General features: G+C 56.0%; 46 protein-coding genes and 1 pseudogene. 24 read left to right on the top strand and 23 right to left on the bottom strand.

What is annotated here, in order from left to right:
* Positions 1–839 (bottom strand): annotated as a pseudogene (locus tag ACJ5NV_RS18910) (hypothetical protein); the annotation flags it as partial.
* 426 nt (positions 840–1,265) lie between these two features.
* Between ACJ5NV_RS18910 and ACJ5NV_RS18905 the strand changes: the two are divergent.
* Positions 1,266–2,648, top strand: coding sequence for a hypothetical protein (locus ACJ5NV_RS18905; protein ID WP_411646257.1), 1,383 nt, complete (start codon positions 1,266–1,268; stop codon positions 2,646–2,648).
* Between the two features lie 370 nt (positions 2,649–3,018).
* On the top strand, positions 3,019–4,140 hold the full coding sequence (locus ACJ5NV_RS18900) for a plasmid recombination protein (RefSeq protein WP_411646256.1): 1,122 nt from the start codon (positions 3,019–3,021) through the stop codon (positions 4,138–4,140).
* Between the two features lie 433 nt (positions 4,141–4,573).
* On the opposite strand, the gene ACJ5NV_RS18895 is transcribed toward ACJ5NV_RS18900, so the two are convergent.
* The 3 genes from ACJ5NV_RS18895 to ACJ5NV_RS18885 form a co-directional block, all read right to left on the bottom strand.
* Positions 4,574–6,958, bottom strand: coding sequence for a methyl-accepting chemotaxis protein (locus ACJ5NV_RS18895; RefSeq protein WP_411646255.1), 2,385 nt, complete (start codon positions 6,956–6,958; stop codon positions 4,574–4,576).
* A 149-nt stretch (positions 6,959–7,107) separates the two neighbouring features.
* A complete protein-coding gene (locus ACJ5NV_RS18890) occupies positions 7,108–7,989 on the bottom strand; it encodes an MBL fold metallo-hydrolase (protein ID WP_411646254.1) in 882 nt (293 codons plus the stop codon).
* A 25-nt stretch (positions 7,990–8,014) separates the two neighbouring features.
* Positions 8,015–8,221 (bottom strand): YgaP family membrane protein, encoded by a 207-nt coding sequence (locus tag ACJ5NV_RS18885; RefSeq protein WP_411646252.1) that lies wholly within the window; start codon positions 8,219–8,221, stop codon positions 8,015–8,017.
* Positions 8,222–8,776: 555 nt separating this feature from the next.
* Here ACJ5NV_RS18885 and ACJ5NV_RS18880 point away from each other — a divergent pair.
* Positions 8,777–9,580 carry an enoyl-CoA hydratase-related protein gene (locus ACJ5NV_RS18880; RefSeq protein WP_411646251.1) on the top strand — a complete coding sequence of 268 codons (804 nt, stop codon included), beginning with the start codon at positions 8,777–8,779 and terminating at the stop codon, positions 9,578–9,580.
* Position 9,581: 1 nt separating this feature from the next.
* On the top strand, positions 9,582–10,523 hold the full coding sequence (locus ACJ5NV_RS18875; protein ID WP_411646249.1) for a 3-hydroxyacyl-CoA dehydrogenase NAD-binding domain-containing protein: 942 nt from the start codon (positions 9,582–9,584) through the stop codon (positions 10,521–10,523).
* An 11-nt stretch (positions 10,524–10,534) separates the two neighbouring features.
* Here the strand turns inward: ACJ5NV_RS18875 and ACJ5NV_RS18870 are convergent, their stop codons facing one another.
* Positions 10,535–11,593 carry a GlxA family transcriptional regulator gene (locus ACJ5NV_RS18870; protein WP_411646247.1) on the bottom strand — a complete coding sequence of 353 codons (1,059 nt, stop codon included), beginning with the start codon at positions 11,591–11,593 and terminating at the stop codon, positions 10,535–10,537.
* A 131-nt stretch (positions 11,594–11,724) separates the two neighbouring features.
* Here ACJ5NV_RS18870 and ACJ5NV_RS18865 point away from each other — a divergent pair, with 131 nt between their 5' ends.
* The 7 genes from ACJ5NV_RS18865 to ACJ5NV_RS18835 all read left to right on the top strand — a co-directional run bounded on the left by ACJ5NV_RS18865 (position 11,725) and on the right by ACJ5NV_RS18835 (position 19,803).
* Positions 11,725–12,621: a beta-keto acid cleavage family enzyme gene (locus ACJ5NV_RS18865; protein WP_411646246.1), complete on the top strand. Its 897-nt coding sequence runs from the start codon at positions 11,725–11,727 to the stop codon at positions 12,619–12,621.
* Positions 12,618–13,616 (top strand): ABC transporter ATP-binding protein, encoded by a 999-nt coding sequence (locus ACJ5NV_RS18860; protein ID WP_411646244.1) that lies wholly within the window; start codon positions 12,618–12,620, stop codon positions 13,614–13,616. Before ACJ5NV_RS18865 ends, ACJ5NV_RS18860 begins: the two co-directional genes overlap by 4 nt.
* 68 nt (positions 13,617–13,684) lie before the next feature.
* Positions 13,685–14,791, top strand: coding sequence for an extracellular solute-binding protein (locus ACJ5NV_RS18855; protein ID WP_411646242.1), 1,107 nt, complete (start codon positions 13,685–13,687; stop codon positions 14,789–14,791).
* Positions 14,792–14,949: 158 nt separating this feature from the next.
* Entirely contained in the window at positions 14,950–15,738 is a 789-nt protein-coding gene (locus ACJ5NV_RS18850) for an ABC transporter permease (RefSeq protein ID WP_411646260.1), read from the top strand.
* A gap of 11 nt (positions 15,739–15,749) precedes the next feature.
* Positions 15,750–16,526 (top strand): ABC transporter permease, encoded by a 777-nt coding sequence (locus ACJ5NV_RS18845; RefSeq protein WP_411646240.1) that lies wholly within the window; start codon positions 15,750–15,752, stop codon positions 16,524–16,526.
* Between the two features lie 17 nt (positions 16,527–16,543).
* The gene (locus tag ACJ5NV_RS18840) at positions 16,544–17,704 is read left to right on the top strand and encodes an acyl-CoA dehydrogenase family protein (protein ID WP_411646238.1); all 1,161 of its coding nucleotides are present in this window, start codon (positions 16,544–16,546) and stop codon (positions 17,702–17,704) included.
* A complete protein-coding gene (locus tag ACJ5NV_RS18835; protein ID WP_411646236.1) occupies positions 17,701–19,803 on the top strand; it encodes an acetate--CoA ligase family protein in 2,103 nt (700 codons plus the stop codon). Before ACJ5NV_RS18840 ends, ACJ5NV_RS18835 begins: the two co-directional genes overlap by 4 nt.
* A gap of 211 nt (positions 19,804–20,014) precedes the next feature.
* On the opposite strand, the gene ACJ5NV_RS18830 is transcribed toward ACJ5NV_RS18835, so the two are convergent.
* Positions 20,015–20,845: a transferrin-binding protein-like solute binding protein gene (locus tag ACJ5NV_RS18830; RefSeq protein ID WP_411646234.1), complete on the bottom strand. Its 831-nt coding sequence runs from the start codon at positions 20,843–20,845 to the stop codon at positions 20,015–20,017.
* A gap of 168 nt (positions 20,846–21,013) precedes the next feature.
* Here ACJ5NV_RS18830 and ACJ5NV_RS18825 point away from each other — a divergent pair, with 168 nt between their 5' ends.
* On the top strand, positions 21,014–21,349 hold the full coding sequence (locus ACJ5NV_RS18825; RefSeq protein WP_411646232.1) for a DMT family transporter: 336 nt from the start codon (positions 21,014–21,016) through the stop codon (positions 21,347–21,349).
* Positions 21,350–21,431: 82 nt separating this feature from the next.
* Positions 21,432–23,249, top strand: a complete 1,818-nt coding sequence (gene typA, locus ACJ5NV_RS18820; RefSeq protein WP_411646230.1) for a translational GTPase TypA — start codon at positions 21,432–21,434, stop codon at positions 23,247–23,249.
* Between the two features lie 141 nt (positions 23,250–23,390).
* On the opposite strand, the gene ACJ5NV_RS18815 is transcribed toward typA, so the two are convergent.
* The 3 genes from ACJ5NV_RS18815 to recA form a co-directional block, all read right to left on the bottom strand.
* Complete coding sequence (locus ACJ5NV_RS18815) at positions 23,391–23,678, bottom strand: DUF1330 domain-containing protein (protein WP_411646229.1); 288 nt, start codon at positions 23,676–23,678, stop codon at positions 23,391–23,393.
* Entirely contained in the window at positions 23,675–26,329 is a 2,655-nt protein-coding gene (gene alaS, locus ACJ5NV_RS18810) for an alanine--tRNA ligase (protein ID WP_411646227.1), read from the bottom strand. The genes ACJ5NV_RS18815 and alaS overlap by 4 nt, the downstream gene beginning before the upstream one ends.
* A gap of 165 nt (positions 26,330–26,494) precedes the next feature.
* Positions 26,495–27,571 (bottom strand): recombinase RecA, encoded by a 1,077-nt coding sequence (gene recA / locus ACJ5NV_RS18805; protein WP_411646226.1) that lies wholly within the window; start codon positions 27,569–27,571, stop codon positions 26,495–26,497.
* Between the two features lie 193 nt (positions 27,572–27,764).
* On the opposite strand from recA, the gene ACJ5NV_RS18800 reads away from it, so the two are divergent.
* Positions 27,765–28,361: a gamma-glutamyl kinase gene (locus tag ACJ5NV_RS18800; protein ID WP_411646224.1), complete on the top strand. Its 597-nt coding sequence runs from the start codon at positions 27,765–27,767 to the stop codon at positions 28,359–28,361.
* Positions 28,362–28,425: 64 nt separating this feature from the next.
* Here ACJ5NV_RS18800 and glpK read toward each other — a convergent pair whose 3' ends face one another.
* Together glpK and glpD are read right to left on the bottom strand one after the other, a co-directional pair.
* Positions 28,426–29,913, bottom strand: coding sequence for a glycerol kinase GlpK (glpK, locus tag ACJ5NV_RS18795; RefSeq protein ID WP_411646222.1), 1,488 nt, complete (start codon positions 29,911–29,913; stop codon positions 28,426–28,428).
* A 28-nt stretch (positions 29,914–29,941) separates the two neighbouring features.
* Positions 29,942–31,483: a glycerol-3-phosphate dehydrogenase gene (gene glpD / locus ACJ5NV_RS18790; protein WP_411646220.1), complete on the bottom strand. Its 1,542-nt coding sequence runs from the start codon at positions 31,481–31,483 to the stop codon at positions 29,942–29,944.
* 170 nt (positions 31,484–31,653) lie between these two features.
* Between glpD and ACJ5NV_RS18785 the strand changes: the two genes are divergently transcribed.
* On the top strand, positions 31,654–32,412 hold the full coding sequence (locus tag ACJ5NV_RS18785) for a DeoR/GlpR family DNA-binding transcription regulator (RefSeq protein ID WP_411646218.1): 759 nt from the start codon (positions 31,654–31,656) through the stop codon (positions 32,410–32,412).
* 40 nt (positions 32,413–32,452) lie between these two features.
* On the opposite strand, the gene ACJ5NV_RS18780 is transcribed toward ACJ5NV_RS18785, so the two are convergent.
* The 3 genes from ACJ5NV_RS18780 to ACJ5NV_RS18770 all read right to left on the bottom strand — a co-directional run bounded on the left by ACJ5NV_RS18780 (position 32,453) and on the right by ACJ5NV_RS18770 (position 35,501).
* Positions 32,453–33,442 carry a methyltransferase gene (locus tag ACJ5NV_RS18780; RefSeq protein ID WP_411646217.1) on the bottom strand — a complete coding sequence of 330 codons (990 nt, stop codon included), beginning with the start codon at positions 33,440–33,442 and terminating at the stop codon, positions 32,453–32,455.
* A gap of 215 nt (positions 33,443–33,657) precedes the next feature.
* Positions 33,658–34,374: an RlmE family RNA methyltransferase gene (locus ACJ5NV_RS18775; RefSeq protein WP_411646215.1), complete on the bottom strand. Its 717-nt coding sequence runs from the start codon at positions 34,372–34,374 to the stop codon at positions 33,658–33,660.
* Positions 34,375–34,388: 14 nt separating this feature from the next.
* Positions 34,389–35,501: a Ppx/GppA phosphatase family protein gene (locus ACJ5NV_RS18770; protein WP_411646213.1), complete on the bottom strand. Its 1,113-nt coding sequence runs from the start codon at positions 35,499–35,501 to the stop codon at positions 34,389–34,391.
* Positions 35,502–35,746: 245 nt separating this feature from the next.
* On the opposite strand from ACJ5NV_RS18770, the gene ACJ5NV_RS18765 reads away from it, so the two are divergent.
* Genes ACJ5NV_RS18765 through ACJ5NV_RS18750 form a run of 4 tightly spaced genes read left to right on the top strand, consistent with a single transcriptional unit; the run spans position 35,747 to position 38,736 of the window.
* Positions 35,747–36,043, top strand: a complete 297-nt coding sequence (locus ACJ5NV_RS18765; protein ID WP_411646211.1) for a virulence factor — start codon at positions 35,747–35,749, stop codon at positions 36,041–36,043.
* Between the two features lie 41 nt (positions 36,044–36,084).
* The gene (locus ACJ5NV_RS18760; protein ID WP_411646210.1) at positions 36,085–37,005 is read left to right on the top strand and encodes a methylenetetrahydrofolate reductase; all 921 of its coding nucleotides are present in this window, start codon (positions 36,085–36,087) and stop codon (positions 37,003–37,005) included.
* A 7-nt stretch (positions 37,006–37,012) separates the two neighbouring features.
* Positions 37,013–37,672: an HAD family hydrolase gene (locus tag ACJ5NV_RS18755; protein WP_411646208.1), complete on the top strand. Its 660-nt coding sequence runs from the start codon at positions 37,013–37,015 to the stop codon at positions 37,670–37,672.
* Positions 37,669–38,736: a dihydropteroate synthase gene (locus ACJ5NV_RS18750; protein ID WP_411646207.1), complete on the top strand. Its 1,068-nt coding sequence runs from the start codon at positions 37,669–37,671 to the stop codon at positions 38,734–38,736. Before ACJ5NV_RS18755 ends, ACJ5NV_RS18750 begins: the two co-directional genes overlap by 4 nt.
* 95 nt (positions 38,737–38,831) lie before the next feature.
* Here the strand turns inward: ACJ5NV_RS18750 and ACJ5NV_RS18745 are convergent, their stop codons facing one another.
* From ACJ5NV_RS18745 to ACJ5NV_RS18720, 6 genes are all read right to left on the bottom strand, one after another.
* Complete coding sequence (locus ACJ5NV_RS18745; protein ID WP_411646259.1) at positions 38,832–39,539, bottom strand: HpcH/HpaI aldolase family protein; 708 nt, start codon at positions 39,537–39,539, stop codon at positions 38,832–38,834.
* 71 nt (positions 39,540–39,610) lie between these two features.
* On the bottom strand, positions 39,611–40,741 hold the full coding sequence (locus ACJ5NV_RS18740) for an ABC transporter ATP-binding protein (protein ID WP_411646205.1): 1,131 nt from the start codon (positions 40,739–40,741) through the stop codon (positions 39,611–39,613).
* A gap of 18 nt (positions 40,742–40,759) precedes the next feature.
* The gene (locus ACJ5NV_RS18735) at positions 40,760–42,406 is read right to left on the bottom strand and encodes an alpha-glucosidase (RefSeq protein ID WP_411646204.1); all 1,647 of its coding nucleotides are present in this window, start codon (positions 42,404–42,406) and stop codon (positions 40,760–40,762) included.
* Between the two features lie 96 nt (positions 42,407–42,502).
* Positions 42,503–43,657 carry a carbohydrate ABC transporter permease gene (locus ACJ5NV_RS18730; RefSeq protein WP_411646202.1) on the bottom strand — a complete coding sequence of 385 codons (1,155 nt, stop codon included), beginning with the start codon at positions 43,655–43,657 and terminating at the stop codon, positions 42,503–42,505.
* Positions 43,658–43,684: 27 nt separating this feature from the next.
* A complete protein-coding gene (locus ACJ5NV_RS18725; RefSeq protein ID WP_411646200.1) occupies positions 43,685–44,920 on the bottom strand; it encodes a carbohydrate ABC transporter permease in 1,236 nt (411 codons plus the stop codon).
* A 70-nt stretch (positions 44,921–44,990) separates the two neighbouring features.
* Positions 44,991–46,259, bottom strand: a complete 1,269-nt coding sequence (locus tag ACJ5NV_RS18720; RefSeq protein ID WP_411646198.1) for an ABC transporter substrate-binding protein — start codon at positions 46,257–46,259, stop codon at positions 44,991–44,993.
* Between the two features lie 279 nt (positions 46,260–46,538).
* Between ACJ5NV_RS18720 and ACJ5NV_RS18715 the strand changes: the two genes are divergently transcribed.
* From ACJ5NV_RS18715 to ACJ5NV_RS18705, 3 genes are read left to right on the top strand one after another with little or no spacing between them, the layout of a single operon-like run.
* The gene (locus ACJ5NV_RS18715; protein WP_411646197.1) at positions 46,539–47,570 is read left to right on the top strand and encodes a LacI family DNA-binding transcriptional regulator; all 1,032 of its coding nucleotides are present in this window, start codon (positions 46,539–46,541) and stop codon (positions 47,568–47,570) included.
* A gap of 1 nt (position 47,571) precedes the next feature.
* Positions 47,572–48,894: a GH1 family beta-glucosidase gene (locus ACJ5NV_RS18710; RefSeq protein WP_411646195.1), complete on the top strand. Its 1,323-nt coding sequence runs from the start codon at positions 47,572–47,574 to the stop codon at positions 48,892–48,894.
* Between the two features lie 4 nt (positions 48,895–48,898).
* Positions 48,899–49,885, top strand: a complete 987-nt coding sequence (locus tag ACJ5NV_RS18705) for a glucokinase (RefSeq protein ID WP_411646193.1) — start codon at positions 48,899–48,901, stop codon at positions 49,883–49,885.
* 42 nt (positions 49,886–49,927) lie between these two features.
* Here ACJ5NV_RS18705 and ACJ5NV_RS18700 read toward each other — a convergent pair whose 3' ends face one another.
* Both ACJ5NV_RS18700 and ACJ5NV_RS18695 read right to left on the bottom strand, forming a co-directional pair.
* Complete coding sequence (locus tag ACJ5NV_RS18700; RefSeq protein ID WP_411646191.1) at positions 49,928–52,171, bottom strand: ATP-binding protein; 2,244 nt, start codon at positions 52,169–52,171, stop codon at positions 49,928–49,930.
* Between the two features lie 193 nt (positions 52,172–52,364).
* Positions 52,365–53,525, bottom strand: coding sequence for an RsmB/NOP family class I SAM-dependent RNA methyltransferase (locus tag ACJ5NV_RS18695; protein ID WP_411646190.1), 1,161 nt, complete (start codon positions 53,523–53,525; stop codon positions 52,365–52,367).
* Positions 53,526–53,720: 195 nt separating this feature from the next.
* Between ACJ5NV_RS18695 and ACJ5NV_RS18690 the strand changes: the two genes are divergently transcribed.
* Positions 53,721–54,395, top strand: coding sequence for a hypothetical protein (locus ACJ5NV_RS18690; protein WP_411646188.1), 675 nt, complete (start codon positions 53,721–53,723; stop codon positions 54,393–54,395).
* 50 nt (positions 54,396–54,445) lie between these two features.
* On the opposite strand, the gene guaB is transcribed toward ACJ5NV_RS18690, so the two are convergent.
* Complete coding sequence (gene guaB / locus ACJ5NV_RS18685; RefSeq protein WP_411646258.1) at positions 54,446–55,894, bottom strand: IMP dehydrogenase; 1,449 nt, start codon at positions 55,892–55,894, stop codon at positions 54,446–54,448.
* 332 nt (positions 55,895–56,226) lie between these two features.
* Between guaB and ACJ5NV_RS18680 the strand changes: the two genes are divergently transcribed.
* Entirely contained in the window at positions 56,227–56,823 is a 597-nt protein-coding gene (locus ACJ5NV_RS18680) for an ATP-grasp domain-containing protein (protein ID WP_411646187.1), read from the top strand.
* Positions 56,824–56,871 lie beyond the last annotated feature (48 nt).

Here is a 56,871-nt window from a genome sequence, read left to right as displayed (position 1 = left end):
CCGGTGCCAGCGCCAAACACCACAGTCGAGGCCTCTAGCGTCCCCGCGGCCACAGCCGCGTCACCCGCCGCCGCACCAATATTAAGCGTGCCGCTGGACGTGGCATTGCGTGCAAGGGTCACCGCCCCAGCCTCCACCACCCCCCCATCCGCAATCGTCAGCGTCCCCGTGCCGCCTTGGCCGACATAGAGCTTCCCCCCAATCGTCAGGCTGGAATCGGTTCCGGTGACCGACACCGTGCCGGTGGAATTTGCGACGAAGCCGATAACGCTTTGTAAACTGCTGACCGCGCCGCCCTCCGCAATGGTCAGCGTCCCCGTGCCGCTTTTGCCGACATAGAGATTCCTCCCAATCGTCAGGCTGGAATCGGTTCCGGTGACCATCACCGTGCCGGTCGAGCCTGAAGTATCCCCGATATAGCCTGCGCTACCGCTGACCGCGCCACCTGCAATGATTTGGAGCGCGCCGGTCGAGATACGGCCGACAATCAAATTGCTTGTAGCATCCCAAGGGCTCGGCTGTGTGCCTGTCCCCCCTGCACCTGCAAGCCCGTTTCCGTCCACAATCTCAACGGCACCACCATTAATGGTATCCGCCCACACCGGTGCCGCAACCGCTACAAACGCCGTCGCGGATAACAAGGCACTGCGTAAGACCATTCGCGCGCGGAATGGAAAGCCGCAACGCGCGGCAAGAACACGATGAAACCCGGTCACCTGTGCCCGCGGGCGTCTGACGGATACCGTGCCCTGATAGGCCTGTGGTGTGAGGGGGGCGATGCGCAGCAGTGACGGCCCGTAGGCCGATGAACTCGATCCGCGACAGATGATAGTCTTCATAAGTGAACTTTCTCGCGACAGCCGAGGCGCAGGATCCTATGGATTTCAGCGTGAAACCCTACGAAATACACGTCGGATAAATAAATTTAATGGCCAATGAATTGAAAATACTACACAAACTCGCACCCGGCGGCCGACCTGAATATCATCAGGCGCAGATACACTTTTGTGTTATTGGGGCCGCCCGCAGCCTGTCAAGTTTCCTTCCCTTAAGTCAATCTATTCACAGCACCTGTGGCCACCAAAGCGCAGCTGAGCGACAGACACCCCCCTGAAAGGCCCACCCCATCGCCAATGTTTGAAACATAGATGCTGCACCATGCGCAAATGTCCGAAATGACGGACAACATTGCAGCATGGCAATTCATGAGTGAATGGCGGGTTTGGGCCGATGTCATCTCCACCATTTTCGGCTAGATGAGACTGATGACATACTCTTTGAATTCATGGTGCGCCCGCCTCGCGCCACTACTGGGCCATCTTGCTAAAGTTCAAGAACCATTTCTTGAAGCATATTGGCAGGCGAGCTCTTACCCACCCCGCGTGTCATTCAATGGCAAAGATGAAACACCCTTTCCAAAGGATGATTTGGCCCATCTCTTTGATCTCGCGCGCTCTGCTCCACGATCTATTGAGAAGAAGTACTACAAGCCGCTTCACGAAGCGCTTGGTCCGGTAAGAGGTATCCTGAGGTCACATCCATCTCTCGCCAGGGCGCTTGGGCCGCGTATCGGAAATGACGAGTTTTACGTTAAAATTTTGAACGGGACATCGCTCACTTGGCTAACTCAGATCGTAGCCGGTATACTAGAGCGCGCTCATGACCATGGCGACGGTGGATTTGAAAAAGCTGCGAACGAACTAGGATCGATCCTAGATTTGAGTTCGTCGACCTTAGAAATTGATGTCCCAAACGGGCTCGATTTGGGCTACGATCTACTGCTCTTCCATGGTCCCGAAATTCGCAACGAATTTGAGATTCAGGAAGGATTAATCGTCAAACCTGCTGCCGTCCTCTCAGACTATCTGGATCACGAATGGATCCGGGATTTTGTGCCAGAGGAGATGGATCGACGTGATTGGCGGCAGATTGGCGCTGTGGTGCGACCGTTCCATTGGCGACCGGCTTTTCGGAGGAAGACTGACTATCGGCAGGAGCGGCCAAGCTGGCCACCAAGATTTGAGGAAGACGCTCTCACGTTTTTGGAAATCCTTTCCATCGCGAGTCAAACTCCGATCTTACCTTTCACGTTGATGCACGGATGTGTACATCGATCCGCACTAGGCTTGTTGGGGTTATCTCACAGTCAAGGTGGTTCCCAACCGATCTGTCAAGTTGGACGTCGGCACGATCCTTTTCGTGCCCCTCCGCAGCTCCAGAAAAGCTCGATCGATGTGGCCAAACAAGCCTATAGCAAACGAAGCGATGAGGAATTTAAACGCCTTGCGCCAGTGATTCATCGGCTTTCAGAAGCTTTGGCACGCATGGGGCGTTTTGGTGCCAACGATCGAATTCTGGACATTTCGCAATCGTTGGAATTGATGTTTAGGCCTAAAGGCGGTCGGATCAGCCAAAAACTTCAAGATGGGATGGCTGAATTGCTTGGTGTTAATGAAGCACATAAGGACGACATACGAGCTGCAATCAAGCAGTTCTATGACGTCCGCTCAGCGATCGTGCATGGCGCAACCGACGCGAGGCGCAAACGCATTTTGGAAGATCGCCAAAGCGCATTTGTCAGCGGCCTCAATCTGACTCTGCAGGCGCTCTTCAAGATGCTTCTGAGTGATGCCGGAGCTCGTGACTAATTCTGCACTGCTACGACTATCCGCGGGCCGTGAGGTTGAATATCTCCAGATTGCGCGCCTGCAGTGAACGTCGGACATGCGGGTTGCAGGCCCAGCAACCCTAAGGTTAAGCCAATGGCAGCTTTGGGCCGAGCCTCCCTCACCACCCAAATTTCGCTATCCTCAAACTGGGTTTCCAAAGGGGCGTCGCGCCCTTGGCTGGGGGTTTCAAAAGGGGGCAGCGCGCCCCTTTGCCGGAGAGACGTAAGCACCCCCTGGGGTGGTTACGGCTAGTACGTTATAAACCGAAGGTTTTATGATCCGGCGAAACTGATTTTGTACTTTCACGAACCTCACGGACACTGCGGGCAACAGCAAAAGGAAGCCCATCATGTCCCAAGACGAACAGTCCAACGCAATCTCTGTGCGAGTCAAACATGCACATCGATCCAGATACAAGAACCAGAGGCGGCACGATCTGCGGATCGGGCACCAGCCGGGATATGTGGATGGTGAACGGTCCGATCTGAACCGGGTGAACGTGCCCCTGCCCTCGCCCGCATGCATCACGACCACAGCAAAAGCACTGCGCGAGCGGAGCAACCCAACGCGGGCGATGCGCAACGACGCTGCCGTTGCCACGATTGGGATCATCACTTTTGGACATGGGGCGCAACCTATCTTTGAGGCGCTGACAGCCGAGGAACAGGATGCTGCCTATCTTGAGGTGGCCGAACGTATTGCTGATGAATATCGAACCACCTTGCGCGGTTTGGTTGTGCATGCAGATGAAACCGCCCCGCATGCCCATGTGGTTTGGGATTGCCGCAATCATGACGGAATACCAATGTCGCGTGTTATGAAAGGGTCTCGCCTACAGGACATCGCGTCCGAAGTGATCGCCAAACACGCCACCGGAATTGAACGTGGTCTGCGCAAGTCTGAGCGGATTGCCCGGGAGGATAAGCCCAGCCAAATCTACAATCGGTCCGTGCAAAAGCTGCATCAAGATTTGCCTGCTGAAATCGCGGCCAAGGAGGAGGCGTTGCAACAGCTCTGCCTCCGTGTCGATGAGATGCAAGCCCGCGTGGTAAAGCTGGAGGAGAAAGAAACGCTGAACGCGAAGGAAGCCAAACGGCTGATGACCTACCGTAAACGGCTAGCGGCACGGGTCGAAGAATACGAGGACGCGCGGTTGGCGTTGGACGCCAGAACTCGCGAGGCAACACAGCAAGAGGTGGCTCTCGCGATCAAAGAAAAGACGTTGAAGTCTGCCGAGGAGGAGCTTGACGCGCGCGAGGACGCGATGGACCGCCACGCGGAAGGCTTGGCACAGCGCGAGGAGGAAGTCAGCCGCCGTGAAACCCTGCTGGATCGATTGACGGAAGAGATCAATCGGATGGTAGGTGACATCGCCGATCGTCTTGGTGTGGGCAAATCCCTTCGCGCAATTCGAGACCGGTTGAAGGCCGCGCGACATGACCTCGGGGATGATGGTCCAATGATGGGCTAAGTGAACCTATCGGCACATAGTATGCTCTGATCAGATACACGAGTGCCTTTATTGTTCGGAGCGTTCCGCCGCTCCACCACGGAGCTTTGAAAAGAAGGATGGAAAAGAGCGAAAAATGAAACTTGAGAAAGAACCGGCCTCGGTATAAAAGTGCGGCACCAGAGTGCGGCACCACCGCCGGATGGATGCTTTGACAGAGCCAGTAAAATAAGGCTTTTGGACTTAATATAGTTGGCTTCGATCCCTACCGTCGGAGCCAAAACCTTATCGCTTTGTTCTTCGGCGTGGTTTTGGCATTTTTATTGTGGCTGATGTCGCAGGCACTTTCTCAACAGCATCGTAGACATAGGCGATCAACGGCTCAGAGCCCATTCGCATACTTATGCTTTTCTAAAATATTATCGCGTTAGGAATATTCGCTGGGTATGCTGGTTCAGAAATCTTCCCACAACGTGTCGCTATTCGGATCAGCAGTGCCGGTTGCTGCTAGCGCCTTGGGCGTTGTCTTGTGGCGCGAAGTGGCGGTTGTTCGCGCTGCCCTAGGCGAGTGGAACATCATGATGTTGTCGCCTACCGTTTCTTCCCGAGACGACAGATTATTATTTCGCCCTGCTGAACCGTGTTGCCCCTCGCTCAGATGAAACTGAGTCATCAAATTCAACAATCGTCCGGCATCGTCGCGCAAAGCGTGGCTGTTTTGTGTGGCGGTTTGCACCATGGCCGCGTTCTTTTGCGTAACGGTATCAAGCTGGCCAACACCGACGTTGATTTCTGACAAGCCAACTGACTGTTCCGCAGCACCTGCTGCAATTTCGGTTACCAAGCCCGCGATATGGCGAATATGGTCCACGATTTTAGTCAGAGCATCCCCCGCCTGCCCTACCAGTGTCACCCCACGTTCCACCTGAGCAGAGCTTCCAGCAATTAGCGTCTTGATCTGTTTTGCCGCGTCTGACGATCGCTGCGCCAGTGCGCGTACTTCGGATGCAACAACAGCGAAACCGCGGCCGGCCTCCCCTGCCCGTGCGGCTTCAACGCCCGCGTTGAGTGCGAGTAGATTAGTCTGAAATGCGATGTCGTCAATAACTCCGATGATTTGCGTAATTTCGTCAGAGGATTTTTCAATTGCCGTCATCGCATCGACCGCACTGCGCACTACAGGTGCACTTTTATCCGCGTCAACCTGCGCATCTGCGACAATCGTTTCCATCTCTTGGGCACCGCTTGCCGCGGCTTGTACGCTTGTAGTGAGTTGATGAAGCGCGGCTGCCGTCTGTTCGAGCGTCGCCGCTTGATTCTCAGTACGCTGGGACAATTCATCGGATCCCACACTCATTTCCTTGGCACGGCTACGAATATCCCCGGCGCTTTTCGTCACCGTTCCGAGCGTTTCGTTCAGCTTTTCTATTGTCCGGTTATAGTCCTGTCGCAGCTTGTCGTAGTCTGCGCCAAAAGCTGTGTGTATTGTTTGCGTCAGGTCCCCGTCGGCGAGCGCGGTCAGTGCCATGCTGAGCTGTTCGACCACGCGCACCTGCTCTGCCTGAATTGCCTTGCGTGCTTCCTCTGCCTGCGCTGAACTGTGTAGCTGATCGCGAAATGCGACGAGTGTTCTTGATAGCTCTCCCAGTTCATCTGTACGCGCGACATCTGAAATCGCGACCTCGTAGTTGCCGTCTGATACGGCGGACATTGATCCATGAAGCCGGTGAAGTGGCCGGAGCACTGATGCGACCGCGAGCCAGCCAGCCAGTGCCGTTAAACCGATGATCAATACGCCTGCGATTATCATCTTGTTTCGGCCCTCTAAAACCGGTTGTATGGCTTCACTGATATTTAACTCAGTGACAAGGCGCCAAGGTTCACCAAATGCATCCAGCTGTGTGATCATTGCAATCACTGGTGTATCGGAAAGCCCGGTAGAGTTCCGAAAGAACCCGTTTTCTCCTGTCGCTGCAAAGGAGATATGTGGCAGATCGACCTGTTGAAGTACAAAATCAGCTTCGCGGGATCGGGGCGCACTGCGTGTCTGACCCTCAGCGCCGACGATATACATGTCCCCGGTTCGACCTAGCCCGGTCGGATTGGTGATCATTTCCGAGATGATCGAAGCAGGAAGCTGAATGGCGAACACGCCGATGCGTTGTCCATTTGTATTGAATACCGGTGTTGCAAGAAATGATGCTGCGGCACCATAGCTGGGCGAATATAGTGAAAAGTCAGCAAAATAGACCTTTCCAACCTCACCGTCACGGGCGGCGCGATAAGCCTCAGCAAGCCCTGAGTCGCTGTAGGGGCCGTCTACAAAATTTGAGGCATAATCGTTTTCTTTAAAAACGGAATAAATCATGTCCCCGTCGACATTAAACAAAAACACATCGTAATAGCCGTCTAAATCTTTGATTTGGCGGAAGAATGGGTGAAACTGACCGTGTTGAAAATTGTACGGAATTGATTGCGGCGCCTGATCCAATAGATCTTTTTCGCCAAGCGAATTCGGGTTGTCATCGATGTAGGCCTGTCGCAGTTGTTCTGGCCCAGTCATGATTGTAAACGAGGCGCTGAAGGCCGTGATCGCACTGATGACGGTCGGATCATCGCCCAGTCCGATAACCTTATTACGAAGCTCTAGCAGCCAGTCTTCGACAGTCGCTTTACGTTCGGCGTTTAGAACAGTCAATTGCGCTTGCTTTTCGGCAAAGACCGCATTTCTAAAGTCGATATATGCTAGGACAGCCACCGCTGCCGACGATATCACACACAGCGAAACAATGATGACAGGCAGCTTCACCGCGATACGGATCGAATTCAAAAATTGCATGCGTACCTCAGGAAACAATGCAGTTATTGCTTCGGTTCTCACCCATTGCGATTAAAATCCGCTTAAACGCTACTGGCCTAAATACGCAGCAGAAAGGTCGCGCGGCTCTTCAATCAGAGTCGCGCGCGAAGTCGGTGGACGATATTAAATCAAAGCCCGTTCACCGGCACCTTCAGTACCGGATTGCCATCCTTGTCGGTCGGGACCTCCCCAGCCCGCATGTTTACCTGCAGGGAGGGAATGATCAATCTTGGCATATCGAGTTGGGCATCGCGTTCGGTACGAAACTTGATGAAATCCTCGCGGGTTTTGCCTGCGCCCACGTGGATATTATGCGCCCTCTCTTCGCCCACTGTCGTTTCCCACTGGATGTCACGGCCATTCGGGCCATAGTCGTGGCACATGAACAGCCGCATTTCATCCGGCAGCGCCAGCACCTTTTGGATGCTGTCATAGAGTACCCCCGCATCGCCACCCGGGAAATCGGCTCGGGCCGAGCCACCGTCAGGCATGAAGAGCGTATCGCCAACGAAAGCTGCATTTCCGATCACATGCACCATACAGGCTGGTGTGTGACCAGGGGTATAGATAGCGAAAGCATCCATAGTGCCGATCTTATACGTGTCACCATCTTCGAAAAGCTGGTCGAATTGCGATCCGTCGCGCTGGAACTCTGTCCCTTCGTTGAAGACTTTGCCAAACGTTTCCTGCACAACGAGGATCTTGGCGCCGACACCGATCTTCCCCCCCAGCTTTTGCTGGATGTAGGGCGCTGCCGACAGGTGATCTGCATGCACATGCGTCTCAATGATCCAGTCGAGCGTCAAACCCCTTTGCTGCACTTCAGCGATGAGCGCATCGGCGTGATCGTAAGTGATCCGCCCGGCGGCGTAGTCGATATCCATAACACTATCTATGATCGCACAATGATCACTGTCAGAATCCTTTACGATATAGCTGATCGTATTTGTAGCGTCGTCGAAATGTGCCGAGACATCAGGCACGACATTCATATTTACGTGGTCATTCATGGCTCTGATCCTTCTACTCCAAATATCAGCTTTTGCAGGTTTTGATGCCCGCCACGCTGTAGAGCGGGCAGTTTCCGGTGATGGCTGTCAGTACGAAGACTGCCGCAACAGTAATAAAGAGCCAGTGAAGAATGCCTGCGGAACCCAAGCCTGTGCCAAAGGCCAAGAACATCAAAAATGCTGCCAGTAACACGCGCAGCCCCCGGTCTGTCTTTCCCATATTTGTGGTCATGATTCGCTCCTTCGGTTCATCCGATGCGATAACCATGCCACAGGTGCGGTGGCGGCTCAGTGACTTGGTCACCATTCCGCCCCTGCAATGAGCGAGTATCGCAAAAGGCCAACGTGCAATCAGCCGTGGCGAGACAGCCCGTCAGACGCTACCGTTCAGAATATAGAAGCTATTCGGTGCAGCGGTTCTGAGTTTTATTGCACTCGTTATCTATTGGCTATGAGTCCTGACCCTAGCGATGCCCGTTCGCCAGCCGGTGTTTGATTGCTCAGCCTATTCTTGCAACTTCGTCGAGAACATTTGGCCTCAGGCGAGCATTTGCTTTACCATTAGTATTACTCCGGCTCAGCGGCGTGTCACCTTTGATGTCACGTAATTCCAACCCTGAAAAGTTTAGAACTACGTGTCCGGCTCTATTTTGAATAGAATGAAATCATCACCCTGAAATGTCGAAAAATCTCAATTGGGTTTCACGAATGCGCTGCAAAGTCAGCGAGGTAGATCTTAGGGCCGACTGGCCGAACAAGATATGAAAACAATTAGGAAGACATTGACATGAGCAACGGTGTAAAGACAACCCGGCGTGGGCGGGTGCTGGAAATCAAGATGAACCGGCCCAAAGTGAACGCCATCGACATAGCGATGAGCCAGCGGCTGGGTGCGGCCTTTGCCGAATTGCGTGATGATCCGGACTTATGGGTTGGCATTCTAACAGCAGAAGGCGATCGGATTTTCTCGGCCGGGTGGGATCTCAAAGCGCTCAACTCCGGAGAAATGGAATTGGACAATTGGTGGGAAAGCGCGGACTACGGCGATGGCGGTTTTGCCGGGCTTACCGAAAACTGGACGCTAAACAAGCCAGTGATAGGTGCTCTCAACGGGTTGGTGATTGGCGGCGGTTTTGAAGTTGCGCTGGGTTGCGATCTTTTGATCGCTGCGGATCACGTTGAGTTTGGCCTACCCGAAATGCCGTTGGGTATCGTGCCGGATGCAGGCGCGCTGCAACGTTTGCCGCGCCGGATTCCCCATAATATCGCAACAGAGATGTTCCTTTTGGGTCGCCGCATGGGCGCTGAAGAGGCTGCGCGTTACGGATTGGTGAACAAGGTTGTTCCGGCAGATCAACTGATGGATGCCGCACGCGAATGGGCTGATGCAATCGCAGTATCAGCACCGTTAGCCATGCAAAGCGTAAAAGAAGTGCTTCGCGCGATTGAATGTCAACCTCTTGAAACGGCTTTTGAAAAAATGCGCGGCGACGATCTGACTACGTATCGCAAGATGCTGAAATCCGAAGATTCAGCCGAAGGTGTCGCAGCGTTTGTCGAAAAGCGCTCGCCAGAATTCAAGGGGCGTTAAGATGTATTTGCCAAACAAAGAGGTCACCCGCGTGACCAGCATTGGCGGGGGGCCTATTGGTGGGGGCTGGGCCGCGCATTTTCTGGCGCGCGGCTATGACGTGACGCTATATTTGCATGACCCGGCTGAAATTCCAGCGTTCAACGCGATCCTTGATACAGCGTGGGTCAGCCTTACAGCGCTAGGCCTCGCCCCCGGTGCCTCGCGCGATCGACTGACAATCGTACATGACCTCGGTGAAGCTGTCGCTAATGCACAGTTCATTCAGGAAAGCGCGCCCGAAAATCTGACCATGAAGCAGGCGCTTTACAAAACATTGGGAGAGATCGTGCCGCCCGAAGTGGTTATCGGCTCGTCCACTTCTGGTTCGATGATGACGGATATTCAGGCCGATTGCGCAACGCCAGAGCGCACGGTGATCGGCCATCCGTTTAATCCGCCGTATCTGCTGCCACTGGTTGAAATTGTCGGTGGTCAGAAAAGTGATCCAGAGGCCGTGAAATGGGCTGGCGCATTTTATCAGAGCGCAGGCAAAGCCCCTTTAATGATGAAAAAGGAAATCCCCGGTTTTGTGGCAACCCGTCTGCAAGAGGCGCTTTGGCGTGAGGCGTTGCACATGGTGGCAAATGGTGAGGCATCGCCCGCCGATATTGACAACGCGCTGATGAACGGCCCTGCCGCGCGGATGGCGGTGCAGGGTCAGTGCATGGCATTTCACGTCGCATGCGGTGCGGGCGGAATGGCCACCAATCTGGATCAATTTGGGCCCGCGCTCAAACTGCCCTGGACCAGGTTGGATGCGCCGGAACTGACCAAAGAGCTGCGTGATCGCATGGTTTCGGGTTGCGATGACATCGCTGCCGGACGCGGGTTTGCGGAAATGGCTGAAAGCCGTGACCGTCAAATTGTTGCGGTGCTAAACGCGCTGCGCGCTTCGGCATGAAACGAACTGAGCTAGCGTTCGCGGCGCCCTTCAGGGGGCAGTCTGACCGAGGCGACAAAGTTCGACAAGGTCCCCGGCCATTTTGGCATAGGTTCCCCCTGAGGCCACCCGGTGCGATAAGCACTGGGTTTACGGCCAAAACAGCGGTTAAAAACCTGATTGAAATGGGTTTGCGTATTAAACCCAGATGCGGTTGCGATTTCGCGAATTGCCAAATCGGTCGTCACCAGCAGGACCCGTGCATGTTGCAACCGTAGCAATTGGCTGAACCGCGCGATGCTACAGCTAAAATTCGCCTTGAAACGCCGTTCAAGCTGGCGCTGAGAGATCCCCACGGCATCGGCGATTTCGCCGACGCGGGGCGGATCTTCGAGGTTTTCCTCAATAATCCTTACGGCCTTGCTGATACTGTCGGGCAAGCCATCAACACCGCGCCCATAGGTAATACGCTGCGTGGTCTCGGACGGACGCATGGGATGGTGCATGATCTGGTCTGCAACTTCCCCCGCCAATTTCGCCCCACGGTATTGTTTGATCAAATGCAGCATTAAATCAAATCCCGCCGTTCCCCCGGCGCAGGTTAAAAGGCGATCAGATTCGGTGAAAAGCTGTTCGATCACGTTAATGTCGGGATAGCACTCTTTAAAGCCTGGCAGATAGGACCAATGGGTGGTTGCCTTATGCCCGATCAACAACCCGGCACGGGCCAAGATAAAACTGCCCAGCTCAATCCCGCAGATTTGAATGCCACTGCGGTTCTGGCGGCGCAGCCATGCGGTGAGCTTCTTGTTGTCATAGGATTCGCCCCCCCAGCTCGCAACGATAAAGATCGTCGTATTACGTTCCAGCTGCTCTTGCGGGCTTGTACAATTGAGCGTCATGCCATTGCTGGATGTAATCGTATCGCCATCAAAAGAGCAGAATTCGTGCGAACAGATCGTCCCGTGCGACAGGTAATTTGCAACGCGCATTGGTTCCAATAACGCATTCAACGCCATCATATTAAACCGTTCGGTCAGCACAAATACATGGTGCCACGTATTTAGCGCGTTATTGGGCGTGCTTTGCATGCAATTCAAATCCGACAAAAACTTTCAGTGGTTTTTGATTTTACGACGACACACGGCGGAACGCGACGAAAAAATGGTAATTAAGTGGTACTTTTTTTCTTATTTATCAATCGGTAAACCGGGAGAACCAAATGAATTTCGACGTCATTGTCACCTGTGCTGTAACCGGCGCAAGCGATACAACAAAGCGCAATCCGCATGTTCCCGTGAACCCGAAAGAGATCGCAGATGCCGCAATTGCAGCCGCAAAAGCAGGCGCGGCGGTGGCCCATCTTCATGTCCGCGACCCCGAAACGGGTGCTGCGTCACGTGATCCAAAGCTGTTCAAAGAAGTGGTTGACCGGGTCCGTGACGCAAACACAGATGTGGTAATCAATCTGACCGCTGGCCTTGGCGGTGATTGGGTGCCGGACGCGGAAAATCCAGCGATGCCCGGCCCCGGTACTGATATGCTAAGCGCTGATGATCGGCTGATCCATATTGAGCAGTGCCGCCCTGAAATCTGTTCACTTGATTGTGGTACGCTGAATTTCGGCGATGGTGACAATATCTATATCTCGACCCCGCCAACCCTGCGCCGCATGGCCGAAAAAGTGCGCGAATGGGGCGTAAAGCCCGAAATGGAAGTGTTTGAACTGGGCCATATCCGTTTTGCGCGCCAGATGGTTGATGAAGGGCTGATCGCGCTTCCGGCTATGTTTCAAGTATGTCTGGGAATCCCATGGGGTGCCGATCATACCGTCGACACACTTAAGGTGATGAAAGACCACCTGCCCCATGATGCGATCTGGGCTGGGTTTGGTGTGTCGCGCATGCAGATGCCAATTGCCGCCGCAGCTGTCGCGATGGGTGGCAATGTGCGGGTCGGATTAGAAGACAACCTGATGCTGGACCGGGGTGTGCCCGCCACGAATGCGCAATTGGTGCAACGTGTTGTCGAAATTATCGAACGTATGGGTGGGCGCGCTGTCACGCCCCAGGAAGCGCGCGACAAATTAGGCCTGCGCGGTGCGAAGGTGGCGGCATGAACGCTGGCGGAAACCTTACACTTTCAGGCCTGTCCAAAAGCTTCAACGATTTTGAGGCTGTAAAATCCGTCGACCTCGAAATCAAGCAGGGTGAATTCCTGACCCTGCTTGGCCCGTCTGGCTCTGGCAAGACAACGCTGTTGATGATGATCGCGGGCTTTCTTGATGCCTCTGCAGGCGATATCGCCTTGGCAGGCACATCGATTACCCATACCCCTGCCGAGAAACGCAATTTCGGTATGGTCTTTCAAGGCTATGCCCTGTTCCCGCATATGACGGTGCGCCAGAATATCGCGTATCCGCTGGAAATCCGAAAGCGGCCTCGCCTTGAAATCGAAGCGCGGGTCGATGAAATGCTCGCTTTGGTTCAGCTTGAGGACTTCGGCAAACGTAAGCCGGCTGAATTGTCGGGTGGCCAATGTCAGCGCGTGGCGCTTGCCCGTGCGCTTGCCTTTGCGCCGCCGGTATTATTGCTCGACGAGCCACTTGGCGCACTCGACAAAAAGCTCCGCATTGAGGTGCAACAGCAACTCAAGGACATCCACACCCGGATCGGCACCACCTTCATTTTCGTAACCCATGATCAGGAAGAAGCCCTGTCGATGTCCGATCGGATCGTAATCATGCAACACGGTCAGATCGAACAGGTTGGCACGCCACATGATCTTTATGATCACCCCCGCACCCGCTTTGCGGCGGGATTCTTGGGCAAGAGTAATTTCCTGCATCAGGACGGCAAACTCTTCGCGCTGCGCCCTGAAAAAATCGACATGGCGCCAACAGGGCAAGGTGCCGCTGCCGCACGCATCACCGGGGTCATCCGGACCATCACCTATTTCGGCTCTACCCTGAAATACATGGTCGCGATCGATGGCGAAGATGACTTTGAAATCGACGTTGATACCTGGCGCAACAAACATGCGTTGGAGGCAGGCCAATCCGTCGATCTGAGTTGGCCAGACGCGGCGATGGTTGCGCTTGAAGACAGCATATGAATCGCAAACACAGCGAAGATTGGCGCCAGCCAACGAGCGTAATTCACCCAACCAAAAGGGAGTTGAAAGTGAACGATAAGCAATTTCAAAAAGAGGCTTTGATCGAAGGCGCGCATGCCTTTCGTGAAGGGCGTTTGGACCGGCGCTCATTTCTGACCATGTGCGCCATAGCAGGTATCGCGACAGTGGCCGTTGGGGTGGGTGATGCAAAAGCCGCTGCCGATCAGGTTATCCTGTGGAACTGGGGCGGCGATGCAGAGCGTTGCCACGGCAATGCAATCGGGAAGCCGTTTACAGAGCTGACAGGCATTCCGTTGCGCATTGACACATCCGGCCCGCTTCAGGGTAAGCTGCGTGCGATGGTCGACAGCGGCAATGTAACCGCCGATGTGGCCGATGCGGATGCGTTTGATGCGCTGGCTCTTGGCAACTCTGGCCATCTGGAGCCGATTGACTATGCCGTCGTGGACAAGTCCAAAACGCTGGATGGCTATGCTTGGGATTACGGCGTATCGGTTTTATTTTACGGCTATGCCTTCATGTACAACACAGAGGTCTACGGGGATAACCCGCCAACAGGCTGGGCGGACTTCTTTGACACCGCCAAATTCCCTGGTAAACGCTCGCTTTACAAATGGGCCAATGGCGCATTGGAAGCAGCATTGATCGCGGATGGGGTTAACAAGAATGCGCTTTATCCACTGGATATGGAACGGGCACTCGCCAAATTGACCGCAATCAAAGACGACAGTCTATATTGGGGTTCGGGGTCCGAGGCGCATGCGATGATCGTCAATGAAGATGTATCTATGGGTATGGTCTGGCAGAACCGCGGCCGCGGGATCGAAGCCGACACAGAGGGTCGCTTCAAACTTGTCATGAACGAAGCGTTGGCGATGCCGGGGGCCTATATCGTGCCCAAGGGCAATCCAGCAGGCCCCGACGCAATGCGCTTTATCGCACAGGCACAAGAGGTTGAAAGCCAGCTTGCGCTGCTGGACTGCCTTGGGATGACGCCCGCGAACCCTGCGGCCTTCGCCCAGATCCCTGCCGAAAGCAGCGCTTATGCGATTACCTCGGCAGAGAATTTGGAAAAGGTGATCTTTACCGATCCCGAATGGTGGGCCGAAAACGGCGGTGATGCGGTGAACGCATTCCTCGAAGCCATTAGCTGACCTGAAAATTTGGCGCGGGCGTACCCTGCGCCCGCGCTTTCCGGGTGGGTCATCGCCCGGAAAGATATCCCCCGAAAACAAGAAAGATGCCGCCCGTGCCTCATGCGTTGCGCAAGCTCATTGCACCCGGTTGGTTACTCGTGGCCCCTTTTTTAGGGGTGCTTTTGATACTATATCTTGGCCCGATCGTGAATATCCTCTGGCTGAGTATCACCGAGCCAACACCCGGCTTGGGTAATTATGAAAAGCTGCTGGGCAGCGACTCCATGCTGCGGATCATCTGGACCACGGCGCGGATTTGTCTTGTGACAACGCTGTTCAGCGTGACCATTGGATATGTCATCGCCTATGCGATGATGCATGCCCATCAGCGCCAACAGAATGCTATGCTGGCGTTGCTGCTGATTTCATTCTGGATTTCAGTGCTGGTACGTACGTTTTCATGGCTGATGCTATTGGGAAACAACGGGCTTTTGAACAATTCGCTTGAAGCGATGAATATCATCAGCGCACCAATCCCCTTTATGCGCAATGAATTAGGCGTGCTGATCGGCATGGTGCACTACATGGTACCCTATGCGGTCCTGCCGCTGCTCGCGAATATGCAAAGCCTCGATACGCGGGTATTGCAAGCCTCACGAAACCTTGGCGCAAGCGGGGCCCAGACCTTTCGCCGGATCTATTTGCCACTGACACGCCCCGGCATCGTGGCCGCATCGCTGCTGGTGTTTATCCTGAGCCTTGGCTTCTACGTCACACCCGCGATGCTGGGCGGTGGCAAGGTGTTGATGGTTGCCGAATATATATCGGTGCAGCTGTTAGTAACGCTGAATTGGGGCACTGCCGCAATGCTGGCCACATTGATGCTGTTCGGGGTCATGGCCCTGATCTACATCATGTCGCGCTTCATGAAACTGTCGACCGTATTCGGGGGTGCACAGTCATGAAGCCGACTGTAATGCAACGTATAACCAAAGGGGGCGCTTGGGTTCTGCTGGCGTTTCTGGTCCTGCCTGCGCTGGTGGCAATTCCGGTTTCACTGACGCCAAAGCGTTTTTTGTCATTCCCCAAAGACGGCCTGTCGCTGCGCCACTTTGAAAACCTGTTTACCAGCCCCGAATGGCTTTCGAGCTTTTATCAAAGTGCGATCATTGCTACCAGCACTGCTGCTTTTGCCACGATGTTAGGCACGCTCGCAGCCGTCGGGCTATGGCGCGTTACGTCGAAATATTCGGAATTGGTGCGCGCGTTTCTGCTATTGCCCCTGATCATCCCGCAGATCATTTCCGCCATGGCATTCTATCGGATGTGGATCCCCTTGGGGTTGCTGGATAGCTACGCCGGGCTGATCCTGGCCCACACGATCCTTGCCACGCCGATGGTTTTGATCACGGTCAGCGCGTCACTGGCCAATTTCGACCCCAAGCTTGAACAGGCCTCGCGCAATCTTGGCGCCTCTGCGGCAACCACTATGCGTTGTGTGATCCTGCCGTCAATCAAGCCGGGTGTCATGGCGGGCGCACTTTTCGCCTTCATCCTTAGCTGGGATGAAATCGTGGTGACGCTCTTTATCTCGAAATTCAACACTTACACGCTGCCGCGCCGCATGTGGAACGGCATACGCGAAAACACCGATCCGACCGTGGCTGCCGCCGCCGTGGTGCTGATCGCTATTACCCTTATTGCCATTGCCGGTTTCGCCCTGTCAGCGCGTCGCAAAGCCCGTAAAACCTGAACCCAAAGGAGACGACCGTGAGCATCGCCCTGAGCCACGAAGAAGAGATGCTGCGCGACACAGTGCGCCAGTTTTTCGCTGATGAAATTATCCCTCATGAGGAACATGTCGATACCCTGGGCGAAGTGCCCGAAGCGCTTGGCCGCGAGATTACAGACAAAGCCCGCGCACTGGGGCTCTATGCGGCCAACATGCCAGAAAGCGCGGGCGGCGGCGGGTTGAACCACACCCAAATGTCAATTGTCGAACGTGAATTCGGGCGCACCAGCCATGCGCTGCATTCTTGGATCGCGCGGCCAACCGAACTGCTATTGGCCTGCCAAGACGACCAGATCGCGACCTATCTTACTCCCTGCGTAACCGGCGAAAAGCGTGAACTATTCGCCCTGACCGAACCCGAGGCCGGGTCGGATGCAATGGGGATGCGTACCACGGCCAAACGCGATGGTGCGGATTGGATCCTGAACGGGATGAAACATTTCATCTCGGCCCCGACCATGGCTGATTTCGCCATCGTTTTCGCGGTCACGGGCATGGATGACACCCCGCGCGGGCCGCGCAAACGGATCACGGCCTTTCTTGTGGATCGCGACATGCCCGGCGTTGTGTTCCGGGAAGGCAATAAATGCGTCAGCAACCGGGGCTACAAGACGTATGAGCTTCAGTTTGACGATGTGCGGCTTGGGGCCGGGCATGTTCTGGGCGAAGAAGGCAAAGGATTTGAACTGGCGGGCCAGTGGCTTGGCATGGGGCGGATCTGGGTCGGTGCGACCTGCTGCGGGCGCGCCGAACGGCTGCTGGAGTTGGCGACAGATTGGGCGGCCAATCGCAAACAATTTGGCAAACCTATCGGCAATTTTCAGGCCACAGGCTTTCGTCTGGCGGACATGTCAATTGGACTGCGCGCGGCCGACTTGATGGTGCGTGATGCGGTGCAACGCGCCGACGCCGGAAACCTAAAGGATCAGGATGCAGCAATGGTCAAAGTCTTCTGCTCTGAAATGCTGGGGCGTACCGCCGATGATGCGGTGCAGATCTTCGGCGGTATGGGATTGATGGAAGAACTGCCGATCCAACGGCTTTGGCGCGATGCCCGGATTGAACGCATTTGGGATGGCACCAGCGAAATCCAGCGCCACATCATTACACGCTCTATCCTAAGACCGCTCGGCGCATGACCCCGGTACAGCGCAAAAATTTCGACCGGCTGATGCAGCCGGCGCAGATCGCTTTTGTCGGCGGTACGGATGCAGAGATCGCGATCGAAGAAGCCCGCCGACGCGGCTTTACCGGCGAGATTTGGGCCGTGAACCCAAAACGCCGCGAAATGGGCGGGGTGCCCTGTGTCGCCTCGGTGGAAGAATTGCCCACAGCACCAGATGCGGTCTTTCTTGCCATCCCCGCGCGCCCGGCCATCAAGGTCGTGCAATCGCTGGCCGCGATGGGGGCTGGCGGCGTGGTCTGCTACACAGCTGGCTTCCGCGAGGCGGGCGCTGACGGCCAAGCGCTTGAACAGGCGTTGCTTGCTGCAGTCGGTGATCTGGCGCTCATCGGACCCAATTGCTATGGTATGATCAACTATCTTGATGGGGCTGCGCTATGGCCTTTTGCCCACGGCGGCGATTGTCCGGGCTATGGCGCCGCGATAATCACCCAGTCAGGCATGCTGTCGTCCGACATCACAATGAGCCGCCGCTCATTGCCACTGACCCACATGATTTCTGCGGGTAACCAAAGCGTTCTGGCGCTGGAAGACTTTGTCGAAGCCTTGACCGGCAACCCAGCGGTGCGTGCCATTGGCCTGCATATCGAAGGGCTGCAAGATGTGGCGAAATTCGAACGCGCCATGCTTTCTGCAATTCAGGCGGGTACACCCGTTGTTGCACTGAAAACCGGGCGCTCTGCAATCGGTTCGTCTTTGACACAAAGCCATACAGGGTCTTTATCGGGCGCAAATGAGCTTTATGACGCATTATTTGAACGCACCGGCGTCATCGCGGTAGACAGCCCGGCTCAGTTTATCGAAACCTTGAAATACCTTTGCGTCGCGGGCGCACCCAACGGGCGCAACGTGGCCGGATTCACCTGCTCTGGCGGCGGGGCGACAATGCTCGCCGATCATAGCGAAACCATCGGGCTTAAATTCCCGCAGTTCGACACCAGCGATGCCGCATTACTGCGGGACCTCCTGCCGGATATCGCCAGCGTATCAAACCCGCTGGATTACACGACACCGATCTGGGGACAGCCAGAAAAGACGCTGCCGGTATTCTCACAAGCTATCGCCTCTGCGGGCGCGGATGCCGCGATATTGGTGCAGGATTACCCCGCAGCAGGGTTGGATGACACAAAACCTTACTACCTTGCCGATGGTTTGGCCTTTGCTCAGGTCGCAAAGGCGCACGATATCCCCGCAGCGATCTGTTCGACCATTTCCGAAAACATGGATGCGGATACCCGCGCCACCTTGATTGAGGCGGGAGTTGCGCCAATGCAGGGCCTGCAAGAAGCGTTGAACGCGATGCTGCACGCCGCAAAATGGGCCGAAGCGCGCAACCGCATTCTGGCCGCACCCCCTGCCCCGCTACTGTCGCTTGCATCGTCACCCGGCGTCACGATGATCCACGAAGCGGCCAGCAAAGCATTGCTTGTCGATGCCGGGATTGACCTGCCAAAGGGCGCCTTGGTCTCTGGCACAGAGGCCCCAGAGGCCGCAGAACGGCTCGGCTTCCCTGTGGTGCTCAAAATGATGAGCGCGGCGCTGGCCCATAAGACAGAGGCGGGCGCGGTAATATTAGGCTTGAAAGGTCGTAAAGCCGTACAGCAAGCTGTTAGACAAATGGCGGAATCAGTTGCGAAGCACGCCCCAAAGGCAGCGACAGACAGCTATCTTGTCGAACGCATGGCCCCACTCCCAGTCGCTGAAATGATCGTTGGCATTCGACGCGATCCGCAATTTGGCCTTGCCATGATGATCGGATCCGGAGGCGTACTGGTCGAAATATTAAACGATACCAAAACGCTCCTCCTGCCTGCCACACCGGACGAGATCAGGCTGGCTTTGGGGCAACTCAAGCTCGCGAAGCTCCTGAATGGTTATCGCGGCAAGCCAGTGGTCGATCTTGATCAACTGGCCCAGCGTTTAGCCCGTTTGGCTGCTTTCGCGGTCAAAAACGCAGCTACAATCGCCGAAATCGAAATCAACCCACTGTTTCTTTATACTGACAGGCTGTGCGCCGTAGATGCGTTGATTCATTTGGTGGAGCCGAAATGCTAATGCAGGATGGCTACTGTCAATCCGTACTGCCGTGAGAGCCACAACCAGTTGCGCAGCCTTCCCAGCGACGTCGTGGATGGCTACAATATGAACAAGGCCTCAAAACGTTCAAAGCTCTCACACCTTATGTACACATCTGCAAAATCTGCACTTCAGAGTCAGAGCGTCTCAAATTAAATTTGTTCCGACAAAGGTGGCGCGCGCACCTAAGTCAATCAATAATAAACGACCCGACGCCTTCGTATCTATTTGTCTCAATTAGCAGCACGCCACCAACTTCTTCGGCGTTGGGGCCATAGAAACTCGCGTCAATTTCCGAACTGGACGTCAAGCAGCCTGCACTGCAATTCAGCCCGCCTGAAAATCCATTTCCGCTAAGCGCGAGATTACTACCGCTTAGATTAAGGCTGTCTTCACCATCTAGTTTTCCATTCAATTCTACCCTTGCGAAATCGTTCGCAAAACTAACTTCGACACTTAGAGTGCCCTCATAATCCGGCGAGGTTTCACCCACATAGCCTGCGGCCTGAAACCCGCCTTCATAAGTGGTTGTTCCTGATCCTGACGGCAAATCTGCCGGGTTCGTCTCGTAGCCGAACACATAGGCCACCTCTCCGTCGATGGTGCCGTCAGCTCCATTGTTTGATGACACTGTGAACTGGACCGCACCCGCATATAGGCCACTGTCATTGAAGTTATAGATAAGCAACACTTCTTCACCAGTGGTTACCTGGCCTACACCGTTGGTGATCACGATCTCTTCTCCGAAGATCGTCGCCATAGCATTGCGTTCTGCGTCAATATCCGCATCGAAAAAACCCGCATCCAGCCTGATGGTGCCGCTGTCGATTGCGCCGTCACCGTTTTGTTGCAAACGAGCGCCTTGCAGGCTCATGGTCGTGCCCTCTGTGTCCGCGAGAGAGCGACCGCCGGACGCAAAAGGCAGGCCGTTGCCCGATATCGGATCGTCAGACATCCCATCACCGCCGCCGCAAGCAGTCAGGGCAGTTATCAGAAGTGCCGGTCTTAGGTATGCTGACATGGGAATTACTCCGTACTCTTACTCGTTATCGCGCAACTCATTGCCCGATAAGCGATTTGGCAAAGCTATACGGCGAAAAGGCGGCAAAGAAACTGCGGAAATGGGGCTGTTGTTTATTTTGGGCGATGACCCGCTGACAAGTCCGACAACGGTAGGTATAGCTCTGCCATGCCCATGCATTATATCTACCTCATCATCGCTATTATAACCGAAACCATCGGGACCACCGCGCTGCAGGCCAGCGCGCAGTTCACGCGGTTCTGGCCCTCGGTGCTCTGCGTGATCACATATGCTGCGTCATTTTACCTGCTGGCACTGGCGCTTAAGGTGATGCCTGTGGGCATTCTCTATGCCATCTGGTCAGGCCTTGGCATCGTTTTGATCGCGCTGATCGGATATATCGTATTCGGCCAAAAGTTGGACATGCCCGCCGTTCTGGGCATTGCGCTGATCCTGGTTGGCATCCTTGTGATCCACCTATTTTCCAACGCTGCGACACACTAAAGTAAGCTCTGGCTTTTAGGGGCTGGCCTTTGCTGCAGATGCACGCTATCCGCGCGGCAACTTACCCATAAGGCAGACCGTAATGGATATCCGTAATATCGCGATCATCGCGCACGTTGACCACGGCAAGACGACACTTGTCGACGAACTACTGAAACAATCCGGTGTTTACCGGGAAAATGAAGCCACGACAGAACGGGCGATGGACAGCAATGACATCGAACGTGAGCGTGGCATCACCATCTTGGCCAAATGTACTTCGGTCGAATGGAAAGGCACCCGGATCAACATCGTTGACACACCTGGCCACGCCGATTTCGGTGGTGAGGTGGAGCGTATCCTGTCCATGGTTGATGGGGTTGTGCTGCTTGTCGATGCCGCCGAAGGCCCGATGCCGCAGACGAAATTCGTGACCTCTAAAGCGCTGGCACTGGGGCTGCGTCCCATCGTTGTGGTCAACAAGGTCGACAAGGCTGACGGTGAACCCGACCGGGCCGTGGATGATGTGTTTGACCTGTTCGCGGCACTGGAAGCCGATGACGAACAATTGGATTTCCCGGTCATGTATGCTTCTGGCCGTGCAGGTTGGTGCGATGCTGAACTGGACGGGCCGCGCAAGGACCTTGATGCGCTCTTTGACCTGATCGTGGATCATGTGCCCACACCCAAGCAGATCACCCGCGCGGATGAGCCTTTCCAAATGCTGGCCACCACGCTGTCGGCTGACCCGTTCATCGGGCGTATCCTGACCGGCCGGGTTGAGGCGGGCACGCTTAAAGCGGGCGATACGCTAAAGGCACTGTCGCGTACCGGCGACAAGATTGAACAGTTCCGCGTTTCAAAAATCCTTGCCTTTCGCGGCTTGCAACAGCAGCCGATTGATCTGGCAGAGGCTGGCGATATCGTCACTGTTGCGGGCATGACCAAAGCCACAGTTGCTGACACGCTCTGCGACCCCGCGATTGAAACGGCGATCCCGGCACAGCCGATTGACCCGCCCACCATCACAGTGACCTTTGGCATCAACGACAGCCCGCTAGCTGGTCGTGACGGCAAAAAAGTGCAGTCGCGCGTGATCCGTGACCGTCTGATGAAAGAGGCTGAGGTCAACGTCGCGATCAAGATCAACGACACCCCCAACGGCGATGCTTTCGAGGTCTCTGGCCGGGGCGAGCTTCAGATGGGCGTGCTGATCGAAAACATGCGCCGCGAAGGGTACGAGCTGTCCATTTCGCGTCCGCAGGTGATTTATAAAGAAGTCGACGGCGTCCGGATGGAGCCGATCGAAGAAGCAACAATTGACGTGGACGACGAATATACCGGTTCCGTTGTTGAGAAGCTGACCGGGCCGCGCAAGGGTGAACTGGTTGAAATGAAGCCCGCAGGCGCTGGCAAGACCCGCATTATCGCCCATGTCCCTTCGCGCGGTTTGATCGGCTATCACGGGGAATTCCTGACCGATACGCGCGGTTCGGGTATTCTGAACCGTCTGTTCCACGGCTGGGCCCCTTATAAGGGCAAAATCCAAGGCCGCCGTCAGGGCGTTCTGATTTCCATGGAAAACGGAACATCCGTTGCCTTCGCGCTGTGGAAACTGGAAGATCGCGGCAAGTTCTTTATCGGCGCGCAGGAAGCCGTTTATCAGGGCATGATCATCGGCGAGCACAGCCGCGAAAACGATCTTGAGGTAAACCCGTTGAAGGGTAAACAGCTAACGAACGTGCGCGCCTCTGGCACAGACGAAGCGGTGCGTCTGACCACGCCGGTGACAATGTCGCTGGAACAGGCGATTGCCTATATCGACGATGATGAGCTGGTAGAAGTCACGCCAAATGCAATCCGCCTGCGTAAGCGGTTCCTTGACCCGCATGAACGCAAGCGACAAGCGCGGGCAAGCTAAGACGCCAGAAACGTTAAAAATTTTACGCCCGGGCCTTTCAACCAGACCTGGGCGTTTTTGATTCTGGTGAGTGATCTGAGCTGCGTTCCCCGGCTTGAAGGCACGCAACGCGAGATAGATCAGCGCCGATTAACGGCTGTGCTATTCGGTGATTTCGACAACCATCAATTCGCGTTCAGATGCATCCCGCGCGTGGTCCAATGCGGCCTGATAGGCGGCAGAATTGTAGCAGTCCACCGCCGCCTCGACTGACGGGAATTTCGCAACCACATTGCGCGGACGCTCCTTGCCTTCAAGCTGAACAAAACGACCGCCCCGCGCAAGGAACGTACCGCCATGATCGGCAATCGCCGGGCCCGCCAGTTCGGCGTATTTCTTGTACGACACCTCATCCGTGACAGTTACATGGGCAATCCAAAGTGCGCTCATTTCAGTCCCTCCAGAACGTTACGCGCGGCATTAATCGCCGCCTCTGCATTCTCGGCAGAGGCGCCGCCGCCCTGCGCCATGTCATGACGACCGCCGCCGCCCTTGCCGCCCAGTTCAGGCGTGACAGCGCGCAGGATCTCGACGGCAGAGACACGGTCCACCATGTCTTCTGTCACCCCAACCGCGACGGCGGCCTTGCCACCGGTATCCGCGATCAGCAACACGGCACCGCTGCCCATCTGCATTTTTATCTCGTCTATCAGCGAAGGCAGGTCTTTGCCCGTCACGCCTGTCAGTACCTGCGCCTGAAAAGCGACCCCGTTGATCACATCGGACGGCGCGGCTTCTTTCGCGCTGCCGCCCATGGCACGCTCGCGACGTAGTTGGGCCACCTCGTTCGCCAGCGCCTTGCGCTCATCCAGCAGAGCTCTGACCCGGTCAGCGACTTCAGACGCAGGGGCTTTCAAGGCAGTCGCGACCTGCGTTAGCCGTTGATCCTGTGCGCGCAGGTAATCGAGGGCCGACTGCCCGGTCAGCGCCTCAACCCTGCGCACACCGGCGCTTGATGCGCTATCGCTGAGCGCAACAAAGGCGCCGATTTCACCAAGCTGCTTTACATGCGTGCCGCCGCAAAGCTCTAACGAATAGGTGTTCCCATCCGCCCCTTTGCCAGAGCCAGTTCTGCGACCCATCGAAACCACGCGGACCTCGTCCCCGTATTTCTCGCCAAACAGCGCCTGTGCCCCCATGCCGCGCGCATCATCCGGCGTCATAATCCGGGTTTCGACACGGTCGTTCTGACGGATCAGCAGGTTCACGTCAGCCTCAATCTGCGCAAGTTGGTCCGTACTCAACGGTTTGGTGTGACTGAAATCAAACCGCAGACGATCAGGCGCATTCAGCGATCCACGCTGTACCACGTGATCGCCCAATACTTCGCGCAGCGCCTCGTTCAGCAAGTGGGTCGCCGAATGGTTTGCCACGATCCGCCCACGGCGATCCGGGTCAACGGCCAGCTCTGCGCCCTGCCCTTTCGACAATGCGCCCTCGGTCACTTCGGCGAAATGCACGTAAACGCCCGCCACCTTCTTGGTGTCGGTGATCTTTGCCTTACCGGTTTCTGTGCGGATCACGCCTGCATCGCCGACTTGACCACCCGCCTCGGCGTAGAACGGAGTCTGGTTCAGCACGATTTGCACTTTGCCATCGGCCTTGTCCGTTGTGGACCCATCACTGATCAGCGCCAGGATCTGCCCTTCAGCCGTCAGCGTATCATACCCGAGGAAATCTGTGGTGCAGTGGGCATCTGCGATATCAAACCAGACAGCATTATCCGCAGCCTCGCCAGTGCCGGACCACGCAGCGCGGGCCTTGGCTTTTTGTGCGGCCATGGCTGTATCGAAACCGTCGGTATCCACCGTGCGACCCTTTTCGCGCAGTGCATCCTGCGTCAGATCAAGCGGGAACCCAAAGGTGTCATATAGCTTGAACGCCGCCTCGCCCGGCAGCGCACTGTCTTCGGGGAAGCCTGCCAGTTCATCATCCAAAAGTTTGAGGCCGCGTTCGAGCGTTTGCTTGAAACGGACTTCTTCGTTCAGCAACGTCTCTTCGATCAGCCGCTGACCCTGGCCTAGTTCCGGATAAGCCTCGCCCATCTGGCGCACCAGTGCAGGGACGAGCTGGTGCATGACGGGGTCTTTCGCACCCAGCAAATGCGCATGACGCATAGCGCGGCGCATGATCCGGCGCAGAACGTAGCCGCGTCCCTCGTTCGATGGCAGCACGCCTTCGGCGATGAGGAAAGAAGTCGAGCGCAGGTGGTCAGAAATCACGCGGTGATGCACGTTTTGATCACCAAAAGGTTCAGTATGCGTGGCGTGCGCAGACGCTTCGATCAATGCGCGAAACAGGTCAGTTTCGTAATTATCGTGGCTGCCCTGTAGCAGTGCCGCGATCCGTTCCAGCCCCATGCCGGTATCAATCGACTGCATGTCGAGCGCGCGCATGGAGCCGTCCTCGAACTGCTCATTCTGCATGAACACGACGTTCCAGATTTCGATAAACCGGTCTCCATCTTCCTCTGCCGACCCCGGAGGGCCGCCCCAGATATGATCGCCGTGGTCATAGAAAATCTCGGTACAGGGGCCACAGGGACCAGTCGGGCCCATCTGCCAGAAATTATCGGATGTCGCGATACGGATGATCCGATCCTCAGGCACGCCGACTTTTTTCCAGATCTCGAACGCTTCGTCATCGGTGTGATAAACCGTGGTCAGCAGCCGCTTGGGATCAACGCCAAATTCCTTTGTGATGAGTTCCCAAGCGAAAGGGATCGCCTCAGGCTTGAAATAATCGCCAAAGCTGAAATTCCCGAGCATCTCGAAAAACGTGTGATGGCGCGCGGTATAGCCAACATTATCAAGGTCGTTATGTTTGCCCCCAGCCCGCACACATTTCTGGCTGGACGTGGCGCGGCTATAGTCGCGCGTCTCGACCCCGGTGAACAGGTTCTTGAACTGCACCATGCCCGAATTGGTGAACATCAGCGTCGGATCATTGCGCGGGACCAGCGGGCTGGAGGCCACGATCACATGCCCCTGCTTTTCAAAGTAATTCAGAAAGGTTGATCGGATGTCAGCAAGGGAGGTCATGACAGGCTTTCACTAATGATCTACGTTAAGGCGCAGAAATAGCCCCGCACCCCGACACTGTCCACAGGCGGACGCAAAAAGGGTGCCGCAGCGCGACACCCTCTCTGGAGTATTCTCGGTCATCCACGCTGACCTGAGCGTTTTTGCAGTCACCGTCTGCGTTTCTTACATCTCGACCAGATCGTCGTCGCCGCCGTCGCCTTCAGGAGCTTGGAAATCAAGCCCGTGTGCGGCACGAATCTTGTCTTCGATCTCTAGCGCGATGGAACGGTTTTCTTTCAGGAACATCTTGGAGTTCTCACGCCCCTGTCCGATCCGCTCGTCCCCATAGCTGAACCAAGCACCCGATTTTTCGACGACGCCCGCTTTCACCCCAAGGTCAAGCAGCTCACCGGTCTTGGAAATCCCTTCGCCGTACATGATATCAAACTCCACCTGTTTGAACGGTGGTGCCACTTTGTTTTTGACAACCTTGACCCTAGTCGCGTTGCCGACAACCTCATCCCGGTCCTTAATCGCGCCGATACGGCGGATATCCAGGCGGACAGAAGCGTAGAATTTCAACGCGTTACCGCCTGTTGTTGTTTCGGGAGATCCGAACATAACGCCGATTTTCATCCGGATCTGGTTGATAAAGATTACCATACAGCCAGAGCGATTGATCGACCCAGTCAATTTCCGCATCGCCTGCGACATCAGCCGCGCGTGGACACCGACAGAACTGTCGCCCATGTCGCCTTCCAGCTCGGACTTCGGCGTCAGCGCCGCCACCGAATCAACAACGACTAGTGACACAGCACCCGAACGTACCAGCGTATCAACGATTTCCAGCGCCTGTTCGCCGGTGTCAGGCTGCGAGATGAGCAGCTCATCCAAGTTTACGCCCAGCTTTTTCGCATATTGCGGGTCCAGCGCGTGTTCCGCATCGACAAAAGCACAAACACCGCCTTTTTTCTGCTCTTCCGCGATGGAATGCAGGGTCAGCGTAGTTTTACCTGACGATTCCGGTCCGTAAATCTCAATTACGCGGCCCTTTGGCAGGCCACCAATACCAAGCGCGATGTCCAGCCCCAACGAACCGGTTGATGTCGATTCGATATCGGCCGCAGGGTTATCCGCCCCCAGCTTCATGATAGAGCCCTTGCCGAACTGGCGTTCGATCTGAGCCAATGCGCTTTCCAACGCTTTTTCTTTATCCGCGGTCTTTTTATCAGCCATTTTGAGGAGTTCTGCCGTTGCCATATTTCCTGTCCTTATTTCATGCGACCCGGTGGGCAGCAATCACTGCTTTTGTTCTCTTTGTGTTCCCATCACACATGGGATCACAAGGGGAACATTGCAACTAAAAATTTACCTGTTCACCTTTGATCGAGAGTGGTTAAGACTTGATTTACATCAACGATAAGCAACAATAAAATTAAAGGACGCCGCACAAATGCTTGTTTTCTGGAAAGAAAACCTTGTCTTATTGGCTGTTCCAAAAACGGGATCAACGGCCTTGGAAGGCGCGCTTGCGCCCCGCGCCTCTATGGTTCTACGCGATCCGCCACAGTTGAAACATGCGCCCTGCTATCGCTACAAACGATTCCTTAAACCGTTTTTCGTGCAGGCTGGCGGGCAGAAACCGGAACTTATGGCCGTCGTGCGCAACCCTGTTGATTGGCTGGGCAGTTGGTATCGCTATCGCACACGCGCGGATTTGATGGGGCATGAAAACTCCACCCGCAATGTCAGTTTCGATGAATTCGTGTTGGAATATTGCAAGGGGCAGCCCGCCCCCTTCGCCAATGTCGGATCGCAGAACAAGTTTCTGCGGATCAACGACGGCGAAGTCGGCGTGCAGCACCTGTTTCAGTACGAATCTTGGCACAAAGTGATCGGGTTTTTAGAAGACAGATTAGAGATGACGATTATCCTAAAAGAAAAAAACGTCTCCCCTCCGATGGAACTGACAATATCCCCCGAGGTAGAGGCGAAGCTGCGCGATAAACGCGCAGCCGAATTTGCAATTTGGGAACTTGGTCAATCCTGAGTACGACGCAGTGCCGGACCTGATCCGGGACCTCTGTTTCAGCCATACCCGCGGGATCCGCCGATTATGTGGTCAACGTCCGCTTTACCGCATTCTGCCAGCCAGCGTAGCGTCGGTCACGCACGGCCGAGTCCATCTGCGGTTCAAACCGTCGGTCCAGCGCCCATTCCGCTGCAAAATCGGCCTGATTTGGATAGATCCCCGCCTTCATCCCCGCCAACCATGCGGCCCCCAATGCAGTGGTCTCTAACACTTTGGGCCGATCAACAGGCGCGCCGATGATGTCGGACAGAAACTGCATTGACCAGTCAGACGCGCTCATCCCGCCATCAACCCGCAATACACCATCCGTATCAGTGGTTTGCCAGTCGCTCTTCATGGCCTCCAGGAGATCACGGGTCTGAAAACCTACGCTTTCTAACGCCGCGCGCGCAAACTCCGCAGGGCCGGAATTACGGGTCAGGCCATAAATCGCGCCGCGTGCTTCGGCGTCCCAATAGGGTGCGCCCAGCCCGGTAAAGGCGGGCACCATATACAGCTCTTGCCCTTGATCGGCCTTTTCGGCCAGCGGCTGGGTCTCTGCGGCTTCGCGGATGATCTTCAACCCGTCGCGCAGCCATTGCACCACCGCGCCCGCGATAAAGATCGAGCCTTCCAGCGCGTATGTTGGCTTGCCATCGAACTGATAGGCAATTGTCCCCAGAAGACGGTTTTTGCTTTCGACCAGCTTTTCACCGGTGTTCAGCAGTGCAAAGCACCCCGTCCCATAGGTCGATTTTAACATGCCGGGCTCAAAACAAGCCTGACCGATGGTCGCTGCTTGCTGATCGCCTGCGACGCCAAGGATCGGGATCTCGCGACCGAAAAGATCCGTACGGGTCACACCGAAAACCGCCGCACAATCCTTGACCTCAGGCAGCATTGACATGGGGATACCGAACCGCTCGCAGATCGTCGTGCTCCACTGTCCTTTGCGGATATCATAGAGCATGGTGCGGGCTGCATTGGTTGCATCGGTTGCATGTACCTTGCCGCCAGTTAATTTCCAGATCAGGTAGCAATCAACTGTCCCGAACAACAAATCACCGGCCTCTGCTCTTGTTTTGGCACCCTCTACAGTGCTGAGGATATGATCGACCTTCGTGCCCGAAAAGTACGGATCAGCCAGCAATCCAGTCTTTTGTGTAATGGTCGGCTCAAACCCTTCTTTCCGCAATTCAGCACAGAAAGGGGCAGTACGCCGATCCTGCCAAACGATCGCGTTATGCACCGGCTCACCAGTATTTCGGTCCCAGACCAGCGTTGTTTCGCGCTGGTTCGTGATCCCGATGGCCGCCACATCCCCGGCATCGATCCCAGCTTTTTCAATCACGCCGCGGCAGGTAGACGCGACCGAGGACCAGATGTCAGAGGGATCATGTTCCACCCAGCCGGACTGTGGAAAATACTGAGGAAACTCTTCTTGCGCAACTGCTTGCACCTGCATCTTGGCATCAAAGATGATCGCCCGGCTTGATGTGGTGCCTTGGTCGATGGCCAGGATATACGTCATGATCTCCCCCCTGTTTTTCTGTGTTGTTTCAAGCTGCCATATAGGCGTCAAGGGCGACGATCTGATCTGCGGTCATACGCAAGCCCAGTTTGGAACGGCGCCAGACCACATCTTCGGCCCGGCAAGCATATTCGCGGGTCATTAGCCATTTCACCTCTGCCTCGGTCAGGGTCGCGCCGAAGTCGCGGCCCAAATCATCTGCGGCTTTGGCCGCACCCAATATCCGCTTTGCATCAGTGCCATAAGCCTTGATCAAGCGCAGCGCCCATGCCGGTGTCAGGAAGGAATAGGCCGCTTGCAGATCGCTGACCAGCTTGTCCCGGTCCCCAACCTTGAAATCACCACCCGGCAGCGGGGCATCCGCAGTCCAACCATGGCCGCCCCCAATCAGAGGCGTCAGCTGCTTCAATGCGTTTTCGGCGAGCTTGCGATAGGTGGTGATCTTGCCACCAAAAATATTCAAAAGCGGCGGGCCGTTTTCATCCAGTGACAAAACATAGTCACGGGTCGCAGCCGTCGCTGATGTCGCTCCGTCATCATAGAGCGGCCGCACACCGGAATAGGTCCAGACGATATCTTCGCGGGTCACAGGCTTTTCGAAATACTTTGAGGCAAACGCACAAAGATAATCCTGTTCGGCCTCTGTCGCGACAGGGGTTTGCGACAGATCATCATGCTCTGCATCCGTCGTCCCGATCAGGGTGAAATCGGTTTCATAGGGAATGGCAAAGATGATCCGCCCGTCCTCACCCTGCAAAAAATAAGCCTTGTCATGATCGAACAGCTTTTTGGTCACGATATGACTGCCGCGCACAAGGCGCACGCCCTCAGACGTGTTATGTCGTGCCACGTTGCGGATGATATCCTCTACCCAGGGTCCCCCAGCATTGACTAACGCGCGGGCAGTATGCGTGTGCTGCACGCCATCCGCCTCTGTCACAATGCGCCAGTGCCCGTCTATCCGTTCGGCGCTGATCACCCGCGCGCGGGTCATGATTTTTGCGCCGCGCTCTTCCGCATCACGGGCATTCAATACGACCAAACGCGCGTCTTCGACCCAGCAATCGGAATATTCGAACGCTTGTTCGAATTTTGATTTGAGCGGGGCACCTACGGGCTGTTGCGTCAGATCAACCACTTGCGTCCCCGGCAGGATTTGCCGACCGCCCAGATGATCATAAAGAAACAAGCCCAAACGGATCAGCCAGCGCGGGCGCCGGCCTTTCATCCAGGGTATGACCAAGCCCAGTAGTTTTGAGGTCGGGGTATCGCTCTCAAACCGCATATCGGTGTGATAGGGCAGCACAAAGCGCATGGGCCAGCTAATATGAGGCATGTTGCGCAGCAAAACCTCGCGCTCTTTCAGTGCCTTGCGGACCAGACCGAATTCGAAAAATTCCAGATAGCGCAGCCCGCCGTGGAACAGCTTGGTCGAGGCCGATGAGGTGGCCGAGGCCAGATCATTCATTTCGGCCAAACCGACATTGAGCCCCCTGCCCGCCGCATCGCGCGCAATCCCGCAGCCATTGATCCCACCACCGATAATAAAAACGTCAAAGTCCTGCTGCATCACGTGCCCCATCTGTTTCACCCGCGTGTGACAAGAGTACACGCAGGGCGCAAGTTGCACGCGCCCAAATGTTCGGATCACAGAAGTCGAATACTGATATCATGACTAAAATATAAAGTATTCACTGAGTACGCCTTGCGGAATGTTCGTATTTAGTCAAAAACGAACACGTGGAAACGCAAGCCCGTCATACGTTGATCAGATCACGCGCCCAAGCGAACGGTAAAGTACTGGCCACCGATCTGTCGCAAGAATTTGGCGTGGCCGTGCAAACCATCCGGCGTGATCTGCGCCAACTCTGTGCGGCGGGCGTGCTTGAGCGGGTGCATGGTGGCGCGGTTATGCCCTCGGGCGTTAGCAACATCGGCTATGGGGACAGGCGCGCATCCCACCGTGATATCAAGATCAAGATCGCTCGTAGGACCGCGCAACTAATCCCCGATAATGCGTCGCTGTTCCTGAACATCGGCACCACAACCGAGGCCGTGGCCCACGCCCTGCACGCCCATCGCAATCTGATGGTCGTGACGAATAATTTGAAGGTTGCCAATATCTTGGCGGCCAATCCTACATGTGACGTGGTGGTCGCTGGCGGTAGTTTGCGCCGCTCGGACGGCGGATTGGTTGGGGATTTGGCCGCACTGGCGATTGATCGGTTTAAGGTGGATTTTGCGGTAATCGGGGCCTCCGCGATTGATCTGAGCGGTGATCTTTTGGACTTTGACCCCGAAGAAGTGCGCGTGAGCCAGCAAGTGATCAAAGCCGCGCGGGCCACGATTCTGGTGGCAGATAGCACCAAATTTACGCGCAAAGCCCCGGTAAAAATCGCATCGCTTGCGCAGGTCGATCATTTTGTGACGGACCGGGTGCCGTCTGAGGAATTGATCAACCGATGCGCCGACTGGGGCACAAAGATCGGACTGGTTTAGAGATCACATCGGGGTTGACGAACGCCCGCGTTGAACGCGCTTATAGGGTCTGAGCGACAATCAGGCTTGCGGCCCCAGCTAAGGGAGCGTGTGATTGCATTGCCCACCCAGTGTCCTCTAGCCATCTTGCCACGGTGTCGGAACTATAGACATCACCTTCGCCAGTTTGCATATGGAATGTCCCCGCCATCAACGCGGCCAGTGGTGGGTTTGTTTGACTTGGGTCTGTCCAAAAATCAATCAGCAGTAGCCGCGTTCCCTTTGCCGCACCATCACGTAGACGGTGCAAAATCGATAAGTTTGTAGACTCTGAGAAGAGATGCAGCACATTTGCCACGATGATCCCGTCATAATCGCTGGGGAGAGTATCCATCAGAAGATCACCTTCGACGACATCCAACCGATCTTGCAGGCCGGCCTTGATGATACGTGGGCGGGCTAAAGCTGCGGCCTGCGGCATTTCAAACAGAGTGCCGGTTAGGTCGGGGTGGCTGGCCGCTGCTGCCATCAAAAACAAACCCATCCCGCCACCAAGATCTAGCACGCGCCGGTGCTGACTGAAATCATAGATATGCGGCAAGGCCTGCGCCGATGATGCGGTGAACACCGCAACGCCTTCGTTGAAAACGTCATGCTGCTCTTGGGTGAACTGTTCCCAGCCAAGGGTCTGCTTACCGTCGCGCAACGCAGGTTCCAGCGTAGCCCATTGCGGGTAGATGTATTTGTCCCACAGGCGCATCACAGGGCGAAAATCAGGGCCTGATTGCCCGCTCAGAAACGCTGATGTGACATCAGTATTGCGATATGTGTTCTGGTCTTTTTCCAAAAATCCTGCCGAAACCAAAGCATCCGCAATGATACGCAGCGTGCGCACAGGCACCTGCATATCCTGCGCTAACCTATTCAGGTTGGCGGCCCCAAGACCGATTGCAGCAAACAGCCCCATTTCTGAGGCCACGAAGACGTATTTTCCTGTCATATGCGACATCAGCAGTTGCATGAGGGGGGTGGGGGACGGTTCTGCGACCATATTCTCGGGCTCCTTAGGATCGCACGTCTGTTCCGCTCCTGCTTTTATCGCGCCATAGCAGCAGATCATCAATCATGTTGATTTTGCGGCTATTTATAAAGTTCGGAGTATCGGCATAAACACGCAACAAGTTGATCCAAAATCCTAGTCACATCAGCCCTAGCTGTAAAAGGCGGTTCTGTCCGTAAAGCGAAAACCCGCCCAAAAGAGCGCTGTCAGGCTGAGCCTTTAAACCCTGTCGCCACCACAAATTTCTCGGAACTATCCGACCGTGACGCTGGCGGTTTCACATTCGCGACCTTCGTGAAACGCCGCTTCAGCAGCTTTTGCAAATCGCCCTCAGCCCCACCCGCCAGTACCTTGGCCACGAATGTGCCGCCGTCAGTCAGCACGTCAAAAGCAAAATAGGCCGCAGCTTCGCATAGGGCGATGATCCGCAAGTGGTCGGTTTGTTTGTGACCAGAGGCCGACGCAGCCATGTCGGACATCACCACATCCGCCGTTCCACCAATCCAGTCGCGCACCTTTAAGTCTGCATCGTCTTCCATGAAATCCAGCTGGTGCAGCTCTGCGCCTGCAATCGGCTCCACCTCTTGCAGATCAACGCCGAGCACATAGCCCTGCTCTTTGCCCTTCTTTTCGCCCAAAGCATTCACACGCGGAATTGCCACCTGACACCAGCCGCCGGGCGCACAGCCAAGGTCTACCACGCGTGCCCCCGGCACCAGAAAACGATACTTGTCGTCCAGTTCTAATATCTTATAGGCCGCCCTGCCCCGGTAGCCGTCCGCCTTAGCGCGCTTTACATAAGGATCGTTCAACTGCCGCTGCAACCATTTGGTCGAGCTGAGTTTGCGACCGCGCGCGGTCTTCACCTTGACAGTCAGATCGCGCTGTCCGCGCCCGGAAGTATTTTTGGGTTTATTGGCCATAGCGCGGCATACCCCTAAAATGGTGTGTCTTCCAAGACCCCATCGGCTGACATCTGGGCATAAAGCAATCCCTCACGCAAACCACGATCCGCAACAGACAGCCGATCCGTCGGCCACAGGCGCATCAATGCCTGCAAAATAGCAGATCCCGACATGATCAGCGCTTGCCGGTCCTTGCCTATCCGCGGATCAACGCGGCGGCCCGCAGGCCCCAGCGCCAGATAGTCGCGGATCACGCTATCAATCTGATCAGACGTCATGCGCAAACCGTCGACCTTGGTCCGATCATAGCGTTTCAACCCCAGAAAGCTCGCCGCGACCGTCGTGACAGTGCCGCTGGTGCCGATGATCTGGAAACCTTCGCGATCCTGCGCCGCTGCGTAGGGTGCAAATTCTTCGAGGTTTTCTTCAAAAAACCAGCTCATCAACGCAAACCGGGCCGCGTCATCGGCCACATCATTGAACTGATCACGCAGTGTAGCCACGCCAAGTGGTACGGAAATCCAATCCACCACCTTCGCAGCCGCAAAGGGGCCTGGATCAGAGCTGAACCCCGCATGCAGACGCATGATGGCGCGGGGACGTTCCCTTTTGGGGACGTTGGTCAGATCAATCCAGACCAGCTCTGTCGAACCGCCACCGATATCGACCACCAGCAATTGATCTGTATTCATGCTAACCAGCGGCGCACAAGAGATGACGGCCAGCCGTGCCTCTTCTTCGGGCTTGATAATTTCCAGATCAAGACCGGTTTCACGGTGCACCTGTGACACGAAACTGTCGCCATTCAACGCGCGGCGACACGCCTCTGTCGCCACAAGGCGCATATGCTTGACCTCATGCCGCTTCAACTTTTCACGACATATCCGCATGGCCGAGATCGTACGGTTCATTGACGCGCGTGACAAACGGCCCGTGTTCTCAAGCCCATGGCCAAGCTGCACGGATTTTGAAAAGCTGTCGATCACATGAAACTGGCTGCCCTTGGGTTGGGCAATCAGCATACGGCAGCTATTTGTGCCCAAATCCAACGCAGCATAAAGCGACGCCGGATCAGGCGGGGATGGCGCGGGGGTGTCAACCGCTTTGGGGAACGCGCCCGCACCTTTGGGACGCTTGGGCGCCATTTTTACGCCCTCCATTTCGAGTTACCCTCAAGCTAGGGCGCGGCGCGGTCCGGCGCAAGCCTTGTCAACAGTTTCTTGAGCGCAATACATCTTGGATATGAAGATTATGGGCCCGCAGCACTCTGGCCCCGGCCCGCCTGCCGCGATACGCATCCGCAGTCGCTGCGGGCACGCACCATGTCGAAAACCGACATTGATGTGGCAAAACCAATGCTAAACCGGATCAACAGAGCAAGAGGAATCAAATGCCCGACGTCACAATCGTTTACTGGCGCGACATCCCGGCACAGGTCATCGTCGGTCGCGGGCGGCGCGGAACAAAGCTGCCGCTGCCCGAACGGTTTGAGCAGGCAATTGATCGCGCGGCAATGAAATCCGGCGCTGCCGAATCCGATGATTACATGGCTGGCTTTCGCAAGGCCGCCCCGCTACCTGCCGAAGGCAGTGATGCCGAAGCTGCCGCAGCACAGGTCGCCCGGATTGACGCCGAATATGACCAAGAACGGATCAAGACGCTTATCGCCAATGACGGTTGGAATTGATCCCTGCTCACCTCGTCCCCCAGCGCCTGAAGGAGATCTTAATGTCCCTGCTTTCGTTCCGGAAACCCAAAGACGCGCCTGACACCCCAGTCAACCGCCAAGTCGCGGCGTTTTTGCAGGACTATTCCATCGAAGTGATGCCCCGCACCGCCGAAAAGGTCGACGATTTCCGCGCTTTACTGCCTGAAGGCACGCGGGTCTACATTGCCCATATTGATGGCACACCGATCACCGATATGGTTGCCACCGCAAAACGGTTGAGTGCTGACGGCTACCAAGTCATGCCCCACTTTCCGGCCCGGATCATCAAGAATCGCGCCACGCTGGCCGATTGGATCGCCCGCTACCAAGGTGAGGCAGGGGTCAAACAGGCGCTACTATTGGCGGGCGGTGTGGCGCAACCGCATGGGCAATTCCACAACTCCATGCAGCTGCTAGAAACCGGACTCTTTGGCGATTTCGATCATCTGCATGTGGCAGGGCATCCGGAGGGCAACCGAGATATTGATCCGGACGGTTCTGACACGAACGTCACAGACGCGCTACGCTGGAAGCAGCGTTTCAGCGATACGACCGATGCGCAGATGGCGTTGGCCACGCAATTCGCCTTTGAGGCAGCGCCGATCATCGCATGGGCCGACGCGCTAAAGGATGCGGGCATCACGCTACCCATCCATATCGGCATCGCCGGACCTGCCAAGCTGCAAACGTTGATCAAATTCGCCATTGCTTGCGGCGTTGGCCCTTCTTTGAAGGTGTTACAAAAGCGCGCAATGGATGTGACGAAACTGCTGTTGCCCTATGAGCCGACAGAGGTGCTGGCGGCGCTGGCGGCACACAAAGCCGCAAACCCCGATTTCAATATTACCAATGTGCATTTCTTCCCGCTTGGCGGCATCAAGGCGAATGCGGACTGGGCAATTGCAAATGGTGGCGATGCAGCGCGACCGGCGGCGGGCTGATCAAAACATGACAGCAGCACTCCTTTTTGATCTGGACGGCACGCTGCTGCATTCGGACCCTTTGCATGAACAGGTGTTCTTTGACCTGATGCAGGAATACGGGGTGCATCTGGCGCCCGGCACTTATCTCAGCGACATGCATGGTCGCCAGAATGCAGCGATCTTTGCAGATTTTCTGCCCGACGGCGATGCGCAATCTCTTTCAGACCGCAAAGAGGCGATGTTTCGTGAAAGGCTCGGCGCCGCCGCCAAGCCGACTGCCGGTCTGATGGACCTTCTTGCATTAGCCAAGCAGAATGGCTGGGTTTGCGCGGTTGTCACCAACGCGCCCCGGATCAATGCTGACGCTATGCTATCTGCTATCGGGCTCAGCACGGCCTTTGATACGCTTGTCATCGGCGATGAATGCAGCGCTGGAAAACCTGACCCGGCCCCCTATCTAGAAGCCCTAGCACGTTTGGGGACCGACCCTGCAACCGCAATCGCGTTTGAGGACAGCCCATCCGGCATCCTTGCTGCGCGCGCCGCGGGGCTGTTCACCTATGGTCTGCGCACCAGCTTGTCGCATGATCAACTGACCCAGGCAGGGGCTTCGGCCACGCTTGCAGATTTCACCGATACCGCGCTACTGGATCACCTGAAGCGCCTTGAAGGAGCCACACCATGACCCGCACAGTAATCGAGTCCAAAACCAAGACCGCAATCATCGGCTTTGATCAGCCCTTTTGCGTGATCGGCGAGCGGATCAACCCAACGGGACGCAAGATTCTGGCTGCCGAGCTAGAGCAAGGCGATTTCAGCAGGGTCGAGGCCGACGCAATTGCGCAAGCTGCCGCTGGGGCAAATGTTTTGGACGTGAACTCTGGCGCTGTCTTTTCGAATAAAATGGCCGAAGACCCGCGCTATGCCGATAACAACTTTGTCGAACCGCCGCTGATGACAGAGATGGTCAAGCGTGTGCAGGCTGTCGTGGATACCCCGCTTTGCATCGACAGTTCGGTCCCCGGCGCGCTGGAAAACGGGCTGGCAGCCGCCGAAGGTCGCCCCCTGCTCAACTCGGTCACTGGCGAGGAGGAACGGCTGGAACTGGTTCTGCCGCTGGTCAAGAAATACAATGTACCTGTGGTCGCCATTTCCAACGATGACACAGGGATCAGCGAAGACCCGGAAGTGCGCTTTGCTGTCGCCAAGAAAATCGTAGAGCGCGCCGCTGATTTCGGCATTCCAGCCCATGACATCGTGGTTGATCCGCTCGTCATGCCGATTGGTGCAATGGCCACCGCGGGCCTGCAAGTTTTCACATTGGTCCGTCGCCTGCGCGATGAACTGGGCGTGAACACAACCTGTGGCGCGTCAAATATCAGCTTTGGCCTGCCAAACAGGCACGGGATCAATAACGCCTTTCTGCCGATGGCGATGGCCACGGGTATGACCTCTGCCATTATGAACCCCATCGCCCTGCCCGTCGGCCCAACAAAAATCGCCGAGAAGCGGGCGGAAATCGCGGCAGCAGGCATTATTCTGCCCGAGGATATGGATGATGAAGCCTTTGTCACCATGTTCGGCATGGGCTCGACAAAGCCCAAAGCCGGCTCAGAGATGGAGGCAATCCGCGCGGCCAACTTCCTGACCAACAATGATCCTTCAGGCGGCGACTGGATTCGTTTCAACCGTGCCCCCGTGAAAGAAGGCGAAGGCCGCGCGCGGACCGGACGCCGCCGCCGGGGGTAACCCCCTTCAGCCTTTGTCCGAATGCAGGCAAAGGCTGCACCTCTCACAGAGCATGATGTGAAAGCTCAGATCAAGCGCGCAAACGCGGTTTAAGTTTACTCTTTGGCGGTGTGCAACAACGCCTCTAGCCCGCGCCGAAGCACCATATTATCGCCACCAACACCCAGGAAAGTAACACCTTTCTGGACATAGTCTTTCAGGCGGGCGTCATCGAATGTGATTATCCCGGCAACCTTTCCGGCCGCAACGATGCGCGCAATCATGTGATCTATTGCGGCCACGACCTCCGGATGGTCCAACTGCCCCGGATAGCCCATATCGGCAGACAGATCGGCAGGGCCGACAAACACCCCATCAACGCCGGGCGTCGCCGCGATTGCGTCAATGTTCTGCAGCGCTGCGGCGCTTTCCGCCTGCACCAGTAAACAAACTTGATCATTGGCAGCGCGGACATAATTGGTCACCGCGCCAAAACGGGATGCGCGGGCCATCGCCGCGCCAACGCCCCTGATCCCCTCTGGCGGATAGCGCATGGCACGTGCGATCTTTGTTGCTGTGTCCCCGTCATGCACCAGCGGCACCAGTAAAGTCTGGCACCCCAGATCAAGCGCCTGCTTGATCATCCACACCTCAGGCGCTGCAACTCGAATGACAGCCTGTGTGCCTGCCGCGTCCAACGCCTGTAGCTGCGGTAACATGGTTGCCAGTGTATTTGGCCCATGCTCCCCATCAATCAGACACCAGTCAAAGCCCGCGCAGCCCGCAATCTCGGCCACCACCGGCGACCCGGACGATATCCACAGCCCATATTGTACATGCCCGGCTTGAAGGGCGGCTTTCAGTGTGTTTTGGCGCGGTTCGATCTATGTTCTCCTCAGGCGGATTTGACCAGAGCAGGTCCGCCATCACGATAATAGAGCGAATGGCCATTGTGGAATATCTGCACTTTTGCTGGATCCGCCTGAAAGCGCAATGCCCTGCCACGGATATCCATATGAATGCCCTGTAGTTTGGCAATCACGGTGTTCGTGTCCTCGTCCGCCTTTGGTGGTTCGAAATAAAGCTGTGTCACCTCGCCCAATGCTTCCACGATGCTGACTGTGTCGGCAAACAGGTAATCCTCACCCTCAGTCAGCACCATATCCTCGGGCCGCACGCCGACGTTCACTCGCAGGCCCAAGTCCGAACTTTTTGTCGGCAACATCGAGCGGGCAATACCGCCCTCGTTCAATTTGACCACGGTCTGCGCGCCTGTCTCGATAATCTCGCCAGCAAACAGGTTCATCGCGGGCGAACCTATGAACTGGGCCACGAATTCATTTTCGGGCCGTTCATATAGTTCCAGCGGCGTTCCCACCTGGGCAATGCCCTTATTGGCCAGTACCACGATCCGGGTGGCCAGTGTCATCGCCTCTACCTGATCATGGGTCACATAGATCATCGTGCTGTCAGGCATTGATTCCTTGAGCTGCGCAATCTCAATCCGGGTGGCCACACGCAGGGCCGCATCAAGGTTCGAAAGCGGTTCATCGAACAGATAGACCTTGGGGTCGCGCACGATGGACCGACCAATAGCCACCCGCTGGCGCTGCCCGCCTGACAGGGCCTTGGGCAGCCGATCCAGATAGGGTTCCAGCTGTAGGATGCGCGCTGCCTTGGACACGGCGGCATCAATCTCATCCGGGGTTTTCTTAGCCAGTTTCAACGCAAAGGACATGTTATCGCGCACCGTCATATGCGGATAAAGCGCATAGGACTGGAACACCATGGCGATCCCCCGCTGGGCCGGCGGGACGTCATTAACGATCCCTCCGTCGATTTCCAACGTCCCGCTGGTGATCTTTTCAAGCCCGGCGATCATCCGCAGCAGCGTTGATTTCCCGCAGCCCGACGGACCGACAAAGACGATTAGTTCGCCCTTTTTAATGTCCAGATTGATATGCTTGAGCACATCGACCGTACCACCATAGGTCTTGGCGACTTCCGTCAGTTTCAGATCAGCCATTTCTCACCCCCCTATATTTCAAGTCTTCAGCGCAAGGCACACTTGCCATGGCCCCAGATGTAACCTGCCATCCGCTGACACATGCGCGCCACCCAGTTCGGCACCGATTGGTGTCCACTCCCCGGCAGGCATGTCAAAATCCGATGGAGTCTCGCTGACATTGAATGCGCAGAAAATTGTCTGGTTTTCGTGGATTCGGGTAAAGAACACCACATCCCCCGTAGCCCGCAAGCCATCATGTTCGCCGACACTCAGTGCCGGGTGGTTGCGGCGGAAAGCAGTTGCGCGACGATAATGATGCAGCAATGCGGCCGGATCGTCTTCCTGCGCGCCGACCGATAATTGCAGATGCTCCGACGCGACGGGCAGCCATGGTTGATGTTCAGAAAAACCGCCGTTCTGATTGCTCGGATCCCACACCATGGGTGTGCGGCACCCATCGCGCCCTTTGAATTCAGGCCAGAATTCAATGCCGTAGGGGTCCTGCAAAGCCTCAAAAGGCACATTTGCCTCTGGCAGGCCCAGTTCTTCACCCTGATACAGGCAAACCGAACCACGTAGACACATGATTAGCGTTGCAAACATGCGCTGGGCGGCGGGCGGCAGGTCCCAGCGGCTGGCATGGCGCACCACGTCATGATTGGAAAACGCCCAGCAGGCCCAGCCATCGGCAGCGACCTTATCGACCTGTGCCATGACATCAGCAATCCGGGCAGCGGTCGGTTGATCCTTGGCGAGGAATTCAAAAGCGTAACACATCTGCATCAGATCATTACCGGCAGTATATTCGCCCATGATCTCAAGCCCGCGTTGAGCATCGCCCACCTCGCCCACGGCCGCCGCGCCAAAAGGCTCCATCACTGCGCGTAATTTCCGCAGAAAATCAAAGTTTTCCGGCTGATTCTTGTCGTAAAGATGCTCTTGGTGATTATAGGGGTTCACCGATGGTGCAATCGTCGCATTCCGACGCTCGGGCGCTAGGGGCGGATTATTCCGCAACTGCTGATCATGCATATAGAAATTGATCGTATCAAGGCGGAACCCATCACACCCCCGGTTCAGCCAGAAGCGGGCCACGTCAAGCAATGCATCTTGCACCGCAGGTTCGTGAAAGTTCAGGTCGGGCTGGGATGTGAGGAAGTTATGCAGATAGTATTGTTCGCGCCGGGCATCCCAATGCCAAGCTGAGCCACCAAAGATCGACAGCCAGTTATTCGGCGGCGTGCCGTCAGGCTTCGGGTCGGACCAGACGTACCAGTTGGATTTTGCGTTGGTTTTGTCAGCCCGACTTTCCGCAAACCAAGGATGCTGGTCGCTTGTGTGGCTAAGCACAAGATCGATCATCACCCGAACGCCCAGACGGTGGGCGGTTTCCACCACCGCGTCAAAGTCGGCCAACGTGCCGAACATCGGGTCCACGTCGCAATAATCGCTTACGTCATAGCCGAAATCCTTCATCGGCGACGTGAAGAATGGCGATATCCAGATCGCATCCACACCCAGCGATGCGATGTAAGGCAGGCGCTGGACGATTCCCAACAGGTCACCAACACCATCGCCATTGCTGTCCTGATAACTGCGCGGATAAATCTGATAGATCACCGCACCGCGCCACCAATTCTTGTCGATGGCAATTTCTGTTTGTGGGGCCAAGGCCGTACTCATCGCTTCTATTCCTGTAGAACGCCCGTCCCGGCCATGCGCCGGGACCTGTCGGGGTTGCTTAGTTGAGGTCCCGGATCGGGTCCGGGACGGTTGTCATTATTTCACCGATCCTGCCAGCAAACCCCGAACAAGGTATTTCTGCATGGCAAAGAAAACCGCCAATGGCACCGCAATCGACACGAAAGCTGCCGTGGCAAGGATTTCCCAATTCCCGCCGCGCGTCCCCAACAGCTCGACGATCTGGTTGGTCATGACCGTTGTGTCACCCGTTGCATCGATCAGGAACACCTTGGCCACAAGCAGGTCATTCCACGTCCAAAGGAACTGAAAGATTGCAAATGACGCCAGTGCAGGAAAGCTGAGCGGCAGAATAATCTTGGTAAAGATCTGGAAATCCGTCGCCCCGTCCACCTTGGCATTCTCGATGATGTCACGGGGCAGACCGACCATATAGTTACGCAGTAGGTATATAGCCAAAGGAAGGCCAAAGCCGGTATGGGCCATCCAAGTGCCCAAATACCCCTTTCCGATCCCAATATCGAGGTGAAGCTTCAACAGCGGGATCAGCGCAAGCTGTAACGGCACGACCAACAGCCCCACGATAATCGCGATCAGCAGCGCCCGTCCGGGGAAATCCATCCAGGCAAGCGCATAGGCTGCGAAAGCGGCAATCACGATAGGGATGATTGTCGCGGGTATGGTCACAGTCAATGTATTGAAAAACGCCTTGGCCATGCTGTCCGTGCTATTTCCACTCAGCAACACCTGCTCATAATTATCCAGCGTAAATTCTGGCGGCGTTTCGGCGGTGACGAACACACGCTGTCCGCGCCCGGTCAGGGCTTCGGATGCGGTCCAGACATAGTCACCATTGGTCGCGACGGTCATGGTTTCGCCATCACCCAAATCGGCGGTTTCGCCCGGCGCATAGGCGTCAATCGCCCGGGATGAACTGCCCCAGACGCTGATGTCAGCATCACCTGCGGTCCCGAACAGGTTGCCCGCAACGGTGTAAACCCCATCTATCAGCTCTTGAGTACCCTCATCATCAGGATCTGCCGCGCGCAAGGTAAGGTTCTGCTCAATCGCAAACAGCGATTGCCACCATCCTGAACCAGATATCTGATCAGACGTCCGAAACGATGACACCAGCAGCCCGACCGTCGGGAAAAGCCACAGGGCCACCAAGAGCACGACCGATATATGCACAGCCCACGTCAGGCCGGATTTGCTGCCTGCGATATTATCCATGCCAAGCTCCTGTCCAGTCGCGGGCCATCAGCGCATCTCCTTGCGGGCGTTATAGACGTTCCAAATCAGGATCGGGCTAACCAGCAGCATAATCATCATCGCGCTCGCCGATCCAACGCCCCAATCGCGGGTCACGAATAGCTGCGTATACATGTAATTTGCCAAAACCTGCGTGCCCCATTGGCCGTTTGTCATGGCGAAAACGATGTCGAAAACCTTGAGCACCACCAGTGTAATCGTCGTCCAGACGACAACAATTGTACCCGATATCTGCGGCATCTTGATTTTGAAAAACACCTGAAACGGGTTTGCCCCATCAATGATTGCAGCCTCAATCGTTTCTTCGGGAATACCGCGCAAGGCCGCCGACAGGATCACCATAGCGAAACCAGTCTGAATCCAGATCAGCACCACCATCAGAAAAAACGAGTTCCAGAACGGGATCGTCAACCACGTCTGCGGCTCACCATAGGGGAATGTCGCTGTGAACAGACCTAAGATTGACCCCAGAGCGAGAAAAATCAGGTAAGCGCCCCCTGCCCCGGCAACAGCGCGAAGCGCCATTCCCCAGCCCGGCATGCGCGCACGCTCAGGGCCCAGAAGCGGCTTCACGAAGGCCCACACAAAGTAGGCGACGAACAGGGCAAAGCAAACCAGCATCGCGACAGGCACAATGCGCAAGATCAGAAAAGACCCAATCCCGCCGTCAAACTGCAACCAGATCGCGTTCAGCACACCGATCTGGTTCTGCTCGGCGGGCCGTGTGTCGTAGATCAGCTTGAAAATCACCGATGCGCCAACAAAGGAAATCGCCATTGGCATAAAGATCAACGATTTGGCGATGCTGCCCCATTTGATCCGGTCGGTCAGTTGGGCCACCAGCAAACCGAAAGCCGTTGACGCCGCAGGCACCACGATCAGCCAAAGCATGTTGTTGCGCATGGCCTCCCAGAACTTGGGCTCGTTCATCATCTGGCGGTAATTGGCAAAGCCGACAAACGCGCCGCCCTGATTACGGTCCGTAAAGGACAGGCGCAGGGTTTCGATCACCGGATAGGCCAGATAAAGGCCAAGCGCCAAAATTGCGGGAAAAAGAAAGAGCCAAGGGCGGACCATATTGGCGCGATTGATATTGCGCCCGGCATGTTCGCCCTTTGCAGGGAAGATGAACCTATCGAGAATGACGTTGGAAAAGTAGAAATACCCAACACATCCGCTGACACCGATCAGAATGGTCACCAGACCAAGTAGCGCAGGATGCATAGCCCCCTCCCCGGACAATATTAAAAGGACAACCCGACAGCGCCGGATTGTCCCGATCTTACAGAAACCCTTACTTCAGCGCGTCCCAGGACGCCTGAATATCAGCTGCGACCGCAATTGCATCAGCACCGCCAGCGTAATCCACCATACCGGTCCAGAAGCTGCCAGCACCCACGCCGCCAGGCATCAGGTCAGATGCGTCAAAGCGGAAAGTCGTGGCGTTCAACAGGATGTCGTTCATCTTGCTCAGGGTTGGATCGCCGAATGCAGCACTATCCACACCTTTGTGCGGTGTCAGGAAACCACCCAAGCCCATCCAGATTTCATGCGCTTCTGGGGTCTGCAGGAACGCAATCAGCTCATGCGCGGCATCGCTTTCGTTTGTGATCGCCCAGAGGGTGCCTGCACCCAGCACCGGTGCGCCCAGATCCTTGCCCTCATAGGCAGGGAAGTAAAAGAAATCCGCATCTTCACCGACCGAGATATCATCACCAAAGAAGGCTGGGATGAAAGAAGCCTGACGGTGCATGTAGCACTGTGGCGGCGAAGAAAAGAGACCCTTGGGGCTGTCACGAAAATCAGTCGTGGCCACCGCACCGCTACCGCCAGCAACGTAATCATCGTTCCGGGCAAAGGCGCCGAACTCTTCGATAGCACCGATCACTTCGGGTGAGTTAAAGGACAGTTCATTGCTGACCCAAGCGTCATAGACTTCGGGCGGCTGCGTACGCAGCATCATGTCTTCAACCCAATCGGTCGCAGGCCAGCCTGTCGCACCGCCGGAACCCAGCCCGATGCACCATGGTGTTTCACCATCGGCCACGATCTGATCGGACAGCGCTTTCAGCTCTTCCATGGTATCGGGCACGTCGTAACCCGCGTCTTCAAAATTCTCAGGGTTGTACCAAACCAGTGATTTCACATCGACTTTGTAGAAAAAGCCGTACAGCTGATCATCGCCGTTCTCATCGGCATATGTGCCCAAATCAACCCAGCTTTCACCCGCGGCATAGTTGTCACGCAGCCAGCCAGCCGTTTCGGCGCGCAGCGGTGTCAGAAACCCGCGCGACGCCATGTCCGATGCCAGACCGGGTTGCGGAAACACAGAGACATTCGGGGCAGAGCCCGCTTCGGCATCAATCACGATCTGCTGTTCAAAGCTGTCAGAACCAGAGTAGCGCACGTCATGGCCAGAGGCTTCGGCAAAAGCAGCAAGCACCTGTTCAACATTCGCCTGATCCGGGCCCAACCAAGGGCCAAAAACGGTGATCTGTTCTGCTTGCGCGGCACCTGCGCACAGGGCAACCGCTGCTACGCTGGCATACAGTTTTGTATTCATTGATCGTCCTCCCAATCGCGCTTGATGCGCGTAAATTGCAATAGATGGCTTATCCGTCCATTTCCCAATTGACACCTCGGAATCAAAACCCCAAAGCGCTTTGGATGGCGCTACACTTGATGAACTCGACACGACTGTCAACAAAACACTGCGGTCAAAAAATACTTGGAATTTCCAGGGACCGCGTTTACTGAAACGATTACGGGACCACTTTAGCGCGGCGACCACCGCCTGTCTGCCCCCTGAATGCGTCAACGCAAAAAATGAGTGACCGCCTTTATGAACCTCAAGGAACTTTCAAAGAATTTGGGGCTAAGTCAGACCACGGTCAGCCGGGCGCTGAACGGCTACCCCGAGGTCAGCGCAGAAACCCGCGAGCGGGTTCAACAGGCCGCGAGCAAGTTTCAGTACCGACCCAGCAACCGCGCAAAAGGTCTGGCAACAGGCAAGGCGTTGACGATCGGACATGTGATCCCGACCTCGACCAAACATGAAATGGTGAACCCGATTTTTGGCGATTTCATCGCTGGTGCAGGCGAAGCCTATGCCCGCCAAGGCTATGAAATGATCCTGTCCATCGTGGATGATTCCGCCGAAGAACAGGTCTATCGCGGGCTGAAATCGCGGAAATCCGTCGACGGAATCGTCGTACATGGCCCCCTGATTAACGACTCGCGCATTCCACTTTTGGTTGAGCTTGACCTCCCCTTTGCTGTGCATGGCCGTTCCAGCAATTGCACCCTGCCCTATACTTGGCTGGACGTCACCAATCGCAGAGCGTTTGAACGCGCCACCGCCTATCTGATTGAGCTGGGCCATCGCCGAATCGCATTGATCAACGGGATCGAAATAATGGATTTCGCGTGCCGCAGACGTGCCGGATATGAAGACGCGCTGACCGCCGCTGGCATTCCAATCGACCCTGCACTCATGCGATCCGATGAAATGACAGAAGATTACGGATGCATCAGCACCCGCGCATTGCTGGCGATGCCCGATCCGCCCACTGCGATCCTGTGCTCTTCGATGATTCCCGCCCTTGGCATCCGTCGCGCGCTGGACGAAGCAGGCCTGCGCATGGGGCATGATGTGTCTGTCATCACCCATGATGATGCGCTCTCTTACCTCAAAAACAGCGACGACATCCCGATTTTCACCTCCACACGTTCTTCTGTCAGGGACGCAGGGCGGGAACTTGCTGAAATGCTCTTGCACGCAATCGCCAACCCCGGGCAGCCGCCGCAAACCAAACTTCTCGAAGCTGAATTGATTGTGGGGCGCTCCACTGGCCCGGCCCCACGAAAGGACTGATATGAATTTCAAACGTGCTGACTTTCCCCAAGGGTTTCTCTTTGGGGCTGCAACCGCCGCCTATCAGATCGAGGGTCATCAATTCGGGGGCGCGGGACCAACCCATTGGGATACATTCGCAGCCACGCCCGGCAATGTTGTGCGGGCAGAAAGCGGCGCGCTGGCCTGTGATCACTACCATCGCTACGAAGAAGATCTCGACCTGCTGAAAGATGCCGGAATGGACGCTTACCGGTTTTCCACATCATGGGCACGGGTCATGCCGGACGGGCGGACCGTCAACCCGGAAGGGCTTGATTTCTATGACAGGTTAGTCGACGCGATGCTGGAGCGCGGCCTGAAGCCGTTTCAGACGCTTTACCATTGGGAACTGCCCTCGGCGCTCGCCGATCAGGGTGGCTGGACCAATCGGGATACCACACTTGCCTTTGGCGATTACACCGATGTGATCACCGACCGGATCGGGGATCGGGTGCACGCAATTGCAACCATCAACGAACCTTGGTGTGTCGCGTTCCTGTCGCATTTCCTTGGTCATCACGCACCCGGTTTGCGCGACATCCGCGCCACCGCGCGGGCGATGCACCATATCCTGCTCGCTCATGGCGAAGCGATGACACGTCTGCGCGCAAAAGGCATGGATAACTGCGGCATCGTGCTGAATTTCGATCACAGCAGCCCCGCCGATGACAGCGCCACATCCATCGCCGCTGCCGATCGGCAAGACGCAATCTTTAACCGGTGGTTTATCGAGGCAATCACCAAAGGCACCTACCCCGCAGCCGCGCTGGAAGGATTCGGTCCGCATATGCCCGCAAACTGGCAGGATGATATGGCGCAGATCAGCCAAAAGATCGATTGGCTGGGCGTAAATTACTATACGCGACATCAGATACGTGCTGACGATAGCACGGCCTGGCCCTCAGTCGCCGACGTGCCCGGTGATTTGCCGCAGACCCAGATGGGCTGGGAAATCTTTCCCGACGGGATGCACCACTTTCTGACCCGCATGGCCAAGGATTATGTGGGTGATATGCCGCTTTATGTCACGGAAAACGGGATGGCTTGGAATGACAAGGTCGAAAACGGGGCGGTCTACGATCCGGAGCGCACGCAATTTGTATCGGATCATATATTGGCCGCAAAGCGGGCCATTGCAGACGGCGCGAATGTGCATGGCTTCTTCTACTGGTCGCTGCTCGACAACTACGAATGGGCATTTGGTTATGAAAAGCGTTTCGGAATGGTGCATGTCGATTTCGACAGCTTGAAGCGGACGCCGAAAGCATCCTATCACGCGCTCAAAGCGGCGATTACGGAATAAAAATATGGGCCACCCTGCGGATACCTACTCACTCGTCGCCGATATCGGCGGGACAAACACGCGCGTGGCGCTAGCCGACGGACGGCAGATCGTCGCAGGCACGATCCGGCGCTACAGCAATACACAGTTCCCCGGTCTGGAATCCGTTCTGCAACGCTATATCGCCGATGAAGGCGGGGTCGACCCCAAGGCCGCCTGTGTTGCCGTCGCTGGTCCCGTCCGCGAGGGTCGCGCAAATATGACCAATCTGGATTGGACTATCGACAAGGAAACGCTGGCGCGGGCGACAAAGGCCGAAACTGTCGCGATCCTGAACGATTTACAGGCGCAGGGCCATGCGCTTGGGCATCTGGACGCTTCGCATATCCGCAGCATTCTGCCCGGACCAGAAGGTCAGCCCAATGCCGCGCGGCTTGTGGTTGGGGTGGGCACCGGATTCAACGCCGCGCCCGTCTTCGAACTGGCACAAGGGCGGATCGTCGCGCCATCAGAATGCGGACATGCCAACCTGCCAATCCGAAACGAAATGGAGCTGCGGCTCTGCCAGTTCGTATCAACCGCGCATGGGTTTCCAGCAGTGGAAGACGTGCTTTCGGGGCGCGGACTTGAGCGGGTTTACGCCTTCCTCAGTAAGGAAGCAGGCGCGCCCAGCGAACGTACCGCCAAGGATATCATGCAATCTTGCACTGATGGCAGCGACAAACGCGCCGAAGAGGCAGCGCGCCTTTTCACACAAATGCTTGGCACGGTCTGCGGTAATCTCTCTTTGATCCAACTGCCCTTTGGCGGAGTCTATCTGGTCGGCGGTGTTGCCCGTGCCTTTGCACCGCATCTGATGAATTTCGGTTTTGGCGATGCGTTCCGCGACAAGGGTCGTTTCGCCGGGTTCATGAGCAATTTCGCCGTGCATGTGATCGAGGATGATTACGCCGCACTGACCGGGTCAGCCGCGCATCTGGTTGCCCTGTCTGAACAGAGCGAGTCAGCGTAACTCGCCCATAACAGGGGCTGCGCCAGAAGCGCGGCCTCTAGCTTACGCGTTCACGCTGTCCTGCATCTGCGCCTGAACCGTCTGCGTCAGAGTGTTCAGCGAAAATGGTTTTGGCAGGAAGACTGAATTCGGGATCCGCGATTTGTCGTCGGCAAAGGCATCCTCAGCATAGCCCGAAACAAAGACAACCTTGGTTTCAGGCCTGTCTGTCAGTGCCTTGCGCACCCAGGTCGGCCCGTCCATGCCGGGCATGATCACATCCGTGACGAAGACATCGACCTTCAGTTCATCGTCTTTTAACATTTCTAATGCCGCCTCTGCGCAATCAGCCTCCAGCACGGTGTAACCGCGTAGCCGCAACGCGCGCGACGCAAAAGCCCGCACGGGTGCCTCGTCCTCGACCAAAAGCACCACCCCATCAAGCTTGCCGCCTGTCAGTTCCGGCGGCGGTGACGAAATCGAAAGCGGTTCTGCAACCGGCAAGTCATAGCTGGGGAAAAGAAGCGAGAATTGCGTGCCTTTGCCAACTTCACTTTCGGCGAAAATATAGCCGCCGGTCTGTTTCACGATGCCATAGGCGGTGGACAGGCCCAGCCCGGTGCCCTCGCCCGTGCGTTTTGTCGTGTAAAATGGTTCGAATATCTTGGGCAGCTTTTCAGGCGGAATCCCATGCCCCTTGTCGATCACCTTGACCACCACATATTCGCCCGGCGGAATAATGGCGCGGTCGCGGACCATCTGTTCTTTTAACGTCAGGTTCTCGGTCACGACCTCAATCTCACCCGATCCCTGCATGGCGTCACGGGCATTGACCACAAGGTTCATAAGCACCTGTTCCAACTGCCGTTTATCTGCCTTGATCTGCGCAAGGGCCGGGTCATGTTGCAGGGACAAGGTGACTTTTTCACCGACCAGACGATTAAGCAAATGTGTCAGGTCAGACAGCGTATCGCGCAGGTCGATGATCTCTGGCTGCAAGTTCTGCTTGCGGGAAAAGGCGAGCAATTGGCCCACAAGGCTGGCCGCGCGATTCGCGTTTTGGTGTATCTGGATCAAATCACCATAGTTTTGATCACCTTCGTCATGACGCAGCAGCAGCAGATCACAATGACCAGAAATCGCGGTCAGCAGGTTGTTGAAATCATGCGCCACGCCACCGGCAAGCTGACCAATCGCTTGCATTTTCTGACTCTGCACAAATTGTGCCTCAAGCGTCTTTAGTTCGGTCACATCGTTCAGCACAGCAATCAGATGGACGTCCGTCGGCATACCCGCAATATTCAACGTGACCTGCACGAAAGTGTCCTGATTTTCACCACGCCCGCGCAGAAACTGCGATACATTCCCTCCGCGCCCCTCTGAGGCCTCACGTAGCCAATCGCTCAGCGGGCGTCCCAGCCCGTCCAGCAAGTCAGATAGCCGCATTCCGTCTGTGTCCGTTACACTTAATAACTGACGCGCTTCGCGGTTCGATGCAAGCACAGCCCCTTCTGTCGCGATCTTCAGCAGCGGCACCGGCAGATCCTCGATCGCATCCCAACCTGCGCCAATCTGACGGGGTGCGGGAACAGTTTCGGCTGGCAGAACATAAATATCGCTTGCGCCTTCGCTGACATCAATCTGGGCGACAACCGCGCTGACCTGCCCGCCAGCGGTCTGCACAATGTGGATTTGCCCCGAACGCAATGGAAGATCAGTAAACACCTCTTCCAGCGTTCTCGGGCGGCCACCCAGCAGCGTCCGAAGGGGCTCATTCATACGCTGCACCGCGCCATTCGCCCCGACCGTCATCACCGGGGGTCCGCCCGCTGGGGATTCGGTCAGCCCAGGGCCTGCATTGGCACCCTCGCTCAGATCATCAAGCCGCCACATCATACTATCTGACGCGAACGCCGTAACCGAAAGCCTGAAATGGCCACGCCGCGTTACGATATCTTCTTTTGCCGCGCCGCCAAGGGCTACCCTTGCCATCATGCGCTGTAATACCGGCTCCGGTTTGGCTAGCATACGGGCAAAGACATCACGCAAAGGGCTGCCTTGAAAATCACCGAACCGTTTAGTGGCGGCAGGATTAGCATAACGGATAACCCCTTCTGCACTCGTCAGAAAAGCACTATCCGCCTCATGCGCGATCAGATCCTGAGTCAGCAACCCCACCTGCATTTCGCGCGAACCTGTCCGATAAGCTTCGACAAATAGCCCGATCCCAAGCAGCAGCATGATACCACCGCAGATCATCAAACCGAATTGCACGGCAGTAACCTGCACTACGAGAGCCAGTCCCAAGCAGATCGCCGCAGCAAGCGAAATGGCGGACCAAACGGGTATACGCGCCGACTTTATGTCACTGTTCATATCAATAAATTGATCGGTTGGCACATCAGACCTCGTCGCTCAATACAATTCCCGATTACCCCGACAAAGATTAATCATTCCTTAAGCTGGCATATTCAAATCAAGATAACAATCAAGGGTTGCATTAACGGCGGGTCAGCCCACACAGGAAAAAGCCATCCCCATCTAATCCCGGCAACAATTGATGACGAAGGTTAATTACCCATTCCGGATAGGTAGATAGAAACTGTGCGATAATTCCATCATTTTCTGGTTTGAGAACAGAACAGGTCGCGTAAACCAGCGTGCCACCGGGCGCAACTTGAACGGCGGCGCTGGCAATCACCTCTTGCTGCAGATTGGTAAGCGCATCCAACCGCGTCTGCACCAACCGCCATTTGGCATCAGGCGCACGCCGCCACGTGCCGCTACCGCTGCAAGGTGCATCGCAAAAAACAAGATCGAACAGACCTGAATTTGCCAGATCAGCATTTTGAATCAATGTGATGCCAACCTTGGCCCGCGCCGCGCGCGCCGGAATATCTTGCATCCGTTGCGGGGCCACGTCATGGGCAAAGACCTGTGCTGCGTAGCGATCAGCAAATGCCAGCGCCTTACCGCCGCCGCCAGCGCAATAATCCAGTACCCGCGCGCCCTTTTTCACCGAAACTGCAGCGACCGCGAATTGCGATGCGGCGTCTTGTAGCTCTACCAACCCATCGCGATATGCGGCAGCGGATTTGATCCGACGTGCATTTGTAGTCACACGCAAGCACCCTTCGATCGTGTCATGCTGAACCGCCACGATCTGATCCTCCGCCAATGCCGCAATTGCGGCCGTGACCGATCCCCGCCGACGATTGACCCGCAAGAACACATCCGCACGCGCCTGCTGCGCCACTGCGGCGGGCATAGCGGCATCACCCAAACTGTCCTGCCAAATGGGCCATAACCAATCCGGCAGATCACAGGCCGCAGCATCGCCTAGCGTCAATGGCTGCGACAGCACCACCTGCTCTGCTTCGGTCAGCGGTGCTGGGGCGTGACCTACACCGTCGAAATACGTTTCAACCGGCTCACCATCACGCTGCAAAAGCCGTATCATCAGTGAACGCCCAGCCCCATCGCCCAGCGATCGACGCGCGCGCAACACATCAAACACATGATCCCGTACTGCAGCGCGATCCTTGGACCCGGCAAAGCGGCTAGCGCGGGCCCAGCTGGTCAAGGCCTGTTCGGCCACCATGCCCGCCTTGATCTGATCAAGAATAGTGATGGCGGCAGCGACGCGGGCACCGGGGGTCATTGCGTTATTCTCCGAAACTGATGGGTATCTGGGCTGAACATGGATCGGGTCTTATCGGGTCCCTCGGGGAACAGCCAGAGGCCGCAAGATTGTGCGCAATCGACGAACAATCCAGAAATGCGCAAATCAATGCCACACCTTTGCCGTGATTGCCCCTAAAAATGGCGACAATTGAACGCGCTGGGATTCACCAACATGCTCCGTCTTTTTCTCCGCCTTCCGCCCGTCGGGTACTTCATCATTGCCGCCTTACTGCTTGGGGCAGGATATTTTCTGCAAAATACTGAAAACGGTATCCAAGCTGCGCGCGCGGACGCTCTCGCCGGTGACCCGCCGCAGGCTGTCGCCTTGGGCGATTTCGACCCTGCCGATCTGGGACCGGCTAAAGAGGTGAATATCGCGGCGCAGATCAACAACCGCTACACCTACACCCTTTATAAAGACAATGAGAATGACCCGAATGCACGGGTCATGTGGCTACTTTTCGATCCGGCAGCCACGGGCAATGAACGTGTGGTCAAATCTGCCATCGTGGTGCGGGAACGTGACGCCGAGAAATTCACAGATTGGCTGATCGACAACGCAGCCGCAATTGGTGAGATCAGCCCGATCTTCAACATCAACGGGCAGCACAGCACCAACACCGCCTATGATGATATCGCAGAAGACGCCATCGGCGACGAAAGACTGACGCGGGATCCGGACTTCTTTTATATCCAACCGTTCTTCGACGGTCGCGTAGCTGGGTTGGCCCCACGCTCCACAAGCGATGGTGGGCTGTTTTATATCGCCACGATTGCTGCGCTTATCGTGGCAAGTTTCGGGGTCGTTAAAATGCTATGGCGGCGACGGGGGCGGGCCGCTGCCTGAACCTAAGGTGCCGCCCCTTGTGATGGTGACGGCACCGCCGATGCCCCAACCTACCCGACGCGGTAGTTCGGGCTTTCGCGAGTGATCTGCACGTCGTGCACGTGGCTTTCCTTCAGCCCGGCACCAGTGATCTTCACAAATTCGCAGTTCTTGCGCATCTCATCCACTGTCGCATTGCCGGTATAGCCCATCGCGGCGCGCAGCCCGCCGACCAGCTGATGCACCACTGCATGCGCCGACCCTTTGTAAGGCACCTGCCCCTCGATCCCTTCAGGCACCAGTTTGTCGCTGGCCGCTTCCTTCTGGAAATACCGGTCGGCAGAGCCGCTGGCCATCGCGCCAAGGCTCCCCATCCCGCGATACGACTTGAACGACCGACCTTGATACAGGATCACCTCACCGGGGGATTCATCCGTGCCGGCGATCATTGACCCCACCATCGTGCAAGATGCGCCTGCGGCAATCGCCTTGGCGAAATCGCCCGAAAACTTGATGCCGCCATCTGCGATAACAGGCACATCACCTGCGGCGGCGGCACAATCCATGACCGCGGTCAGTTGCGGCACACCGACACCAGCCACCATCCGCGTCGTACAAATAGACCCAGGTCCGATCCCGACCTTCACCGCATCCGCACCGGCATCAATCAATGCCTTCACAGCCGCACCCGTGGCGATATTCCCCGCAACGATCTGCACTGCACCAGACAATGCTTTCACACGTTCCACCGTGCGGGCGACACCTTCGGAATGGCCATGGGCGGTATCGACCACGATCAGATCAACGCCAGCCTCGATCAACGCCTCTGCGCGTTCAAACCCGGCATCGCCCACACCAGTCGCGGCAGCAGCACGCAACCGGCCTAGCTCATCCTTGCAGGCCATTGGGTTCAGAACCGCCTGTTCGCTGTCCTTCAGCGTCAACAGCCCCGTCAGCTTGCCCTTTTCATCGGTAATCAGCAGCTTCTCGATCCGGCGGGCCTGCATCAGCGAGCGTGCCTCGTCCAGATCAGCAGGTTCAATCAGGATCGCCAGATTGTCAGAAGTCATCATCACACTGACCGGTGTCATGTCATCGCTTGCAAAGCGCATGTCGCGGTTGGTGACAATCCCAACGACTTTGCCACCCTCGCCCACCACTGGGAAGCCAGTGATCCGATAGCGATCCATCAGCGCCTTAGCGTCGGCCAACGTCTGATCGGGGCGCAGGGTCACCGGGTTGTAAACCGTACCCGAAACAAACCGCTTCACCCGGCGGATTTCCTCGGCCTGCGCGTCAAGGCTCAGGTTCTTGTGCACAACACCAATGCCACCGGCCTGCGCCATCGCAATCGCCATGCGGCTTTCCGTGACCGTATCCATCGCGCTGGACAAAAGCGGTATATTCATACTGATCGTGCGGGTCACCTTCGTGCGGGTATCCGCGGTCGACGGCAGCACGCTAGATGCCCCCGGCACAAGTAGAACATCATCAAAGGTAAGTGCCTCACGAATCTGCATCATCCGGTCTCCCATGCTGGCATCGTTGGCACGTCCCTATTGCATGGATGTAGAGGCAGCAAAAGCCAAAAATCGCAAATTACTGGCCAATCACTTGAAAGTCCAAGCATCGTTCGACAACATGCAGACTGCAATACCAGTGTTCTGTAACTCAGTAATAATGTCACAATATGCAAACCAATCTTAAGTCATTCATTACATTCAGCCTTAACGTGATCAGCGACCTCGGGCTGCATGGCATACATAAGAATCCCCCTACAGGATATTTGAGAGGAATCGATGTATTAGGGTCAGATTTTCGACCTGCGCTCCGACGATCATGCGATGTTTATATGAAGCGTCACGGACGCCTGCCAAACCTTCTGCAGCCGGGAACGTTCACCGAAAAGCAGCTCTTATTCAAATTTTTTGCACCGATCCCGATCGTGTCCACCTCAGACAAACTGGGGTCGAGAAAATATGCGTCCCACTATCTGACGGAAAAGGTCCGCATTCCGCGTGTGGTATGGGCATCAACGACTGCGGATATCCCAAAGCCTGGCGAGGTCGCCAGCGGCAGGTATTGGTTCAAGTCGAACCATAGCTCGGGGACCAACATGCCGGTGACCTTGCCTTTAGTCCACGCGCAGCAAGAGCTGATGAAGGCTCGGGCGAACAAGTGGTTCGAACGCATTCATAGTCGGCGCTTAGCGCTGTGGTGGTATGAGATATTCCCAAAACAGGTCTATCTCGAAGAAGACCTCAGCGACGGCGACGGTTTTTCTGCTGATGACTGGAAATTCTTCGTCAGCAACGGAAAGGTCGTTATATTCCAACACGACAAAGATCGACACCAAAACCACATACAGACGATCTTTGACCGCCGTGGAAACCATTTAAATATGGAACTCTACTATCGCGTGCTCTGCTACCCAACCTTCTGCCACTGAGGGCCAGAGTTTTTCGTCGTTTCTCAGCATGGCGGGCTGGTATCGCCA

Source organism: Loktanella agnita, from assembly GCF_046640325.1.
Classification (GTDB): domain Bacteria; phylum Pseudomonadota; class Alphaproteobacteria; order Rhodobacterales; family Rhodobacteraceae; genus Yoonia; species Yoonia agnita.
This window is presented reverse-complemented; position numbering and strand designations above follow the sequence as displayed.

Bases quoted from the DNA above. Each gene is read 5' to 3' on its own strand.
- ACJ5NV_RS18905 (WP_411646257.1), top strand. From the start codon at position 1,266: ATGACATACTCTTTGAATTCATGGTGCGCCCGCCTCGCGCCACTACTG.
- ACJ5NV_RS18900 (WP_411646256.1), top strand. From the start codon at position 3,019: ATGTCCCAAGACGAACAGTCCAACGCAATCTCTGTGCGAGTCAAACAT.
- ACJ5NV_RS18895 (WP_411646255.1), bottom strand. From the start codon at position 6,958: ATGCAATTTTTGAATTCGATCCGTATCGCGGTGAAGCTGCCTGTCATC.
- ACJ5NV_RS18890 (WP_411646254.1), bottom strand. From the start codon at position 7,989: ATGAATGACCACGTAAATATGAATGTCGTGCCTGATGTCTCGGCACAT.
- ACJ5NV_RS18885 (WP_411646252.1), bottom strand. From the start codon at position 8,221: ATGACCACAAATATGGGAAAGACAGACCGGGGGCTGCGCGTGTTACTG.
- ACJ5NV_RS18880 (WP_411646251.1), top strand. From the start codon at position 8,777: ATGAGCAACGGTGTAAAGACAACCCGGCGTGGGCGGGTGCTGGAAATC.
- ACJ5NV_RS18875 (WP_411646249.1), top strand. From the start codon at position 9,582: ATGTATTTGCCAAACAAAGAGGTCACCCGCGTGACCAGCATTGGCGGG.
- ACJ5NV_RS18870 (WP_411646247.1), bottom strand. From the start codon at position 11,593: ATGCAAAGCACGCCCAATAACGCGCTAAATACGTGGCACCATGTATTT.
- ACJ5NV_RS18865 (WP_411646246.1), top strand. From the start codon at position 11,725: ATGAATTTCGACGTCATTGTCACCTGTGCTGTAACCGGCGCAAGCGAT.
- ACJ5NV_RS18860 (WP_411646244.1), top strand. From the start codon at position 12,618: ATGAACGCTGGCGGAAACCTTACACTTTCAGGCCTGTCCAAAAGCTTC.
- ACJ5NV_RS18845 (WP_411646240.1), top strand. From the start codon at position 15,750: ATGCAACGTATAACCAAAGGGGGCGCTTGGGTTCTGCTGGCGTTTCTG.
- ACJ5NV_RS18835 (WP_411646236.1), top strand. From the start codon at position 17,701: ATGACCCCGGTACAGCGCAAAAATTTCGACCGGCTGATGCAGCCGGCG.
- ACJ5NV_RS18830 (WP_411646234.1), bottom strand. From the start codon at position 20,845: ATGTCAGCATACCTAAGACCGGCACTTCTGATAACTGCCCTGACTGCT.
- ACJ5NV_RS18825 (WP_411646232.1), top strand. From the start codon at position 21,014: ATGCCCATGCATTATATCTACCTCATCATCGCTATTATAACCGAAACC.
- typA (WP_411646230.1), top strand. From the start codon at position 21,432: ATGGATATCCGTAATATCGCGATCATCGCGCACGTTGACCACGGCAAG.
- ACJ5NV_RS18815 (WP_411646229.1), bottom strand. From the start codon at position 23,678: ATGAGCGCACTTTGGATTGCCCATGTAACTGTCACGGATGAGGTGTCG.
- alaS (WP_411646227.1), bottom strand. From the start codon at position 26,329: ATGACCTCCCTTGCTGACATCCGATCAACCTTTCTGAATTACTTTGAA.
- recA (WP_411646226.1), bottom strand. From the start codon at position 27,571: ATGGCAACGGCAGAACTCCTCAAAATGGCTGATAAAAAGACCGCGGAT.
- ACJ5NV_RS18800 (WP_411646224.1), top strand. From the start codon at position 27,765: ATGCTTGTTTTCTGGAAAGAAAACCTTGTCTTATTGGCTGTTCCAAAA.
- glpK (WP_411646222.1), bottom strand. From the start codon at position 29,913: ATGACGTATATCCTGGCCATCGACCAAGGCACCACATCAAGCCGGGCG.
- glpD (WP_411646220.1), bottom strand. From the start codon at position 31,483: ATGCAGCAGGACTTTGACGTTTTTATTATCGGTGGTGGGATCAATGGC.
- ACJ5NV_RS18780 (WP_411646217.1), bottom strand. From the start codon at position 33,442: ATGGTCGCAGAACCGTCCCCCACCCCCCTCATGCAACTGCTGATGTCG.
- ACJ5NV_RS18775 (WP_411646215.1), bottom strand. From the start codon at position 34,374: ATGGCCAATAAACCCAAAAATACTTCCGGGCGCGGACAGCGCGATCTG.
- ACJ5NV_RS18770 (WP_411646213.1), bottom strand. From the start codon at position 35,501: ATGGCGCCCAAGCGTCCCAAAGGTGCGGGCGCGTTCCCCAAAGCGGTT.
- ACJ5NV_RS18765 (WP_411646211.1), top strand. From the start codon at position 35,747: ATGCCCGACGTCACAATCGTTTACTGGCGCGACATCCCGGCACAGGTC.
- ACJ5NV_RS18760 (WP_411646210.1), top strand. From the start codon at position 36,085: ATGTCCCTGCTTTCGTTCCGGAAACCCAAAGACGCGCCTGACACCCCA.
- ACJ5NV_RS18755 (WP_411646208.1), top strand. From the start codon at position 37,013: ATGACAGCAGCACTCCTTTTTGATCTGGACGGCACGCTGCTGCATTCG.
- ACJ5NV_RS18750 (WP_411646207.1), top strand. From the start codon at position 37,669: ATGACCCGCACAGTAATCGAGTCCAAAACCAAGACCGCAATCATCGGC.
- ACJ5NV_RS18740 (WP_411646205.1), bottom strand. From the start codon at position 40,741: ATGGCTGATCTGAAACTGACGGAAGTCGCCAAGACCTATGGTGGTACG.
- ACJ5NV_RS18735 (WP_411646204.1), bottom strand. From the start codon at position 42,406: ATGAGTACGGCCTTGGCCCCACAAACAGAAATTGCCATCGACAAGAAT.
- ACJ5NV_RS18730 (WP_411646202.1), bottom strand. From the start codon at position 43,657: ATGGATAATATCGCAGGCAGCAAATCCGGCCTGACGTGGGCTGTGCAT.
- ACJ5NV_RS18725 (WP_411646200.1), bottom strand. From the start codon at position 44,920: ATGCATCCTGCGCTACTTGGTCTGGTGACCATTCTGATCGGTGTCAGC.
- ACJ5NV_RS18720 (WP_411646198.1), bottom strand. From the start codon at position 46,259: ATGAATACAAAACTGTATGCCAGCGTAGCAGCGGTTGCCCTGTGCGCA.
- ACJ5NV_RS18715 (WP_411646197.1), top strand. From the start codon at position 46,539: ATGAACCTCAAGGAACTTTCAAAGAATTTGGGGCTAAGTCAGACCACG.
- ACJ5NV_RS18710 (WP_411646195.1), top strand. From the start codon at position 47,572: ATGAATTTCAAACGTGCTGACTTTCCCCAAGGGTTTCTCTTTGGGGCT.
- ACJ5NV_RS18705 (WP_411646193.1), top strand. From the start codon at position 48,899: ATGGGCCACCCTGCGGATACCTACTCACTCGTCGCCGATATCGGCGGG.
- ACJ5NV_RS18695 (WP_411646190.1), bottom strand. From the start codon at position 53,525: ATGACCCCCGGTGCCCGCGTCGCTGCCGCCATCACTATTCTTGATCAG.
- ACJ5NV_RS18690 (WP_411646188.1), top strand. From the start codon at position 53,721: ATGCTCCGTCTTTTTCTCCGCCTTCCGCCCGTCGGGTACTTCATCATT.
- guaB (WP_411646258.1), bottom strand. From the start codon at position 55,894: ATGCAGATTCGTGAGGCACTTACCTTTGATGATGTTCTACTTGTGCCG.
- ACJ5NV_RS18680 (WP_411646187.1), top strand. From the start codon at position 56,227: ATGAAGCGTCACGGACGCCTGCCAAACCTTCTGCAGCCGGGAACGTTC.